The sequence below is a fragment of the Rhizobium sp. 32-5/1 genome, from assembly GCF_029537235.1.
Lineage (GTDB): Bacteria > Pseudomonadota > Alphaproteobacteria > Rhizobiales > Rhizobiaceae > Pararhizobium.
On sequence record NZ_CP120638.1, the window covers coordinates 3,708,348 to 3,765,462 of the forward strand.

The window sequence follows — 57,115 nt, forward strand, 5'->3', positions numbered from 1 at the left end:
GCTCCGGCAATGACCACCGTATTTTTCCTTGCATAGAGGCCAAGACGCTCCTACCTCCTGTGTAGATCGCCCGCTTAAGCTAGGGCCAAGGTCAGTATCAATCGGAGAACGAGACGATGAGCACAGGTGCAAACCGCATTCTGGATGATTTCGCCAAGCTGATGACGGATGCGGCCGGCGCCGCACAGGGCGTCCGGCGCGAGATGGAAACAGTCTTCCGCGCACAGGGAGAACGGCTCCTCAATTCCATGGACCTCGTCAAGCGCGAGGAATTCGAGGCCGTTCGCGAAATGGCCATCAAGGCTCGCGACGAAAATGAGGCGCTGATGGCGCGTATCGCGTCGCTCGAAGCCCGTCTTTCGGACGTCTCCAAGTAAGTTTCAAACCCTCACGGCGCGCCAGACTGCGCCGTGAGGCCGCCGCCCTGTCTTGTATCGGCAATCCTTGCTACGCAATAGTTCGCCGCATCGTCCACCAGCGGGAACTTGAATAATTTCCCGAATTATTTTCGCCCTGTGGACACTACCAAAAAACGCTTACGGCAGAGTCGTTTAAGAACCGCCGCTGAATCTGTTTCATAAGCCTATCCACAGCCCCCGGATGCTATTTTCGATCGGGGGGCTGGCATGCGGACTCGGGCATTATACACTGATTTTAAATGATGATTCGAAGCGGATCACACAAGCTCCGGGCAGGGTAAGTCAGCCAGGATGGCCGTGTGTCCAAGCAATCATAACTGTGTTGGTTTCTGGTATCCAAGTTTGCAGCATGCGTGCGTAAGCACGATGACGCATGCCTATGCCGGAACATTTAGGGTGAAGCATGAGCCTGATGGAATTGGAACTTGAGCGTCAATCAAACCCGGTCGATATGATCGAGTTTGTCGCGGCCAACAATGATTGGTCCTTCGAACGTTCCGGCGAAGACGAAATCGCCATGACCGTCGAAGGCAAGTGGACGGACTATCATGTTTCCTTCTCCTGGATGGAAGAGTTCGAAGCGCTGCACCTTGCCTGTGCCTTCGACATCAAGGTTCCCGAAAGCCGCGTCAACGAAGTCATCCGGCTGCTCTCCCATATCAACGGGCAGGTGCTGATGGGGCATTTCGATCTCTGGCGGCAGGAAGACGTCGTCATTTTCCGCCAGTCGCTGCTGCTTTCCGGCGGCGCCGAGCCAACCAACAAACAGGTGGAGGTGCTTCTGTCGAGTGCCCTCGATGCCTGCGAGTCCTATTTCCAGGCGTTCCAGTTCGTTGTCTGGTCCGGTGTCGATGCGCAGACCGCGGTCGAGGCCGTGATGTTCGAAACCGTCGGGGAAGCGTAAGATTATGGAGCTGGAGACGACGGGGCCGATCGTTCTGATCGGTGCAGGAAACATGGGTGGCGCGATGCTCAGCGGTTGGCTGAAGAGCGGCATCCCCGGGTCGCAGCTTCTCGTCATCGATCCCGGCCCGTCGCCGTCAATGGCGGCTCTTATCTCCGACAATGGTGCGCGGCACGAAACTGCCGCACCCGCAGGTCTCAAGGCCGGTGTTCTTTTCCTTGCCGTGAAGCCGCAGATGATGGGCGCGGTGCTGCCGCCCTTGAAGAGCCTCGTCGGCCCGGACACTGTCGTCGTTTCCGTCGCTGCCGGCACGACGCTTTCCTTCATGCAATCCCATCTCGGCGATGCGGCGATGGTGCGGGCGATGCCGAACACGCCGGCCATGATTGGCCGCGGCGTGACGGGTGCGTTTGCCAACGAAGCCGTTTCCGAAGCGAAACGCGCGCTCGTGCATGATCTTCTCAAAGTCTCAGGCCCTGTCGAATGGGTCGAAACGGAAGCCGATATCGATGCGGTGACCGCCGTTTCGGGCAGTGGCCCGGCCTATGTCTTTTATCTCGTCGAGTGCATGGCGGAAGCCGGTCGCAAGGCCGGTCTCCAGGCGGACCTCGCCATGCGTCTTGCTCGGGAAACCGTCGCGGGGGCTGGTGAACTCCTACACCAGTCCCCCGATGACGCCTCCAGACTGCGCCAGAACGTAACGTCTCCGGGTGGTACGACTGCGGCTGCCTTGAATATCCTCATGGCCGAGGACGGAATGCAGCCTTTGTTCGACAAAGCGATTGCCGCGGCACGCAAGCGCGCCGAAGAACTCGCCGGTTAATTCGGAGATTCCATGTCTGAGCCGATCACCTACGCCGATTTCGAACGCGTCGATATCCGCGTCGGGACCATCCTGGAAGCAACCGCCTTTCCGGAGGCGCGCAAGCCGGCTTTCAAGCTGGTCATCGATTTCGGTCCCGAGATCGGTATCAAGAAATCATCCGCCCAGATCACGGTGCACTACACGCTGCAAACGCTGGTCGGGCGGCAGGTGCTGGGCGTCGTCAACTTCCCGCCGCGCCAGATCGGGCCGTTTCGGTCCGAAGTCCTGACGCTCGGTTTCGAGGGCGAGGCGGGTGCGATTGTTCTGGCTGGGGTTGGTCAGCCGGTCCCAAATGGACAGAAGCTCCTTTAATCCCAGTATTGCACGGCTTCGACTGGACTGTCGGAGCAGCGCATCGCGACCTCGGCCAGAATGAGCGCCGAAATGCCGGCCAGTAGAAAGCCAGATGCGAGGTTATAGGGCGTGCCGTCGTAGAAACGTCCCATGCCAATCGCAAACGCCGTGGCAACGAGGCTCGATCCAGATGCGATCAGCGAGGTCCCGAGACCGGCCACCTGCCCAAGCGGTCGCATGGCCATTGCGTTGAGATTTCCAAAGAGTACGCCGACCGCGAAGAAGGCCGCAAAACCCAGCACGAGCAGACCGGCGAGTGGCAGGCGTCCGGCCCAGTGGTATGTCGCGATCACCAGTGCCAATCCGGCAAGGCTCAGCCCGACAAAGCCGGTCCGCGCCATGGCCTCCATACCAAAGCGCTGCACGAGCTTTGCATTGACGAAGGAGGCAAGCCCTATACCCAGCGCGAGCCCGGCAAAGTAGAGCGGGAAGGTGTCCGTGATCTCGTAGGCATCGAAGAAGAAATCGGCCGCCGTGCTGAGATAGAGGAGCTGTGCCCCGAAAACGAGGCCGGTGGCGAGGATCAACAGCACCACCCGTGGATGTCCGAGAATACGCCTGCCATTCAAGAACAGCAGTCGTGGACGCAAAGCGATACGTCGATCCGGCGGCAGGGTTTCTGGCTGGCGGACGATGAGCCAAGTGCCGAGAACCGCGGCAATCGCAAGGTAGAAGCCAAAGAGGCTGCGCCAGCCGGCCAGTGCGATCAGGCCCTGTGTCATGGCTGGTGCCAGCATCGGCACGAGGATGAACAGGGTGAACATGAAGGACAGGATACGGGCCATGGCATCGCCCTCGAACTGATCGCGGATCATTGCGCGCGTCGCAATCTTCGGACCGGATACGCCCACGCCTTGCAGAAGCCGCCCAAGGATCAACATTTCGAACGATCCGGCCATCAGGGCGATGACTGTGCCGAGCGCATAGACCGCAAGGCCAAGCACCAGCGCCCTCTTGCGCCCGATGGCATCGGACAGCGGCCCGAGCAGCAATTCGCCAAACGCCATGCCGAGGATGAACAGCGAGATGACGTGCTGTGTGGACAGCGGCGGGGAAACGCCGAGTTCCACGCCGATCTCACGCAAGCCAGGCAAGAGTGCGTCGATGCTGAGCGAGGTCAGGGAGGTCAATAGAGCATAGAGCGCGATGCGTTCACGAAAGCTGGGCGTAAGTGTCATCTGTCTTCCGCTTAGGAGGATGTTGAGCCTACCTATACCCAACTTCCCCAAAATCGTCCTGGCGAATGTCTCTCAAGTCGAAGGTTCACCATCGCTCGCTGTGATCACGCCGGCACCCGGATCACTGCTCTCAACCCACCCAGCGGGCTGTCCGAGAGCGTGACATTGCCGCCGTGGCTGCGGGCGATGTCGCGGGCGATGGCAAGGCCGAGGCCTGTGCCGGAGCTGTCGAGGTTTCGCGCCTCGTCGAGACGGAAAAACGGCTTGAAGACGTCGTCGCGGGAGCGCTCGGGTATGCCGGGGCCATCATCGTCCACCGTGATCGTCAGCCACTTGCCCCCGTGGCGTGCATCGATGTGAACCGTGTTGGCATACCGGTATGCATTGGAGGCGAGATTTGCCACCAGCCTTGTGAAGGCATTGGGCCGCACGCGGATGAGGTCGTCGCCTTCGACGGCAGTCGTCAGCACCTTGCCATGGAGTTCGGCTTCCGCCTGCAATCGGATCATCAGGTCGTTCAGCCGCAATTCTCCGAGGTCTTCCTCCGCCTCGCCACGCGCAAAGGCGAGGTACCCCTCAAGCATGCTCTGCATGTCCTCGACATCCTGGTTGAGGTTGTCGAGATCGGGGCTGTTGCCGGCGAGCGCCAGTTGCAGCTTGAAGCGGGTGAGGATGGTGCGCAGGTCATGGCTGACGCCGGTCAGCATTGCCGTGCGCTGTTCGATCTGCCGCTCGATGCGCTCGCGCATCTGGATGAAGGCAAGGCCTGCGCGTCTGACTTCCTCGGCGCCACGCGGCGAAAAACTGTCGATCTTCTGGCCCTTGCCGAAGCTTTCCGCAGCCTTGGCGAGCGTCAGGATTGGCCGGATCTGGCCGCGCAGGAAGAGGACGGCGATGGTGAGCAGGACGAGGGAGGCGCCGACCATCCAGACGATGAAGATATGGGTGTTGGATGCGTAGGCCTGGTTTCGGCGGGCATAGACCCTGAGGATGCGTTCGCCGTCGATCTTGATGCGGATTTCGACGAGATTGGAGTTTCCGACGGTGTCGATCCAGAAGGGCAGGCGGATCTGGCGGGAGATTTCCTCGCTGAGGATCTGGTCGAGAATCTCGAAGAAGGGCTTAGGCCGCGGCGGCGGCAGTTCGCCGTCCGGCTCGACCGATATACTGAGGTTCAGCCGATCGCGGGCGATACGGACGATGTCGTCGTAGTCCTCTTTTGGCGCCGCGTTGATCAGGTCGATGATGGCCGCAATATCGCTTGTGACTGCCGCAGACAGGCGCTGCGTTACAAGCTGCCAGTGCCGTTCCATGAACACGAAGGCGACGACCGATTGCAGTAGCACCATGGGAATGATGACGATCAGCAGCGAGCGGGCATAGAGACCCATCGGCAAACGCCGCCGCAGCCAGCGGGTCGCACGTTTCCAGCTGCTGTCCCCGGCCCGAAGCCAGTCGCGCGGTCGGAAATCAAAGCTCGCCATGGGAAACCCGGATGGTCAATTCTTCTCCTGTCGCAGGACAATGAACGGGACGGAGGATCGCCCGCGTCAAATTCTCAGTCGATGCTCAAACGGTAGCCTATGCCGCGCACGGTCTGCAGGAACACCGGGTTGGACGGGTCATCCTCGATCTTGCGCCTGAGACGGTTGATCTGCACGTCGATCGTGCGCTCTCCGACCTCGGCATCGTCGCTGACCAGTTCGTGGCGCGGAATGGTTTCGCCGGCGCGCTGCGAAAACAGCATCATGATTTCCTGTTCGCGATCGGTGAGCCGGATATGGTCGGCGCCGCGGCGCAGTTCCTTGCGCACCACCGAAAAGGTGAACGGGCCGAAAATGACCTGCTCGACCTTTGGTGTCTGTGCCGGCGCATTGCGGCGCAGTATGTTGTTGATGCGCAAAACCAGTTCGCGCGGGTCGAATGGCTTGGGCAGGTAATCGTCGGCACCGGCCTCCAGGCCCTCTACGCGCGCATTCGCCTCCGCAAGCGCCGTCAGCATGATGATCGGCACGGTCTTGACCTTACGCAGGCTCTGGGTCAGCGAGATGCCCGTTTCTCCCGGCATCATCACATCGACGATGAGCAGATCGTAGTCGATGCCGTTCAGCTTGCGGCGCGCCTCGTCCGCATCGGCCGCAACGGTGATGCGAAACCCCTGCTCGGTGAGGTAACGATTGAGCAGGTCGCGGATACGACGGTCGTCATCCACCACTAAAAGGTGGGCGGCATCGTCGGAAATCCTCGTGTTCTTCGTCATGGTACCATGCCCTGTCTTACCGATCCGTGCCGCTACTGCCGGTCTTCATGCCGGACAGAAAGCGTTTCACAGTATCGCGTGTGTCCGGGCCTGTCTTTGCCAATGCAGCGGCTATGCGGCGGGACTGTGGCTCGGCAAGCGCGTGCGCGAAGGCCTTTCCTTCTCTTGTGGTATAAAGCTTGCGCTGGCGGCGGTCTTCAGGGCCTGCCACCTGGTGGATATAGCCGCTGTCGATCAGCTGCTTCAGCACGCGGGCGAGGCTTTGCTTGGTGATCCTCAGCGTATCAAGCAGATCGGCGACCGTCATGCCCGGTTCGCGATCGACGAAATGTACGACGCGGTGGTGTGCTCGCCCGAAACCGCGCTTTTCCAAGATCGCATCGGGATCGGAAATGAAATCGCGGTAGGCAAAGAACAGCAGTTCAATGATCTCGTAATCGATGCCCCCGTTGTCGCTCTCCTGGGCATCGCGCCCCCGGGCGATGGCCGTCTCTTGCGGACGGATATCTTTCGGCTGTCCTGCCACGCGGTCATTTCCTTTCAATCACATGCACTTCAGAAGCCGCTTCTAAAATATGTCAGCTTTATTGATATATTTTTTCCGCTTAGACAGCACCAATCATCCCGCTGACGGGACCCGGTCGCTTCCGTGCTTCGCAAGATAGGCCGTGACGTGCCGATCGCCAATCCGAAATGATCAAAAACATAGGAGGGGATAGTTGCGCTGGAGATAGCGATGAAAGAAAACATGCGAGGACGCAAAACGGCGACCTGCAAAGGCCGCCATTTTCTCATTCTGCTTGTTAATCGATGTCGTCTTACTGGTAGACGTAGACGATCTGGCGGGTGTTGGGATCGACCAAAACCTGGCGATCATTGACCCGGACGTAACGATATTCGTAGTCGGGAATTTCGACCATTGTCACATCCTCTGGCAACCTGCCACCGACAAGGATATCACCGTCGATGCTAACGCTATCGACGGGGTTCGTCTCTATATAGGTGCGGACCAGCTCCGGGGGTTAACTTCGCCGACACGCCCAAGTAATTCATCACCCGGCTGGGGATTGGCGGCTCCGGCAACGCTGCCAGTCGTTTCATAGGTCACGACCGGTACCCCGAGATCAACGCGGTGTTCTTCAATAATCATCGGCTGGCCGCCCTGATCGACCGAAAGGTTCTCCGCATAGACCCAGCCACGCATGCCGTTGACATCGATGCGGCACCAGTTGCTACCCTCCATGCAGCCGTCCAGGGTGCCTGCGCTGCCACGTGTCGCCATACCAACAGTCGGATATTCCGTGCCCGGACCAGCCTGAATATTCAGGTCGGTAACGGTCGTCACACTCATCTGCCCAAGGGCTAGAGAGGTAGTCGATGCGAGAATGAGGCCGGACAGGGCCAGCATGGTGCGAAAATTCGGTTTGTTCGTCATCTCTTCGATCTCCGATTACACGATGATGACAACAACGCCGGCTTGACGGTGATGTTCCGTGGGTAACTTCACAAAATGTGAAAATGTAAAATATTGGAATCGTTCCGTTTTCCACGGAACCTATTTTGGTCATCGGTGTTTCACTGAAAAATCGGAGATGAGCGCAATGCAAGAACAATCATTACAGGATCAAACGTCGGCAGCCATACAGCTTCGTCCGGTGGTCTTAATCGTTGTGGCGCTCAAGCTCATGGTCTTTGCCCTGTTGATGACCACGATCCACATCCCAGCGCCAACGTCCATGCCTCTGGAAATCGCCTCGGTTCAATAGAACTCCGCTGTACTCACCGGTGGCTTCGCTATATCTGGCCTTATCTTTTTCATTGTGAGGCGGCCAGCATGTTACAGGCGGGCATTATCCCGGTTACCCATTTCCAGCAGAATTGCACCGTGCTGTTCGACACGGATACCAAGGAAGGCGTGATCGTCGATCCGGGCGGTGACGTGGATGTCATCCTCGAAACGATCAAGGGCAATGGCATCACCCTGAAGGCGATCTGGCTCACGCATGGTCATATCGATCATGCCGGCGGCGCCAAGGAGTTGAAGGAGGTGCTTGGCCTCGACATTATCGGCCCGCACAAGGATGATCTTCCGCTTCTCGAAAAGCTGGAAACTCAGGCCGAGCGCTTCGGTCTGACGATGAAGGTCCAGAACGTCATTCCCGATCAATGGCTTGAGGATGGTGACACCGTGTCCTTCGGAGAGCATGTCTTCGAGGTCCTGCATTGCCCCGGCCATGCGCCCGGCCATGTCGTCTATTTCAATCGAACACAGGGTTTCGCCCATGTCGGCGATGTGTTGTTCCACGGGTCGATCGGCCGCACGGATCTGCCGGGCGGCAATCACCAGCAGCTTCTCGATTCGATCCGGGACAAGATCCTGCCACTTGGCGACAGCGTCGGTTTTATCTGCGGCCACGGGCCGGGCGGGCAGATCGGCGAGGAGCGCCGCAGCAATCCCTATCTGCGCGGTCTTTGATTTATTCAGCGCATACGAAAAAGCCCATGCGACTTGCGACGCATGGGCTTTTGTTTCGCGCGTATCGACAGATCAGCCGGCAGTGCAGAAGTAATCACGGCCGTCATAGCCGCGGAAGGTGCCGGAATCCGGGTTGAACGAGCGGTAGCGCTGCGAGCAATAGCGATACCAGGCTGGCGACCAGGGCTCGAGCGAACCGTAGGTCTGCTGAACGACCTGACGGCGATAGACCGGGCGGGGCTCGTAGCGGCGATAGACCGGACGGGGTTCGTAATAGTCTGGCTCCGGATCGATATAGACCCGTTCCTGGTAGCGCGGCTGCGAGTTGGCGATGGCGCCGCCGATGATCACACCGGTGGCAAGGCCAAGCGCGCCAAGAGCGATGCCGTCATTGTGACCATGGTGACGACGATGGCGGCGCCAGTCCTCGGCATGGGCAACCGACAGTGTCGGCAGAACGGTCGCCGTTGCAACGATTGCAAGAACTGCTGCTTTGATGAACGTATTCATTGGTTTAATCCTGTGCATGGTCCGGATCACATTCCGTTCTTCATGATGGAGGCAGATTAGGGCCACCAAACTGAATGCAGGCTGAACAAAAAACCCGGCAGTCTTGCCGGGCTTCAACTCGAAACGTTTTGCAGGAAGGTAGGGTGGCGTTAGCCGGAGACCTGCAGGTTGACTGCCTTGGGGCCCTTGCCGCGGCGGTCCGGTTCTGTGTCGAAGCTGACCTTCTGGTTTTCCGAAAGTCCATTCAGGCCCGAGGCCTGTACCGCAGAAATATGTACGAAGATGTCGGCGCCACCGTTGTCCGGTTTGATAAATCCAAAGCCCTTGTCGGTGTTGAAGAATTTTACAATGCCAGTCTCGGCCATGCGTCAGGTCCTTTTTCCTCTACCCGGATGAGCGGCGGGCAGCATCACATTATATGCCCTTGGGGGCGGGGGCAGGCAGTTCTCGACTAAGAGGAAAGGGTCCCTTCATTGCAGCCAGTCATCGAAACCGCTGCCTTTCGGCGGCTTTTTCATCCGACTGCCCGGAGCATATTGCGTCTCCGGCGCGCATTATTCTAGGTCTTCCCGTGTTCGCAAAATGCCCGAACACAGTAAGATTGATGGGTTTATTTTAAATTGGCAAGCAAAAGTTTTTTGAAGCGCAGACACCACTTGGCATTGTTCAAAAACCGGTCAACTGCCGTTTTTTGCGCTTTTTCCGCGTTTGCAATGCAAGCTATTGAATTCATAAGATTTTGTGATGTATTGCGTAGATTTTAGGCCGTTTGCGTCATGGCGTGTCGCTCACGAATGCGTCAATCTGGTTACGACTAGAGCTGCTCGATTTATTAACCTTTTGATAAAACTTGCCTTCCGGAGGTTTTTCGCTGCCAACCGGACAGGGCATCTGGCGGCTCCGCAAATCGGATCCATCACCCCGATTTTTCTATGGAAGCAGAAATCGATTGTTCCGGATTGAAGCATGTTCATCCTTAAATCCGAACAACGCCAAGTAAATCTCTTGCCAATTTCTGGATTTTCCCCAGTGATCCCGGCTTTCCCGTGCAAGGGTTGTTTTCAGTCCGGGCCAAGGAAGGCGGTATTATACTTTTGACGGTGCTGATACAGCGGCCGGCGGCAATGGTTGTCATTGCTCGTGGTCACCAGGGCGGCGTTGGTTTCAGCCTTGGCTATCGGCGGATCAGTATCTGACCGCTCGTTGGCACGGTGTCCGTCTGTGTCTTCAGAAGCAAACCCTTGCCGATCAGCATCAGGCCGGCGAGCGCGAGAAGCGCGATCACTGCGAGAACCAGGGTTTCTATCGGGTTGAGACGGGCAAGAAAGCCGCTGCGCTGTTCGATGGACATGTCACGCATCACGATTCGAGGCTTCTGACATCAGGCCGCGCAATTGCCAACGCCACAAGCTGAAAGTCGTTGCCGCCATCAGCGCGACGATCATCAGCAGGATGCCGATCTGGATATGGCGGTCGGCATTCGCTGAACGTGCCAGATCGACAAGCGCGCGGCCTTCGGCGACGGGAATGCTGCCGGTATGGATGGTCTCGTCCGCCATTGGCAGCGCGAAAGCATCGGCCGCTGACGGCGATATCACAAGCGCGTCAGCCGGGATCGACACTTGCGGTGCATGCCTGGCCGACAGTTCGGTGCCGGCCTTTGCCTGCGCCATCATGCCCATGATCATCAGCATCACGAGCACCAAGGCCGCGATTGCCAGACAGGTCCCCCAGCGCATGTCCCGCATCGTCATGCGCATGGCGCCGATTTCGTCATCGAGACCCATTGATTGTTTCCTTGAATGGCGGGCGATTCTGTCGCTCATAAGAGGTTAGGAACCCGGCTGCACAAGGACCGAATTGCGGCAGCCCGCGTCATTTATTGCGGCAAAATAAAGGCGCTGAGCAAATGGCTGAAACCTGCTGATTTGTCTTAATAAATTGCAAAAGAAGCACGCTTGATCACAGTCTTTCGCCAACACTCCAGGATACGTTCCGCGGCCCGAAAAAGCGGAGTCTTCTCAGTCTGCTGCTGGCTTAAGTGCGCAGTTTGATTCATCCGCTTCGTTGATCGCACGAATGAAACTTTGTGATGGTGGCGCATTTTCGGGGCCAGTTGCCGGATTTCACGGCCTTTGCGCTTGAAACGCCTCCCGTCTTTCGACATACACCTAACCGCACTAGAGCCGTTCGATGCTCCAGAGGCGACATGCTGTTTCAACCTGTCCAGGAAACCTGACCCATGGCCTTTCTTGCCGATATCCTTTCCCGTGTGAAGCCCTCCGCCACCATCGCCGTTTCCCAGAAAGCCCGTGAGCTGAAAGCCAAGGGCCGGGACGTGATCGGTCTGGGCGCCGGTGAGCCGGATTTCGATACGCCGGACAATATCAAGAAGGCCGCCATCGACGCGATCAACCGCGGCGAGACGAAGTACACGCCAGTCTCCGGCATTCCGGAACTGCGTGAGGCAATCTCGAAGAAATTCAAGCGCGAAAACAACCTCGACTATTCAGCGGCGCAGACGATCGTCGGCACTGGCGGAAAGCAGATTCTTTTCAACGCCTTCATGGCCACCATGAACGCAGGCGATGAAGTCGTTATCCCTACACCTTACTGGGTGTCCTATCCGGAGATGGTCTCGATCTGCGGCGGCACCCTGTTTTCGTCGCCACCACCCAGGAAAACAATTTCAAGCTGACGGCGGATGATCTCGACAAGGCGATCACGGACAAGACCAAGTGGTTCATCTTCAACTCGCCATCCAACCCGTCGGGCGCCGCCTACAGCCATGACGAACTGAAGGCGCTGACGGACGTTCTGCTCAAGCACCCGCATGTCTGGATCCTCACCGACGATATGTATGAGCACCTGACCTATGGCGACTTCAAGTTCGCCACCCCGGTCGAGGTCGAGCCGAAGCTTTATGACCGCACGCTGACCATGAACGGTGTCTCCAAAGCCTATGCCATGACCGGCTGGCGTATCGGCTATGCCGCCGGCCCGCTTTCGTTGATCAAGGCGATGGACATGATCCAGGGCCAGCAGACATCAGGCGCCTGCTCGATCGCCCAGTGGGCGGCTGTCGAGGCGCTGAATGGAACGCAGGATTTCATTCCGGAAAACAAGAAAATCTTCGAAGGCCGCCGCGATCTGGTCGTCTCGATGCTCAACCAGGCCACGGGCATTTCCTGCCCGTCGCCGGAAGGCGCCTTCTACGTCTATCCGTCCTGCAAGGGGCTGATCGGCAAGACGGCGCCGACCGGCAAGGTCATCGAAACCGACGAGGATTTCGTCTCCGAGCTGCTGGAATCCGAAGGTGTTGCCGTCGTTCACGGCTCGGCCTTCGGTCTTGGCCCGAACTTCCGCATTTCCTATGCGACCTCGGAAGAATTGCTGGAAGAAGCCTGCAAGCGCATCCAGCGTTTCTGCGCTGCCTGCAAGTAAGCGCAGTTTTCTACCGAAGGGCTCCGCCGGAAACGGCGGAGCCCTTCGTCGTTTTGCCGTCATGAGGTAATGGCCATGCTTTCGGCGAGGAGGCTACGGCGTCGGGCGATCGTCAGGCCTTTGCGCCGCGCGGATGGAGCCAACATAGTCCATCAAGCCCTTTGCCAGCGCATCGAAGGTCACGCGGCAGCGCGGCGTGTTGCGCAGGTTCTCGTGCATGGCGAGATAGGTCTCGAGCGAAAATTCGAACTCCTTTGCCAGCACGCGCACCAGCTCGGGATCGCGCCGGGCAAGCGCGATCTGGCAGATGCCGATACCGAAGCCAGCGCGGATCGCGGAAAGCTGGGCGATATTGTTGTCAGTCTTCAGCGCAAAACGCACGGCGTCCAGTTCCGGCAGCCGCTTGCGCATCGCGCGGATGAATGCGGTTTCGCGATCGAAGCCGATGATGCTGTGGCCGGCAAGGTCGCTCAGGCTCGCCGGCGTGCCCCTGGCCTCGAGATAGCGGCGATGCGCGTGAAAGCCGAGCGGAATGCCGCCGATCCGCCGGGTGACGAGCGCCTCCTGCTTCGGCTCGACCATGCGCACGGCGATATCCGCCTCCTGCCGCAACAGATCCTCGACCGCATCGGACAGCGATAGCTCGATCGTCAGTTCCGGATTGGCGGCGTGTAACTCGGCAAGGATGGGCGGCAGGACTTCGACACCGACGGCCTCGCTGGCGCTGATCCGCACTGTACCACGCACGCTTTCGCTCTGTCCGCTGGCGGCACGCAGCAGCGCCGCGGCATTCGAGGCCAGCTGTCGTGCAAAGGGCATGAGTTCGTCTGCGGCTTCCGTGGTCAGCAGACCGTGCGGCGAGCGTGTGAATAGCTGGACGCCGAGCGACTGCTCCAGCGCGTCGATGTGGCGGCCGACGGTCGGCTGGGTCAGCCCCAGCGAGCGGGCCGCGGCAGACAGTGATCCCTCCTTGGCCACGGCCAGAAAGGTGCGGTAGTAATCCCAGTTTGGTTCCAGGTTGCTCATTGATTTTAGTATAATGGCTAAAGATATTTGCGCAATTCCGTTTATCTCCATGTGGCCGCATAGTCTCCTCATCGAAACAAGGAGACAGCCATGACAAACGGTATCGAACACAAGCAGCCCATCGCCCTCGTTCTGGGCGCGACCGGTGGAATTGGCGGAGAGGTGGCGCGCAAGCTGAAGGCGCGCGGCTGGGCGGTGCGGGCGTTGAACCGCAATGCCGCGAAAGCCGCAGCGACAAACCCCGATTTCGAATGGCTAAACGGCGACGCGATGAATGCGTTCGACCTTCTCCGTGCCGCACGGGGCGTTGACCTGATCGTCCATGCGGTCAACCCGCCGGGATACGCCAAATGGGGCAGCCTCGTGCTGCCGATGATCGACAACACGATCGCTGCGGCGCGTGCCAATGGCGCAACCGTGCTTCTGCCGGGCACGATCTACAATTACGGCCCGGACGCTTTCCCGCTGCTCAGCGAGGAGGCGCCGCAGAATCCGACGACGGTGAAGGGCGGCATTCGTGTCGAGATGGAGCGTCGCCTCAAGGCAGCCTCCGAAGACGGCGTCCGCGTGATCATCCTGCGGGCAGGGGACTTCTTTGGGGCGACTGCCGTCAATAGCTGGTTCTCGCAAGGCATGGTGACACCTGGCAAGCCGCTCACGTCGATCACCTATCCGGGGAAAGCTGGCACCGGGCACCAGTGGGCCTACCTGCCGGATGTCGCCGAAATCATGCTGCGTCTGGTCGAGCGCCGCGACCGCTTACCGCCCTTTGCCACCTTCCACATGACCGGCTTCTGGGATGACGACGGCACGAAGATGGTCGCCGCCATCCGCCGCGTCACCGGTCGCCCGGACCTGCGCGTCAAATCCTTCCCCTGGTGGCTTCTGCCGCTGGCCGCGCCCTTCGTCACCTTCCTGCGGGAACTGCGGGAAATGCGCTATCTCTGGAAGGAACCGCTGCGCATGCCGAATGCCCGGCTCGTCGAGACGATCGGTGCGGAGCCCTGGACACCTATCGACACGGCGGTGCGCACGACCCTTGCAGCGCTTGGCTGCCTGCCTGCGGATGCCCGGATTGTGCCCGGCAAGCTGCTTGCCGGACCGGCACGGGCGGAGGCGGCACGATGAGCGGAATATCTCTCCCGTTGACCGGCCGGCCAGCCCCTCTCTATTTCAAAGGGCTCGCTCTTTCCGTGCCGTCGTTGATCACAGGCCAGCTGTTTCTGGCAGGGGTTGCCATCTTCTCCGATGGCACTGCCTGGGAGTGGCACAGAACTATGGGTGGCGTCACCGGCCTGCCGATCCTGCTGCTATGCGGTCTTGCCCTGTGGCAGCCGTCGCTCAGACCTTACCGCATGGCGACCGGGATCGTATTTTTGCTCTATGTCCTGCAGATTGTCTGGCTGACGGCGGGGAGGCGCTTTCGAGCGGCGTGCTGCAGGCGCTGCATCCGGCCAATGCCGTGCTTCTGACGGCGGCCAGCGCGCTTCTCGCAAGGCGCACGCTACCGTGACGCAGACATGAGACTATGGCTGGTCCGGAGCGTGATCGTTCAGGACCAGTTGCATGAAGGTGAGGTCCAGCCAGCGACCGAACTTGGTGCCGACTTCGCGCATCTGACCGGTGATTTCGAAGCCGAGTTTTTCATGCAGGCGGATAGAGCCCGTATTGCCGGTCTCGATGCCGGCGACCATGACATGCTTGCCGCAGCCTTTTGCCCGCTCGATCAGCGCCAGCATCAACAGGCGGCCAATGCCGCCGCCGCGCTGGTTCTTTTCGACATAGACCGAGTGCTCCACTGTGTGCCGATAGCCGTCAAAGGCCCGCCAGTCGCCAAAGGAAGCGTAGCCGGCAACAGCGCCGTCATCCGTTACGGCGACGAGCACCGGGTAGGCCATGCGGGTGCGCTCAGTGAGCCATGCGGCACGATTTTCGACATCCACGACACGCTCGTTCCAGATCGCGGTGGTGTTGGCGACGGCGTCATTGTAAATCGCGCAGATCGCCGCCAGATCATGTTCGCCCGCATCCCGTATCTGCATCGGTCTTCCCCTGTAAAATCCGTGTTTTGCGTGGTGCCACAGTCGGGCAAGGGCAACAACGGCCGACAATGAAAAATCCCGCCACGAGGGCGGGATTTCCAAAATCACATGCTGTCAGATGGCTTAAGCCGCCTCGTCCAGCGTCGGATAGTCGGTGTAGCCCTTGGCGCCACCACCATAGAAGGTCTGCTGGTCCGGCGTGTTGAGCGGAGCGTTGTCCTTCAGACGCTGCACGAGGTCTGGATTGGCGATGAACGGCTTGCCGAAGGCGACGAGATCGGCGCGGCCCTGCTCGACAGCTTCGATGGCAAGGTCGCGGTCATAGCCGTTGTTGACCATCCAGGCCGCTTCGCCGCCAGCCTTTTCATAGGCCACGCAGAGCGCCTTGTAGTCGAACGGCTTGTCGCCCTGCTGGAAGTCGCGCGGGCCACCAGTGGCGCCTTCGATGATGTGGATATAGGCGAGCTTGTATTTCGCCAGGCGTTCCACGACATGGGTAAACAGCGGCTGCACATCCGGATCGGAGGCGTCGTTGGCGGGCGTCACCGGCGAGATGCGGATGCCGGTTTTGCCTTCGCCGATTTCGCGGGTAATCGCATCCATCACCTCGAACAGGAAGCGCGCGCGGTTCTCGATCGAGCCGCCATAGGCGTCGGTGCGAACGTTGGAGCCCGAGCGCAGGAACTGGTCGATCAGATAACCGTTTGCAGCATGGATCTCGACGCCGTCGAAGCCTGCTTCGATCGCGGCGCGGGCCGCTTTGCGATAGTCCTCAACGATGCCGGGGATTTCCGAGAGTTCCAGTGCGCGCGGCTCTGACGTTTCGGCAAAGGTGCCGGTGCCGTCGTCATTGATCAGATAGGTCTTCGATTTCGCCTGGATCGCCGAGGCCGAAACCGGCTTGCCGCCATCCGGCTGCAGAGACGTGTGGGAGATGCGGCCGACATGCCACATCTGCACGACGATCTTGCCGCCAGCCTTGTGCACGCCGTCGGTGACCTTTTTCCAGCCGTCCAGCGCTTCCTGCGTGTAGAGGCCCGGAACGTCGGCATAACCCTGGCCCTGATGGCTGATCGCTGTGGCCTCGGTGATCAGGAGACCGGCCGTGGCGCGCTGTTCGTAATAGGCGGCGACCAGCGGGCCGGGCACGGCCTTGGGCGAACGGTTGCGGGTCAGCGGTGCCATGACGATGCGGTTGGCAAGTTCGATGTCGCCGATCGTGATGGGGTCAAACAGTGTAGACATGGGTAGTCCTTCCTTCTTTGGGTCGTCTTGGGAGAGTGGTGCTTGTGGGAGGGCGAAGAGGTCAGAGCGTGCTGCTGATATCCTTCAGGAACGCCTCGATCGTCTCTTCGTTGCGCCGGTAGAAAATCCATTGGCCAACCTTGCGGGTGCTGACCAGTTCGGCGCGCTGCAATGTCGCTAAGTGCGCAGACACGGTGGATTGCGACAGGCCGCAGCGCTCGAACTGTCGGGCACAGACCCCCATGTCGAGCGGATGCTCCTGGTTCGAAAATGCGCCTCCGGCTCTTTCAGCCAGCCGAGCATCTCGACCCGTTTCGGATGGGCCAGCGCCTTGAGGATTTCGTCCTTGTCCATGGATCGATTGATTCCGATGTTTTTATCGTTAAAATGCGATATAACGATATATGGATCGTTCATTGACGATATACAAGTCACAAAGCTGTGAGAAAATCATGGCGCCAGAGTGCGTGTAAAAAGCGTGCGGGCCAAAAAAGAGGACCACAAGAAAACCTGGGTCCTTCTAAGGTTGAAGGTTTTTGCAAACCTCCAGAGGGGAACAGCTGCTGCGGTGGACTGGGAGGAAGATGATCCACCAGACTGCATCAGCTGAGTTTAGATATGGGAATGGCTTCAAAAGATTTCAATAGCCGGGTGTACAAAAATGCAACCAGCGGAAGATTTTGAAAAAAGACAAAAAAGAGGGCCACAAGAAAAACTTGGGCCCTTTATAGTTATGAAGGTAATTAACCTCCAGAGGGGAACAGCTGCTGCGGTGGCACTGGGAGGAAAAAGCCACCAAACTGCATCAGCTGCAGTCGGTATGATGGTTTTTTGTGCGCTCCGCAATTAATTATTACGCATGTCAGCCATGTGTCAGACGCACCGCTGCGTATATTTCGGGCGATTTACCGGTCCTCTCGCCTTTCGAAATTTGTGCGATGCAGCAAAAGTATGATAAAACAAAGGCTTGCCGATGAAAATCAGGCAAGCCTTTTATTTGGGCAGATTTTCAGTTCGTCAGAAACTCCAGTTGCGCGCCTTTGCGACGATGAAATCGCGGAAGACTTTCAACTTTGCGGCGTTCTTCATCTCGTCCGGATAGCAGAAATAGGTATCGAAGGAGGGGATGTCTGCGCCGATCGGCAGCTGAATCAGGCCCGGGTCGCGGCCGACGATATAGTCCGGCAGCATGGCGACGCCGATGCCGAGCAGGCAGGCGCGCTTGACGGAGGTCTGGCTGTTGATTTGCAGGTGCGAGACGCGCGGATTGTCGCTGTCGCGCCCGGCGATTTCCAGCCAGTTGACGTCGAGCAGGTAGTTGGGCGCCGGCTCGCCAAAGGTGATGATGCGATGGTTGTCGAGATCCTCGACGCTCTGCGGCTCGCCATATTTGTTGATATAGGAGGGCGCGGCATAGACGTGCATGTGCACGGTAAACAGCTTGCGCTGGATGAGATCCGATTGCTGCGGCTGGCGCAGACGGATGGCGCAGTCGGCATGGCGCATGTTGACGTCCAGTTCCTCGTTGTCGAGGATCAGCTGAACCTGCATTTCCGGATAGAGCGACAGGAATTCCTGCACCTTGTCGGTCAGCCAGCCCTGGCCGAGGCCGACCGTGGTGGTGATGCGCAGCTTGCCGGAGGGCTTGTCAGTGGTCTCGGTGAGCTGGACCTTGACGCTTTCCAGCTTCATCAGCACTTCATGGGCCGTGCGATAGAGGATTTCGCCCTGCTCGGTGAGGATCAGGCCGCGCGCATGTCTGTGGAACAGCTTGATGCCGACGTCCTGTTCCAGCGAAGACACCTGGCGGCTGATCGCGGATTGTGACAGGTGCAGCTTATCGGCCGCATGGGTAAAGGAGCCTGCTTCCGCCGCCGCATGAAAAATGCGCAATTTGTCCCAGTCTAGCGGCATGCTGTCCCCCATATGCGATCGTGACGGAAAATGCCCTCGCTTTTCCCGCCCGCCAGCCGATTGCGCTGTTCCCACTCCGGAGCGGGTCTTCCCGCTCCGATTATTCGCGGCTTCTATTCGGCCGCAATTGCGACGGGCATGTGACCCGCCAGGTATTTTTCCGCTTCAAGGGCTGCCATGCAGCCCATGCCGGCTGCGGTGATGGCCTGACGATAGATATCGTCGGTCACATCGCCAGCCGCAAAGATCCCGGCTACATCAGTGGCAGTTGAATCCGGTGCTGTCCAGAGGTAGCCGTTTGGCTTCAGCCGCAGCTTGTCCTTGAAAAGCTCGACCGCCGGCGCATGGCCAATCGCCACGAAAACGCCGTCGATCGGCATGGCGCTTTCGGCGCCGGTCTTCGTATTGCGCAGCGTCACGCCGCTGACGGAGGCCGGCATCGGCGGCTTTGCCGGCGTGCCGGTATAGGCCGTCACCTCATGATCCCAGATGATCTTGACGTTCGGCTTGGCAAACAGCCGCTCCTGCAGGATCTTTTCGGCGCGGAAGCTGTCGCGGCGGTGAATGACGGTGACGGTCTTGGCAAGGTTCGACAGATAGAGCGCTTCCTCGACCGCCGAGTTGCCGCCGCCGACAACGATGACGTCCTTGTTGCGATAAAAGAAGCCGTCGCAGGTGGCGCAGGCCGAGACGCCGAAGCCCATGAAGGTCGGTTCGCTCTCGATGCCGAGCCACTTGGCCTTGGCACCCGTGGCGATGATCAGCACATCCGCCGTCCAGTCGGTGCCGCTGTCGGTCTTCAGCCGGAACGGCCGCACGGTCGTATCGACTTCCGTCACCAGGTCATCGACGATCTCGGCGCCGACATGCTGCGCCTGCTTCAGCATCTGCTCCATCATCCAGGGCCCCTGGACCGGATCGGCATAACCCGGATAGTTCTCGACATCGGTGGTGATCATCAGCTGCCCGCCCTGTTCCATGCCGGCAATCAGCACTGGATTGAGCATGGCCCGCGCCGCATAGATCGCGGCCGTATAACCGGCGGGGCCGGAACCGATGATGAGAACCTTGGTGTGGCGGGTGGTCATGGTGGTGATCCTCAACCCGGAAAGCGCTTTTGTAGCGACCGGGCGAATTCGAGTGTTTCTAAGCTTTGCTCTAGTTTAGGGATTCCGGGGGCTTGTTTCAAGGGCAAAGCCGGCGATACACACAAGTGGTTGCGTTCCGCGCTTACATTTCCGTCTTGCGAATAACAAAGATCCAGATCCGCATGCCGTTTGATTTTGTATGCGGCGGTTCAAGCACCTCGGTGACTGCATAACGCCCCTGCGACCAGCGCGCGATCAGGAATGGAAGAAGGCGCGGGTCCACACCGAACGGATCCATCTCGTTGGCGGACATTTCCGAATGGGCCATTGTGTGTTCCAGAAAAACCGCGCCGCCACTTTTCAGTTGGTCGATCCACGCTTCGATGGCTTTCTGCGGATCATAGGCATGGTCGTGCGAGTTCGTATAGACGAAGTCGAAAGCAGACACCCAGTCCGGATTGCGCTCGTGGAAGTCCCACTGCACGGTGTTGGGGAAGTCTTTCGCCGTCTCGGAAATATCGGTGCCGATAACCTCAATGCCCAGACGCTCGCTGAACCACTTTTGCTCGTTGCCGCGCCGCACGCCGTGACACAGGCCGCGGGACGCGTCGGGGTTCGTCTTTTTCACATAGTCCGCGATAAAGTCAATTGTCTGCTGATCGGCCCAGACATTGTTGATCTTTCGCTTGTTGCCGTCCTCCTGGATTTTCCGATAACGCTCGTAATCGAATGTGCCATCGGCCGCCTTGTAGTCATAGAGGAAAAAATCTGAAATTCCGGCGCTGTTCTTATCGTGAGGAATGTAGTGCCCTCGCGCTTTCAGATATTTGAGCGCTAGTTTATCCAAAAATTTCATTTTGTTTCTTCCCCGTTCCGCAATGTTGAAAACCAGCTAGCATTCCATGGAAAATGCGGCAATACAGTCCTTACTTTAATACGAGATGGTCAAGGTCTGGGGGACAACGATATGGGATTGAATGCGAGCCGGGTCTGGCTTGATCGTGAACTGGAGGCTTTCGGAAAGTCGCTCCCGCAGGACTGTCTCGTATTGGATGCCGGTGCCGGGTCGCAGAAATACGCCTCGAAATTTTCGCAGCAGCGTTATGAAACAGCCGATTTCGAGCAGGTCGATAAGGCGTATCAGCCGAGTACCTATGTCTGTGATCTGCGGTCGATACCCGTCGAGGACAATCGTTTCGACGCCGTCGTTTTTACGCAGGTGATGGAACATCTTCCGGAGCCGAAGCTGGTGCTGAAGGAACTCAATCGCGTCCTTAAGCCCGGCGGCGTCATGTTTTTCTCGGCGCCGCTCTATTATCAGGAGCATGAGCAGCCTTATGACTTCTATCGCTACACGCAGTTCGGTTTGAAATATCTTTTCGAACAGTCCGGCTTTCAGGCGGGTGAAATTCGCTGGCTTGAAGGGTTCATGGGCACCGTAGCCCATCAATTGCGCTACATGCGCAGCAACTTCCCGCGTTCGCCCGCCGGATTCGGCGGCGGCGTTGGCGGACTTCTTCTCCTGGTTTTATTTCAGCTGTTCGGTGTCACTGCGCGGCTGATGTCTCCTTTGGCGCGTCTCGCCGATATCCGGCATCGCTATACGCAGCGCGGCATGCCGATCAATTATATGGCCATTTTGAAGAAGGTTTAAATCAAGGCAGTGGATTGCCACGAACGAGCTGCTTTTGCCGACGCTACAAATCCGCTAACCAAGACAGACGGCGGACGGATGTTTGGGGCTGGATTCAGTCCGGCAAAGGAAATCGGCGATGGCCATGCGCGTTGAGCTCGATGCGATCGACCTGAAAATTCTGCGCGAATTGCAGGCGGATGGGCGCATGACGAATGTCGAGCTCGCGCAACGGGTCGGCATCTCGGCGCCACCCTGCCTGCGGCGGGTGCGCAAACTGGACGAAGCCGGCGTGATCAAGGGCTATCATGCGCTGCTCAATGCGCCGGCGCTCGGCTTTGATCTCGTCGCGTTCTGCATGGTGGGCCTGAAACACCAGTCCGAAGCCGACCTGAAAGCCTTTGCCGCGGCGACGACCGCCTGGCCCCTGGTGCGGCAGGCCTGGATGGTTTCCGGCGAGAGCGATTTCCTTCTGCATTGCGTTTCGGAAAATCTCACGGTCTTCCAGGATTTCGTCATTGAGGTTCTGACCGCCAACCAGCGGGTCGATACGGTGCGCACCATGTTGACCATCCGGCAGGTGAAAGATATTGGACTGGTCCAAATATAACGGCCGCACGTCTCTGTTCGTCGGCAGTATGCACGGGTGATGTCTTGAGCAAGTTGATGAAGCGGATGAAGGCCCGTTGGCGTAAGCTGACGAATGTCTCCGTGATGGAAATCGAAGGCGTGCGGATCGATACCACCGCGGGCAAGCTGCCGCGACTGGTCCGCTCCGCCCTGTTCAAGGAAACCTACGAGGATGCGGAGCGTACACTGATCGCGCGGCTTTTGAAGCCCGGCATGCGCGTTGTGGAAATCGGCACCGGCATTGGATTCATCAGCCTTATTGCGACCCGCATCTGCGGCGAGGGCAATGTCATTTCCTACGAGGCCAACCCGACGCTCGAGCCGATCATTCGCGGCAATTTCGCGCTGAACGGCTTGAAACCCTCCCTGAACATGAAGGCCGTCACCGTTGGTGGAGAGCCGATCACCTTCTTCCGCAGCGACAACATCATTTCGTCCAGCCTCTATGACCGCCAGCGGCAGGACCACAAGATCACCGTCGAAAGCGATGCTCTGTCGGCTGTTCTTTTGCAGCATGATCCGGACGTGATCATCATGGATGTGGAAGGCGCCGAAATCGACCTGCTCGCAATCGATGACCTGCGCAATGTCCGCCATATCATCGTTGAACTGCATCCGCACATCGTCGGCGAGGACAAGATCGCTGCCCTGAGCGCGGTTCTTGAGGCGCGCGGATTTTCAGCCGCGGCCAAGATCCACAAGACAGTCCATTTCGCGCGCGCCGCGTGACGGGCGCGGCGATCATGTCGAAACTTCCGATCTCCGCCTTCATCATCTGCCTAAATGAGGAGGCCTATCTCAGCAATTGCATCGAGAGCCTGGAAAGCTGTGCGGAGATCGTCATCGTCGATTCCGGATCGACGGATGGAACGGCAGCGCTGGTGCAGTCCTATATCGAAAAGGGTTGGCCGATCCGGTTCCTGTTCGAGGCCTGGCGCGGTTACGCCGGGCAGAAGCAGTTTGCGCTGGAGCAATGTACTCAGCCCTGGTGCCTGAACATCGATGCGGACGAGCGGCTCGACGCGCCGCTGCAAGAGCTTTTGCCGACGCTGCTTGCGGCCCCAGTCGAAACGGTCGGCTGGCGCGTCGCGCGGCGACCCTATCTGATCGGCTACGGCTATACGCCTGACCGGGTGCGCGAGCGCAAGAACCTGCGGCTGATCCGCAAGGGTAGGGGTGCCTATGACCTCGCCCAGAAGGTCCACGAGGGCATCGTTCCGGACGGCAAGGTCGAGGCGGCTGCGACAGGCAGCCTGCTGCACTATCGCCCGCTTGTTATCGACGAACAGATTCTCAAGGAAAACAAGTATTCGACGCTGAAGGCCGACCAGCAGTTTGCTGCCGGCAAGCCGCCACGGGGCTACAAGATGATTTTCAGCCCGCCGCTCTATTTCCTGCGGCTGTATTTCCGCAACGGCCTCTGGCGCTGCGGTTTTCCCGGCTTCATCGAGGCGGCGACCGGCGCGGTCTACGCCTTTCTGACGGCCGCCAAGATCTACCAGCGGCATGCACTGAAGCGGAAGCCGAATTTCGACGACATGGAACGCGGGCGCCGCGGCAATGAGGATGCCATGAAGGTTCATCACTACCACTTCGGCAAGGACGGCGGCGCCGAGCGCTTCTTCGTCCACCTCGTCAATGCGCTGGCGCGGCGCGGCGTCGAGCAGACGGCCGTCATTCGCCCGAACCGGCTGTGGCGCAAGGATATCGAAAACTCCGCCAAGCTGATCGAAAGCAATTTCCGCAATCTGTCGACGGATCGCCTGCTGCTGCCGCTGAAGGTCATGCGCAATGCGCGGCGCGACAAGCCGGATGCGCTGTTTTCCTGGGCGACCCGGGCCAGCCGCCTGATGCCGAACTACAAGGGCTGCATCAAGATCTCGCGGCTTGGCGACTATCCCACCAATCTCAGCTATTTCAAGAACACCGATGTGCTCGTCTGCAACACGCCGGGCATCGGCGAGCATGTGCGTCGGATCGGCTGGACGCGCGGCGTCGAGGTTATCTCCAATTTCACCAATACCGAACGTGTTGCGCCGATTGATCGGGCGAGCCTCGATACGCCGGAAGGTGTACCCGTCGTCATGTCGATGGGGCGTTTCGTGCCGCGCAAGGGTTTTGCGCTGTTGACGGAGGCCGTGGCGAAACTGCCCGGCGTCTATCTCTGGCTTGCCGGCGATGGCGAGGAACGGGAAAATGTCGAGAAACTTGCCGCCGATCTCGGCGTGCTGGATCGCGTCCGCTTCCTCGGCTGGCAGAAGGACACGCGTCCTTTTCTCGCCGCCGCCGACATCTTCGTCATGCCGTCGAGCCACGAGCCGCTCGGCAATGTCATCCTCGAAGCCTGGGCGCAGGAAAAGCCTGTGGTCTCCAGCCGCTCGGAAGGGCCGAGCTGGTTCATGCAGGACGGCGAAAACGGGCTTTTGGCCGATATCGGTGATGTCGACGGATTTTCCCGCGCGATCGAGCGCCTGATCAATGACAAGGCCCTTGCCGCGTATGTCGCAGCCGGCGGACATGCGACATTGATGCAGCAGTTTTCCGAGGATGCCGTGGCTGGGGCCTATATCGAGCTGTTCAAGCGCAAGCCGTAAGCCTTTTCAGGCTCGGCTCAGCAATTGTTCATAGATTGCGCCAAGGCTCCGTGCCTCGCCTTCGATGGTGAAATGCGTGCTGGCGCGGAACAGGCCGCGTTCGCCGGCCAGTTGTGCGCGCACGGGATCATCCATGAAGACTGCTGCGGGTTGCACCATCTCGCCGAGCGCGTCGGCGGCGATCAGCTGACCCGTTTCGTTTTCGCCTGTTTCCAGCAATTCGGAAAAGGCGCCGACATCGGTTGCCACGACAGGCACCGCCGTCGCCATGGCTTCCAGCGGCGTGAGGCCAAAACCTTCCCAGCGCTGCGGCGCGATGAACAGGTCCAGCGCCCGGTACCAGTCGGGAATGTTGGTGTGTTCGCCGACGAACAGGATGCGGTCCGCGAGACCGGCGGCCGCAACCTTTTCCTTCAGCATGGTTTCAAAGGCGACATGCTGCCCCGTCGCGCGGCCGGCGATGATGGCGATCCAGTCGGGCCGCGTCGGCAGAAGGGCGATCATGCTATCGACGAAAATATCCGTGCCCTTCTGGCGTCGCACGCGGCCGAAACATCCCGCAATCTTCTTGTCCGCCGGGAGACCGACTCTCGCTTTGGCAGCTTGCTTGTCCTCGGCGGGAAAAAACGACGGCCGTCGATGCCGTGCATGATCGTCGTTGACGGTACGTCGAGATAGGCGGCGGTCTTGTTGCTGGTGGCAATCACCGCATCCATGCGGCCGATCAGGAATTTGCTCCACCCGGTATGCCGTCGCTGCGAGGCGGAGGTGAAGACGATCTTCAATTTCATGCGCAGGAGATCGCGCAGGATGATAGCCGGCAGCATCTCGACATTCCGGCGCGCATGCCAGACCCGACAGGTGCGGTTCTTCGGGCGTGCCCAGAGGCGCAGCAAGGCGGAAAAGCCGATATGCGGCAGGGTATTGGGCAGGCCGGGTCCGAGCGTCGCGATCTTCTGGCCGAGCCTGCGCTGAACCGGAATGAGCTGGATGATGGTCGATGTGACGCCGGAAAGCCGCCGCTTGAAGTTCGGCGCGATGATTTCGACGTCGCTGATGTTTTCCACGATCGACTGCCCTTGATGAAAGTTTCGTCATCGAAACAAAAAGCCCGGAGGCAGCAATGCGCCGTCCGGGCTTTTCAATTCATGCCATCAGGGCTGTTCAGCCCCAGTTGATCGCCAGGATCTCATAGGCCTTGGAGCCGCCGGGCGCCACGACCTCGATCGAATCGCCGACTTCCTTGCCGATCAGGGCGCGGGCGATCGGCGAGGAGATGGAGATGCGGCCCTGCTTCACGTCGGCTTCCTGGTCGCCGACGATCTGGTAGGTCTTGTTTTCCTCGGTGTCCTCGTCGACCAGCTTGACGGTAGCGCCGAACTTGATCTTCGAGCCGGACATCTTCGACAGGTCGATCACTTCCGCACGGGCGACGTAATCTTCCACTTCGGCGATTCGGCCCTCATTGTGGCTCTGCGCTTCCTTGGCCGCATGATATTCGGCATTTTCCGAAAGGTCGCCATGGGCGCGCGCTTCGGAAATTGCTTCGATGATCCGCGGGCGCTCTTCCTGCTGGCGCCAGCGCAGTTCTTCCTGCAGCTTGACGAATCCACCCTGAGTCATCGGTACTTTTTCGACCATTTCACTGTCCTTCATAGTCCGCGCCGGGCCTGCTTTCCGCAGGCGTCAGCACAAAAGAAAACGGTCACCGGAGCGTTAACTCCGGAACCGTCCGAAACATTTGAAGGTCGCTTATAGCAGAAACCCGAAGCGGAAAGCCAGATTTTTCGGACGTGTATGATGATGCCGCGGCGGAGCGGTTGCTTTTGAGCGCTTTGGAACAAAGCCCGCGGGCGATCGTTGCACCGTCACGAAAGGGAGAACCATGACAAACCCATCCCCGGAAACCGTCGAGGGACGGTTGAACGCGCACCGCAAGCTGCTGATCGCGATTCTCACTTCGCTGGCGAGCGACAGCAACGGGCGCCAACTGATCGAAAAGCTGCTTACGGACAGCGAAACGGTGCGCGATCAGGAAGAGGATCCAGGCGTCGAGCCGGATATCGGTTTTGCCATTCAGAATATTGCCGATGCAGAGGCCCTTGCGATCGTGCGAACCGCGATTGCCCGCGCAGAAGCGATCGATCGGGCGTCAGCGCCCTGAGGGAAAGCAGGAACCGAGGAGCAGACAATGCAGCAACACATGTTGAGACTTTATCGACTGGTGCCCATCGCAGCCGCCCACGATCCGAATTGGGATAATGCGGAAAATATGGGTGAGATCGTCGTGCGCGCAGAATCACCTGCCGATGCGCGGATCGTCGCTGCCGATGCCGAACTGGATTTCACGGAAATAGACGCGCTGCCGGCGGAGGGCAATTCGACCCGCCATGCCAGCGCCTTTCGCAATGAGCGGCTTTATACGGTGATCGAGGAGCCTGCGTCTGCCGTGGCGGCGGATGGCCCGCGCGGCGTTGTCGACGGCACCGTTTCCGTCGGCACCATCAAGCCGACGCAGATGTAAACGAGGAGAAAGAGGATGACATCCAGAAACAGCCCTGCGGTCAAGGCCGCAGAAAAACAGCGCGATATCCAGCGCCAAGTGGCGGCGTCCGATGCGAAGCACGAGCGCAAGGCGGGAGCCTCCAAAGATGGCGCCATGCAAGCCGGCGCCCGCGTCTATCCCGTTCCACCTTTTCCCAAACAGCACCAGCCGAAACCCGGTGCCGAACACAAGCTTGACCCCGCGCCGCTTTATGAGGCGCCTTTTTACAAAGGGTCCGGCAAGCTGGAAGGAAAGGTGGCCTTGATCACCGGCGGCGACAGCGGCATCGGCAGGGCGGTTGCCGTGCTGTTCGCCCGCGAAGGTGCCGATGTCGCGATCCTGCATTTGGCGGAAGGCAAGGACGCGGACGACACTCTTGCCGCGATTGAGGCCGAGGGCCGCAAGCGATGGCCATTCCCGGTGACGTCAAGGACAGGGCTTTCTGCCAGAAGGCAGTGGCGGCAGTCGTCGAGGTGTTCGGCGGTCTCGATGTGCTGGTCAACAACGCTGCCTTCCAGGTCCATACCAACGACGTGCTGGATTTGACGGAAGAGCATTTCGACGAAACTCTGAAGACCAACCTCTATGGCTATTTTTTCATGGCGCAGGCTGCGGTGCCACACATGAAAGAGGGCAGCGCTATCGTCAACACCGGATCCGTCACCGGTCTCGAAGGCGGCAAGGAACTGCTGGATTATTCGATGACCAAGGGCGGCATCCACGCCTTTACCAAAGCTTTGTCCAGCCAACTCGTGCCCAGGGGCATTCGCGTCAATGCCGTGGCGCCGGGGCCGGTCTGGACGCCCCTCAACCCATCGGACAAGGAAGCCGAGTATGTATCGAAATTCGGCGCGGAAACGCCGATGAAGCGTCCGGCGCAGCCGGAGGAAATCGCGCCGGCCTATGTCTTCCTCGCCTCTTCGCATTGCTCCAGCTACATTACCGGCGAAATTCTGCCGATCGTCGGCGGGTACTGATCGCCGATGTCATCGCTGGCGGCGTCAATGTCCGCTGGGCAGATTGTCGTCTACATGGGCTGTCGCATAGATGCGGCGGGCGATGGCGGCAAGGGCGAGGAGCGACACGGTGGCAAGCAGACAGCAGGCTGCAAAGCCAAGCGAAAACCCGGAACGGGCGAGATCGAGCCAAGCAGGTTGGATCTCGCCGAACGATTTCACCATTTCCACCGCGCTGGCGAGTGTCGAGGACGCGGTCTCCACCTGCTGCGGCGTTAGGCCGCTGAGATCGGCGCCGGCCATGGTCGATCGATAAATGAATGTTCCGATGCTGCCGAGCAAAGCGACGCCGAGCGCGCCGCCGAACTCCGCGCTTGTTTCCGAAATCGCCGAAGCCGAGCCCGCCCGTTCCGGTGGGGCGGTCCCAACGATCAAGCCTGTGGTCGTGAGGATGACAGGCACGAAACCGACGGCGATGACCATGCTGGCGGCCAGAATGCCGACGGCACTCTGGTGATAGGCGGCAAGGCCCATCGCTGCTGTCCCCACCGCATTGACGAGCAGGCCGAGGATAACGGTCCTCGACGGTCCCAAACGGTTGGTGAAGCGATGCGCCTGGAAGGACATGACGGTGAAGATCAGCGAGGACGGTATCGACCAGATCGCCGCCTCGAAGGCCGAAAGTCCGGTCACCAGTTGGAGAAAGAGGTTCTGGAAGAGAAAGATGCCGAAGATGAAGAAAACACCGGCGAGATTGACCGCCAGCGATGCGGTAAACGCCGGAATCTTGAAAAGCTGCAAATCGATCAGCGGATGGGTGAGTTTCTTCTGCCGGCTGATGAAGGCGAAACCGAAGGCGAACCCGATTGCCAGAGCAACCGCCTGATCCGCTTCGAACCCATAGGCGGCCATGTGCTTCAGCCCGTAGATGAAAGGGAGTACGGCTGCGAGCGAAAATATGACACTCAAGAGGTCGATGCGGGCACCCTCTGCGTTCTTGTATTCCGGAAGCAGAAGTGGTCCGGCAATGAGAAGGCCGAGCATGACAGGTATGTTGATCAGAAACACCGATCCCCAGTGGAAATACTGGAGCAGCAAGCCACCAATGAGCGGGCCGACAAGCCCGCCGAGCGCAAAGGCCGTGCCCCAGACGCCGATGGCGCGGTTTCGCTCACCCTCGTTTTCGAACAGATTGACGATCAGCGACAGCGTCGATGGCGCGACCGTCGCTCCCGCGATGCCAAGCAAGGCGCGCGCGGCGATCAGTTGCTGCGCGGTGGTCGAAAAGGCTGCCAGAGCCGATGCGATGCCGAAGGCGAAGGCGCCGACAAGCAGCACGCGCCTGCGACCGATGCGATCGCCGAGCGTGCCCATGGTTACGAGAAAACCGGCGACCATGAAGCCGTAAATATCGTTGATCCACAGCAGTTCAGCGGCAGTGGGGTCGAGATCGGCAACGATTGCCGGCATGGCCAGGAAAAGCACCGAGAGGTCCATCGAATAGATCAGGCAGGCGATCGAAAGGACGTAAAGCCCGATCCATTCCCGCCGGCCGGCGTGTTTGCTCTCTGTCGTCTGTTGCATGCCCTGCCTCGCTGATAACGACGCGCACTCTCGCTTGCTCGTTTGTGATTGGCAATCTCGAAACGCGCGTCGCTGCGTCAGCGTTTCGCCCGCCGCCGACAAAAACATCGGGGCTTTAAAAAAGGCTTTACCTCAAGCGCAGTTGAGGTCGTATCAGTCCCGCGACCCCAATGGAGACGCAGATGACGAACGAGATTGTGCAGCACGACGAGACAGAAGCACGCACCGATGGGGACAGCATGTCCGCCACGTGGGGAGAATTGCTGACACCCCGCAATCTGGCATCGACCGTGACCTTGTGCCTTGGTGTTGCCCTGTTTGCCTTCAATGAATTTTTCATCGCCACGGCCCTGCCGTCGGCTGTCCAGGATCTGGGCGGGACGGCGCTGCTCTCCTGGGCCTTCACGGTCTATCTCGTCTTCGCCATCATCGGCGGCATGATGGCGGCCCATCTGAAGCAGCGGTTCGGCGCGCGCCGGACGCTGCTTGCGGCGGCTTCGGTTTTCATCGTCGGCACGCTCATTGCGACCGTCGCCACGGAGATGCTGCATGTTCTCGTCGGGCGACTGTTGCAGGGCGCGGGCGAGGGCGTCGTTGCCGCTTTGTGTTATGCGCTGATCCCGGAACTTTTCCCTTCGCGCCTGGTGCCGAAGGTCTTTGGTGCTGAAGCGATCGTCTGGGCAACGGCAGCGTTTTCCGGTCCGCTCGTCGCCGGCGTCCTGACGGAGCACTGGTCCTGGCGGCTCGCATTTTTCGTCAGCCTTCCCGCTGCCGTCATCTTCATCATCCTCGTGCTCTTCATCGTGCCGAAGGCGGCTCAGGCCAGCGCGTCGACATCCACCCTGCCGCTTTCACGGCTTGCCTTGGCGGGTGTCGGCATTCTCATGATTTCGCTTGCCGGCACGGTCGATGCAGTTCTCCTGATGAGCCTGTTTCTTGCTGGTGCCATGGTCCTGCTTGCCGTCGTTGTCGGTCTCGACAGGCGGTCCGAAAATCCGATGTTGCCGCGCGCCGCCTTTTCGCTCGACAAGGCTTTGGGGGCAGGGCTCTGGGTGGTTCTTCTAATGCCACTGGCGCAGGCCGCCGCCGCCGTGTTCCTCATTTACAGCCTGCAGCATCTCTGGATGCTTTCACCCACCGTTGCCGGCGCGATCGGCGCGGGCATGGCTGTGTCCTGGAGCCTGACCGCGATCGCGGTCGCGAGCCTGAAGTCTGCGGAGACCCGACATCTCGTCATGCAAGTGGGACCGGTGCTGGTCCTGATTGGTCTTTTCCTCGTGGCGCTTGCCATTGGCACCGATCAGCTCTGGCTGGTCATTCCTGCACAGGGCGCAATCGGAGCCGGCTTCGGAACGTCCTGGGGCACACTCAGCCAGTTGATGATGGATGTCTCGAGCGACGAGGAGCGCGACCGGACATCGGCCATGCTGCCAACGCTCCAGTCTGCCGGCTACGCCATCGGCGCTGCATTTTTCGGGCTCGTCGCCAACACAATGGGTTTCGGCGAGGGCATCGGCGCAGAGGTGCTGCGTTCCGCGATGCTTGTCGTGTTTACCGGCAGCTGCCTTGTGGCCTCACTCTCGGCTATGGCGGGTCTGCGCATGGCGCGGCTGGTTCGCATTGGGAAAGGACAATAGGCAGAAAAGGGACGCCCCAGCTTGAGGCGTCCCAAAAGCATCACACCTTGAAATAGCTCTGCAGCGGGTGGACGTCGAGGCTACCGGCTTTCAGGGCCTGGATGGCCTGAGCGGCGGCTTCCGCGCCGGACATGGTGGTGTAGTACGGCACCTTCTGCATCAGCGTCGCGCGGCGCAGGGACTTTGAGTCCGAGATCGCTTTCGAGCTGTCGGTCGTGTTGATGACCAGTTGCACCTGGCGGTTCCGGATGGCGTCCTCGATGTGCGGGCGGCCTTCCAGCACCTTGTTGATCTTGATGGCGGTGATACCCTTTTCGGCCAGGAAGCGGGCGGTGCCGCCGGTCGCCATGACCTTAAAGCCGCTCTCAACCAGAATTTTGATCGCCGGCAGCACGCGTTCCTTGTCTTCGTCGCGCACCGAGACAAACACTGTACCGTCACGCGGGAGATCAACGCCGGCGCCCAGCTGCGCCTTGGCGAATGCCATCGCAAAGGTCTTGTCGAGGCCGATGACTTCGCCCGTCGAGCGCATTTCAGGGCCGAGCAGGATATCGACGCCGGGGAAGCGGGCGAACGGGAAGACGGCTTCCTTGACGGCGATGTGCGGCAGGTTGCGCGGGTCGGGGCGCTTGCCGTAGGCGGCGATCGCCGCATCGAGCTTTTCGCCGGCCATGATGCGGGCGGCGATCTTGGCGATCGGCGCGCCGATGGTCTTGGCGACGAAGGGCACGGTGCGCGATGCGCGCGGGTTGACCTCCAGCACGTAGATCGTGCCGTCCTTGATGGCGAACTGAACGTTCATCAGGCCAACGACATTCAGCGCCTTGGCCATCGCCTTGGTCTGGCGTTCCAGTTCGTCGACGATCTCGTTCGACAGCGTGTTGACCGGCAGCGAGCAGGCACTGTCGCCCGAATGGATGCCGGCTTCCTCGATATGCTCCATGATGCCGGAGACGAAAACATCCGTGCCGTCGGAAATGGCATCGACGTCAACCTCGATGGCATTGGTGAGGTAGGTGTCGAACAGCAGCGGGTTCTTGCCGAGCAGCGTGTTGATCTGGCCGGTCTTGTCGTTCGGATAGCGCTGCTTGATGTCCTCGGGCACGAGACCCGGCACCGTATCGAGCAGGTAGCTCTGCAGCATGCCTTCCGAATGGATGATCTGCATGGCGCGGCCGCCGAGCACATAGGACGGGCGCACGACCAGGGGAAGCCGATTTCCGAGGCGACGAGACGGGCCTGCTCGACGGAGTAGGCGATGCCGTTGTTCGGCTGGTTGAGGTCGAGCTTCATCAACAGCTTCTGGAAGCGGTCGCGGTCTTCGGCGAGATCGATCATATCAGGCGCGGTGCCGAGGATCGGGATGCCGTTCTTTTCCAGCGCTTCGGCCAGCTTCAGCGGCGTCTGGCCGCCGAACTGGACGATGACGCCGTGCAGCGTGCCGTTTTCCTGCTCGGCGCGCAGAACCTCGATCACGTCTTCGGCCGTCAGCGGCTCGAAATAGAGACGATCCGACGTGTCGTAGTCGGTCGAGACGGTTTCCGGGTTGCAGTTGATCATGATCGCCTCGAAGCCGGCGTCGCGCAGCGCAAAGGCGGCGTGGCAGCAGCAATAGTCGAACTCGATGCCCTGGCCGATTCGGTTCGGACCGCCGCCGAGGATCACGACCTTCTTGCGATCGGAAATCTGCGCTTCCGAGCGTGCAACGCCATCAAACGGCGTCTCGTAGGTCGAATACATATAGGCGGTCGGGGAGGCGAATTCGGCAGCGCAGGTGTCGATGCGCTTGAAGACGGGGCGCACATTCAGGCTGTTGCGCAGTTCGGCGACTTCCTTCGGACGCTTGCCCGAAAGCGTGGCAAGACGTGCATCCGAAAAGCCCATGCCCTTCAGCATGCGCAGGTTTTCCGGATCTGTCGGCAAGCCGTGCTCGCGCACGCGTGCTTCCATATCGACGATTGCCTTCAACTGGGCGATGAACCAGGGATCGATCTTGCAGCCGTCGTGAACGTCAGCTTCCGACATGCCCATGCGCAGGGCCTGGGCGACCATACGCAGCCGGTCGGGGGTCGGCGTGCCGATCGCGGCGCGGATGGCATTGTGGTTGTCGCCGGTTGCTTCAAGGCCGGGGATCTCGATTTCGTCGAGACCGGTCAGGCCGGTTTCAAGGCCACGCAGCGCCTTTTGCAGCGATTCGGCAAAGGTGCGGCCGATCGCCATGACTTCCCCGACCGACTTCATCGCTGTCGTCAGCGTCGTGCCGGCGCCCGGGAATTTCTCGAAGGCAAAGCGCGGGATCTTGGTGACGACATAGTCGATCGACGGTTCGAACGAGGCTGGCGTTGCACCGCCAGTAATGTCGTTGTCGAGTTCGTCGAGCGTGTAGCCGACGGCGAGCTTGGCGGCGACCTTGGCGATGGGGAAGCCGGTTGCCTTCGAAGCGAGCGCAGACGAGCGCGACACGCGCGGGTTCATCTCGATGACGACAAGGCGGCCATTTTCCGGATTGACGGCGAACTGTACGTTCGAGCCGCCGGTCTCCACGCCGATCTCGCGCAGCACCGCGATCGAGGCGTTGCGCATGATCTGGTATTCCTTGTCGGTCAGCGTCAGCGCTGGTGCGACGGTGATTGAGTCGCCGGTGTGCACGCCCATCGGGTCGATGTTCTCGATCGAGCAGATGATGATGCAGTTGTCCGCGGTGTCGCGAACCACTTCCATCTCGTACTCCTTCCAGCCGAGAACCGATTCCTCGATCAGCACTTCGGTGGTCGGCGAGGCATCGAGGCCGGAATTGACGATCTCGAAGAATTCCGAACGATTATACGCAATGCCGCCGCCGGTGCCGCCCATGGTGAAGGACGGGCGGATGATGGCGGGCAGGCCGATCTGGTCGAGCGCCTGCGCGCCGATCGCCATGGCATGGCTCATGTAGCGCTGCTTGCGGTCAGTCTCGCCCAGGTTCCAGGTGTTTTCGAGATCGTCCAGCGCCTTGTCGAGGTCGGCGCCTGATAGAGATGCTTTCAGTTTGTCGCGCTCGGCCACATGCAGCTTGCGGTCGTGATCCTTGATATCGGTGGCGTTTGCCAGCAGCGATTTCGGTGTTTCGAGCCCGATGCGCGCCATGGCTTCACGGAACAGCGCCCGGTCTTCCGCCATGTCGATGGCAGCGGGCTTGGCGCCGATCATCTCGACATTGTAACGGTCGAGGACACCCATGCGCTTCAAGGAGAGCGCCGTGTTCAGTGCCGTCTGGCCGCCCATGGTTGGCAGAAGCGCGTCAGGGCGCTCCTTGGCGATGATCTTGGCCACGACTTCCGGCGTGATCGGCTCGACATAGGTCGCATCTGCGAGATCCGGGTCGGTCATGATGGTTGCCGGGTTGGAATTGACCAGGATGACCCGGTATCCCTCTTCCTTCAGTGCCTTGCAGGCCTGTGTGCCGGAATAGTCGAATTCGCAGGCCTGGCCGATGACAATCGGTCCTGCACCGATGATGAGGATCGATTTGATGTCTTGGCGCTTTGGCATGATCTCTATCCGCTTTTCCGGCTGCGCGAAAAACCGGCCCGGATGAAGTTCACCGGCCGGCTGCGCAGAAATGGTCTTTCGAGGCTAGAAGCGGCTTATAGGGAAATGTGGGCCCAAGCGGAACCCCGAAAATTCCGGAATCGACAGGAAAATCGGTGGTGTTTTTCATAGGCTATAGGTAGCGCGCAAGGCTGTCTCAGCGCCGGTCTTATCACGCTATTCGAAATCGCATGGCCATTCCGGCGGATTGACCAGGCCAGAGGGCAGTTTCGTGGACTTGTCGCCGCAGGCAAGGTTGACCTGCGACTGCTCCAGCCCCTCCGCCGCCGACAGGTCCATGCCTTCGATTCGCGTCAGGAACAGGAAGGCGTGGTCGAAGCCGAGCGGCCCTTCGAACGTGGCTTCGCTGAGTTGCGCGCGCGACAGGTTGGCGAAAGAAAACTTGACCCCGGTCAGGTTCGCCTTGCTGAAATTGGCGCGGCCAAGCTCGGCTTTTTCGAAGCTGACGCCGGTCAGGTCGGCGCCGGTGAAGTCGGCGCGCTGCAGTTCTGCGCCGGCAAAGGTCGCGCCGGCGGCAGTGATGTTGGCAAAGCTGCTGCGATAGGCCTCGACCTTGGTGAAATTCGCCTTTTCGGCCTTCGAGCCATTCAGCCAGCTGCGCAGCAGGGTCGCCTTTTCAAAGTTCGCCGCATTGAAGTTGGAACTGGTCAGGTCGGTCATGGCGAAATCCGTGCTGAACAGATTGGCGCCCTGAAGGTCGCTGTATTGCAGCATGAGGTTCTTTTTGCTGCATTCGGCCCAGTCGAGGCCGGGAGCGGCCACAGCTGCGCAGTCCGCGGCCTTTGCGGGATAGGCAGGCAGGGTCGCAGCCGCGAAAGTGCCGGCCGCCGCCATAAGAATCGAGACCGATACCGGCCGCCTCAATGCAAAAATGTCCATCCCGGTCCTCCGACTTCGCCGCCGCCCCGCCATAACGGGATAGCGGTTAACATTCGAAATGATTCTTACACCGCTTGTGTTCCAATAAAAAGAACCGACGCCTTCAACAGGGCGTGACGTGCGTGCTCTCGGGACTGTCTTTCGCTCATGCGGCTCCGCCTGGAATGACCAGAACCTTGACTTCACCGGGTGCTGCCGGCCGGCTGATGACGTCAGGCGCTTCTTCCAGTGAAATCCGTCTCGAAATCAGCTTGTCGATCTCGATGGCGCCGGACGCGACCAGATCTGCGGCGCGGCGGTGCGTGAAGGGATTGATGAAGGAGCCGAGCACCCGCAATTCGCGAAACAAAATGTCGAAGGGTTCGATCTCGACTTTTTCGCCCTGCGGCAGAACGCCGAGAATGACGACGGTGCCGCCGGCCTTTGCGAGGCGTGTCGATTGCTGCACGGTTTCTGCCACGCCGGCGCATTCCAGAACGACATCGACGCCGCCGGGAACCAGCCCGTTCGGCCCAGCGATCTGCTCGATCACGTCGCCGGCGGAAGGATCGACCGTGGCCGTCGCGCCGATCTCTTCGGCCAGCGTCCGGCGCGATTGCTGCCGCGTCGAGAGGATGACGGTGGTGGCGCCCGCAAGCCGTGCGAGTTGCACAGTCAACAGCCCGATGACCCCGCCGCCGAGCACCACGACCGACGAGCCGGCCTTGATCTGCGCCATATCTATGCCATGCAGGCAGCAGGCCAGCGGCTCGCAGAAGGCGCCGTGTACGGGGTCAAGCGTCAGCGGGATTTCGAAGGCCTGCTTCTGCGGCACGATGACATAGTCCGCGAATCCACCATCGCGGCTGATGCCGATGGCTTTCAGGTTGCGGCAGAGATTGACCCGGCCTGCCAGGCATTGCGGGCAGCGTCCGCAGGAAATATTGGGGTCGCCGGTGATGCGGCTGCCGAGCGAAAAGCTCTTAACATCGCTGCCCATCGCTTCGACAATGCCGCAGAACTCGTGCCCCAGCGTCAGCGGCGGTACGGAGGGAACTCGCCGTGCAGCAGATGCCGATCGGTCCCGCAGATGCCGCACGCTTCGACACGCACGAGAAGATCGTCCGGCCCGGGCACGGGCGTTTCCACCTCGCGGACGAAGATCTCGCCGATGGATTCGAGCCGCACTGCCTTCATAGTGTCGTTCCTCCCAAAACAATGTTCACCAGTCTGGCATGGTCGTCCCTCCGCTGCCAATGGTCTTTCCAGTTGAGCCTAAACGCATGAAGCGTTTTCTTCCGTTTGATCTTGGACAAAATCGCTTCTCGCGCGTTATATGATGGCAAACAACAAGGTGCGTGCCGGAGAGGCAGGCAAGACCGGGAGATCGTTCATGGAATGGAAAGGCCGCCGCCAGTCAGGCAATGTCGAGGACCAGCGCGGAGCGAGCCGCGGCGGGCTGGGTGGCAATCCCTTCGGACGGGGCGGCTTCCGGCTTCCCACGGGTGGCGGGCCGGGCCGGGCCGGCGGCGGAATGAGCATCGGCACGATCGTCGTCCTGGTGGTGATCTATTTCGGCCTTAAGATGATGGGTATCGATTTGTTGCAGCTGATGGACGGCGGCTCAATGTCTGGTCCGTCGAGCAGCTACGAACAGAGCGATGGTTCACAGGCGCCGCAGGGTACGGCGCAGGAGGAAGAAACCAAGGCCTTCATGTCGACGGTGCTGGCGGAAACGGAAGACACATGGAACGGCATCTTCCAGGCTGAAGGCGAAACTTACGAGGAACCGAAGCTCGTGCTTTTCCGTGACGGCATCAACTCGGCCTGCGGCATGGCATCCTCGGCGACCGGGCCTTTCTACTGCCCGGGCGACCGCAAGGTCTATCTCGACATGCAGTTCTTCGACGAACTGGCCCAGAAGTTCGATGCGACGGGCGACTTTGCCCAGGCATACGTGCTGGCCCATGAAGTCGGCCATCACGTCCAGAACCTGATCGGCGTTCTGCCGAAGTTCAACCAGGCCCGGCAATCAATGAGCGAGGCCGATGCCAACGCCATGTCCGTGCGCGTCGAGCTTCAGGCCGATTGTTTTGCCGGCATCTGGGGAAAATATACCGAGCAGAAGGGCCTCCTTGATCAAGGGGACGTCGAGGAAGCCCTGAACGCGGCGACCCAGATCGGCGACGACACGCTCCAGAAGCGCACGCAGGGCTATGTCGTTCCGGAAAGCTTCAACCACGGCACGTCCGCACAGCGCTCGAAGTGGTTCAAGCGCGGCTACGACAGCGGCAAGATGTCGGCTTGTGATACATTCAAAGGCAATATCTGACAGCGCAGTACCGTTGATCCGCCTGTCAAATTTACGTGTACGGCCCGTTGCGCCATCGTAAATCCCGGCGGCCGGCCTACATCAGACTTCACGATCACATCCTGTCGGAGCGGCGATTTTTCTTCGCGCCGACAGGACCATGAAGGAGAAAACAATGCGTCGGTCCATTAATTTCGCCCTTGCCGCGGCGGCTTTATCCCTTTCCATTCCCCTCTCGGCCAGCGCCGACGAGCCTGTCGGCAATATCCTCTTCGGCCGTCCGCTCGAGCCGGGCATCAATGTCGTCTGGCTGAATACGGATTCGCAGAACGACCAGCGGGCACCGGTCATCTACCGCAACCCTTCGCCCGAGACCCGCGCCAATGCGCAATCCGAGGTGATGTCCAATCCGACGCTGCGCGATTTCATCGAACGTCGCCACATCCAGCCGCACAACGTGCTGGCGATCGAGACGGCGGCCAATGGCGGCAAGGTCCTATTTGCCCGATAGGGTGCGATACCTCCCCGATTCTGGAGAAGCAGTCATGAAAAAACACTTAGCCTGGCGGTGGCCGCCGTCGCGTTGTCGCTCGGTGCCATTCCCGCGTACGCCCAGTCCGTACCGGGGGTGACGATCATCCGGCTCAGCCAGTATTCCGATATTATCGACTATCCGCAGATCCCGTCGATCTATCGCAACCCATCGGCCCGGACGCGAGCCAAGGCGCAGGAGGAAATCCGCGCGACGCCGGCCATCCGGCAACTTCTCGAGCGTCGCGGGATCGCCTTTGGGCGCGTCAATGCTGTCCAGACGGCCCTGAACGGCGGCAAGGTCGTCTACGTCGATTGATGGCGATCCCCGCGCGCGGATCGCCGAAACCTTTCCGGTTATTTCTCGCTGTCCATATGGGCGAGCATCGCTTCCGGATAACGCCCGCCGGCGGCGGCATCCTTCGGCACTGCCCGTTCGATGGCGGAGAGATCATCGGCTGTCAGCGTGACGGCCTGCGAGCCGAGCGCCTCTGCCAGGCGGTCGGGCCGGCGGGCGCCGATGACAGGTATGATATCCGCGCCCTTTGCTGCCACCCAGGCGATGGCGATCTGCGCAACTGACGCACCCTTTTCCTCGGCAATGACGCGCAGGGCCTCAACCAGTGACAGGTTGCGGTCGAGATTTTCCGCCTGGAAGCGCGGTCCGTGGGAGCGGAAATCGCTCTTCTCGGTTCCCTGGCCCTTCTTCCAGTGGCCGCTGATGAGCCCCCGTGATAGCACACCATAGGCGGTGACGCCGATGCTGAGATCGCGGCACGCGGGCAGGATCGCATCCTCGATTCCCCGCGAGATTAGCGAATATTCGATCTGCAGGTCGACGATCGGATGAACGGCCGCTGCACGGCGGATCGTCTCTGCGCCGACTTCCGACAGCCCGATATGGCGGACATAACCGGCCTTGATCATGTCCGCGATAGCGCCGACGGTCTCTTCGATCGGCACATTGGGGTCGAGACGGGCAGGGCGGTAGATGTCGATATAATCGACGCCGAGGCGCTGCAGCGAATAGGCGATGAAATTCTTCAGGGCCGCCGGGCGATTGTCGATGCCGTTGAAACCACCGTCGCGGTCGCGCAGCGCGCCCGTCTTAACGCTGAGGATGATCCTGTCGCGATCGATACCCTTCAGGGCTTCGCCGATCAGCATTTCATTGTGGCCCATGCCGTAGAAATCGCCGGTATCGAGCAGGTTGATGCCGGCATCAAGCGCGGCATGGATGGTGGCGATGCCGGTCGCCCGATCCGACGGGCCGTACATGCCGGACATGCCCATGCAGCCGAGGCTGAGTGTCGAGACCATGGGGCCGGTCTTGCCGAGTTGAACCTGTTTCATTGTGCTTCTCCTTGTTTCCCGCCGCGAAGGGGCTTGGGCTGCGACGGCCTGTTCCGGAGACTGTTTTACGCGCAAGTGTTTTGTGCGATAATCCATCTCGACATGAACGGGTTGTTTGGAAATAAGAACAATGAGTGATTTGCCGCTGGCTGACCTTGATGCCTTCACTGCCGTCGCACGGGAGCGGAATTTTCGCGCCGCCGCCCGCCTGCGCGGCGTTTCGGCGTCGTCGCTGAGCGAGGCCCTGCGCCGGCTGGAGCAGCGGCTCGGCGTGCGGCTTCTCAACCGCACCACCCGCAGCGTCACCTTGACGGAAGCCGGCGAGCAGTTGCTGGAGCGGCTGTCGCCAGCGCTGGGCGAAGTCGCCGCCGCGCTCGATCAGGTCGGCAGCTTTCGCGACAGCGCCACGGGAACCTTGCGGCTGAATGTGGCGACGGTCGTTGCCCGTGTCGTGCTGCCCGGCATCATCGCGGATTTCCTGAAGGCCTATCCCGGCATCGCGCTGGAGGTCAGCGCCGACGACAGTTTCATTGATGTGCTTGCCGCCGGTTTCGACGCCGGGGTGCGCTATGGCGAGATGCTGGAAAAGGATATGATCGCCGTGCCGATCGGTCCGCGTCGCCAGCGTTTCGTGCTTGCCGCGTCACCCGGCTACCTGCTCGCCCATGGCGAACCGCGTCATCCGCGCGAAATCCTCGATCACGCCTGCATCCGCCATCGTTTCTCCAGCGGCAGGGTCGCACCCTGGGAATTCGAGCGGGGGAGGAGGTCGTGCGTCTCTCGCCCAAGGCCCGGGTCACCGCCAATACGCTGGAACTGGAGATCAGCGTCGCCATTTCCGGGCTCGGCATCATCGCGACATTCGAGGAGTTCCTGAGCCCGGCCATTGCGCGCGGCGAACTCGTGCCGATCCTTGAGGACTGGCTGCCGGATTTTTCCGGACCCTATCTCTATTATGCCAGCCGAAGGCACATGCCACCGCCGCTTCGGGCTTTCGTCGATTTCGTCAAAGGTCGGTCCCGACAGCCCCGCGAACCGGCAATGTAGCCCAACCGCGTTATCAATGTTCCCGAAGCAATCATCACTAATATTGAAATGTTCATGGATTGTTTCGGTTAAAGTTTTCTCTAAAGACCATTTCCCTGCCGTTGTTCGCCTTCCGTATCGACAGCCGGCTGCAGTCAGAGGTTTGTACGATGATCGATCCGAAATCGGCGCGCCGCGGTCTGTTCCTGGTTTTCGTCATCCTGTTTCTCGATGTGATGGGCCTGGCGATCATCATGCCGGTTCTTCCCGCCTATCTGGTGGAACTGACCGGGGCCAGCCTCTCGGAGGCCGCGGTGGATGGCGGATGGCTGCTCCTGGTCTATGCCGCCATGCAGTTTCTCTTTGCGCCCTTCATCGGCAATCTGTCCGATCGTTTCGGGCGACGCCCCGTGCTGCTTGCCTCGGTGCTGACCTTTGCCATCGACAATCTCATCTGCGCGCTTGCGGTCAGTTACTGGATGCTGTTCGTCGGCCGGGTGCTGGCCGGGATCAGCGGCGCGAGTTTCTCGACGGCTGCGGCCTACATCGCCGATGTCAGCGACGACAGCAACCGCGCCAAGAATTTCGGCCTGATCGGCATCGCGTTTGGCACCGGTTTCGCGCTCGGCCCTGTGCTGGGCGGGCTGCTGGGGAATTCGGCCCGCGCGTGCCGTTCTACGGTGCCGCGGCACTGGCCTTCGCCAACTTCCTTCTGGCCTTGTTCTTCCTGCCGGAAACGCTGGGCATGGAACATCGCCGCCGTTTCGACTGGCGTCGCGCCAATCCGCTTGGCGCCCTGAAACAGATGCGCCATTATCCCGGCATCGGCTGGGTCGGCCTCGTTTTCTTCCTCTACTGGCTGGCCCACGCGGTCTACCCCTCCGTCTGGCCTTTCGTTTCCGCGGCCCGTTATGGTTGGAGCGAAGGCCAGATCGGCCTGTCGCTGGGAATTTTCGGCATTGGCGGCGCCTTTGTCATGGGGGTGGTCCTGCCGCGCATATTGCCCGTGTTGGGCGAGTGGAAAACCGGCGCGGTGGGGCTGGTTTTCACGGCGGTCGGCCTGTTCGGCTATGCCTTGGCATGGCAGGGCTGGATGGTCTATGCCGTGATCGTGCTTACTTGCCTCGAAGCGCTGGCCGATGCACCGCTGCGCAGCGTTGCCGCCGCGAAAGTCCCGCCCTCGGCGCAGGGCGAATTGCAGGGCGCGCTGTCGAGCCTTTCGAGCATCACCACGATCATCGGCCCGGTAATCTTCACGCAGATCTTCAGTCATTTCACCGGACCAGCGAGCCCCGTCGCCTTTGCCGGTGCCCCCTATGCGCTCGCCGCCTGCTTCGTCGTCGTCGCGCTTGTGGTCTATCTCTTGAAAATCCGGCCGTCAGCGGATCTGCCAGAAAAGGTCTCTCCGCAATCAGCGTGACCATGCTGCCGAAAAGATCATCAAGTTTCGTGATGTTTCGATGAAAAAATACGCATTCGCGTGATTTCGGCTGGTTCTTGGACGGCGGTTGATCTATTTCCTTGCTTCTCCGTCATGCGGCCCATTCCGGCTGCGACGAAGCCAAGGCTCAATCTTCCATGTTGATTTCGACCCATAGCAATACGGGCGTCCGCACCGACAATTCCTGGTCCGCGCATTACCGCGCCTCGATCGCGCTCGGCCTGCCTTTTGTTGGCGCCCAACTGGCGCAGTTTGCCATCCATGCAACCGACGTATTGATGGTTGGTCGGCTCGGGACGACGGAACTGGCTGCCATGGTGCTGGCGGCGCAGATGTTCTTCACCGTGTTCATCTTCGGCTCCGGCTTTGCCAATGCCGTCGTGCCGATCGTGGCACAGGCGGAGGGCAGGGGCGATCGGGTCGCGGTTCGCCGTGCCGTGCGCATGGGCATGTGGGCTGTGCTGGCTTACGGCGCCTTGACGGCGCCGCTGCTCTGGCATGCCGAATCGATCCTCCTATTGATGCGCCAGCAGCCCGAAGTCGCAGCCCTTGCCGGCAGCTATCTGAAGGTGGCGCTCTGGGGCATGTTTCCGGCCCTGCTGTTCATGGTCCTGCGCGGTTTTCTGAGCTCGCTGGAGCGCGCCGGCATCATCCTCTACGTGACGATGATCGTGCTGATCGCCAATGCCGGTCTCTGCTACATCTTCATCTATGGCCATTTCGGCGCACCGGCGCTCGGCATCGTCGGTGCCGGCATTTCCGCGCTGATCGTCAATATGCTGAGCTTTATCCTGCTTTATGCCTATATCCAGTTCCAGCCGGAAACCCGGTCCCATGAGATCTTCGTTCGCTTTTGGCGGCCTGACTGGCCGGTGCTGTGGGAGGTCTTCAAGCTCGGCCTGCCGATCGCCGTCACGATCCTTGCCGAAGTCAGCCTGTTTACGGTGGCCTCGCTCTTGATGGGCATGATCGGTACCGTCGAACTGGCGGCCCACGGGATCGCGCTTCAGTTCGCCTCGATTGCCTTCATGGTGCCGCTTGGCCTCGCGCAGGTGGCGACGGTGCGCATCGGCCTTGCGCATGGGCGCCGCGATGCGGAGGGCATCAAGCGGGCGGCGATCGCCGTTCTCGTCATCGGCTGCGGCTTTGCTCTGATCGGCAGCGCCATCTTCGCCCTGTTTTCGCATGAACTTGCGGCCATGTACCTCGATACCAGCCGGCCGGATGCCGCGCAGGTGCTGGCCTATGCCGGCCCGCTGATCGTCATTGCCGGTGCGTTCCAGCTGGTCGATGGCGTCCAGGCCCTGGCGGCCGGCATGCTGCGCGGCCTGAAGGACACGACGGTGCCGATGATCCTGGCGCTATTGTCCTATTGGGCGATTGGTTTTGTCACCGCCTATCTGCTGGCCTTCCATTTCGGCTTCGGCGGTCTCGGGGTTTGGTATGGATTTGTGCTGGGGTTGACGGCAGCAAGTGTTACGCTCACCTGGCGGTTCTTCCGCTTTCTCTCGGCCGAACGGAAATTGCTGGCTCAACCGGCATAGCTCGTCAGGACTGCAGCACGTTGTTCAGAAACTGCAGCAGAAGCTGGCGGTCGAAACAGCCCTTTCGGTCCAGCATCCAGCTTTCCGCTTCCTGCGGCGTCCAGGCTTTCTTGTATGGGCGTGCCGAGGTGACTGCATCATAGACGTCACAGATCGCGGCAATCCTTGCGTACTTGCTGATCGCGTCGCCGGAAAGGCCATAGGGGTAACCCTTGCCGTCCATGCGCTCATGATGATGCTGGCAGACGTCGAGTACGATCTCCGGCATGCCTGCCTGGCGCGAGAGCATGGCATGGCCTTTTGAAGGATGCTCGCGCATCAGGCGCATTTCACTCTCACTGAGGGCGCTATCCTTGGTCAGCAGTTCGCTGGGGATCGCCAGCTTGCCGATGTCGTGCAGAAGCCCGGCCATGCCAAGCGCGCGCACGGTTTGCTCGTCAAAATTCAGATGTTGGCCAAACCGGATCATCAAAGCGGAAACCGCGATGCAGTGCACGAAAGTTGCCTCGTCCCGGACTTCAAGCGTGTCATGCTGAGAATGATATCGCTGTGACGCAGGCTTGCCCGCGTTATCTGGGCGATGATCGGCGCAACCATGGCGACGGTCAGGTCCTTGCCCGCACGCGCATCGTCGAAAACGCCCTTTAGCAGGCCGGTGGCTTCGCTCAGAACCTTGGCAACGGCCTCCCGCTGCCTTCTCTGCCGGACGGGCGATTGCAACTGCCGGCGTGCCTTTTCGACGACGGCTGGCACGTTCATCGGCGGCGAATGAGCATCCAGCCCTTTTGCCGTATTGATGAAGACACCGCTGAGATTGCTGCGTTTCAATGTTCGCGCATCGGTCTCGCTTTCAAGCAGGAAACGGCGTCCGGCAAGCGGGCTGTTCAACCACGGACCCTCAAGGGATTCAATGAACATCCCGACACGGAGCTGGCTTGTCTCAATGCGCTTGAGCATGGTTCTCGCTGTCAAATGATTTCAAGCATTGATTTGCGATGTCGCCTCCTAAGTCCACCGCCCTTGAATTCTATGCTTTAGAAATTAATAAAATTGCAAAGACAATTTTCCGGAGAGTTCCCGACCAATCGGCATCAAAAAAGCCCCTTCGCAAGAAGCGAAGAGGCTGATGATGATTATGCGGTCTTAGTCGATCCTGGACGGGGACTATCCGCGCTCAGCCAGCGCCGGCTCGCCCTTCTTCGCGCGCACCAGATTGATGAAACGGCGGAAGAGGTAGTGGCTGTCCTGCGGACCGGGCGAGGCTTCCGGGTGGTGCTGGACCGAGAAGACAGGCTTTCCGGTCAGGCGCAGGCCGCAATTGGTACCGTCGAACAGGGAGACATGGGTTTCCTCGACGCCATCTGGCAGCGACTTGGCATCGACGGCAAAGCCATGGTTCATCGAGACGATCTCGACCTTGCCGGTCGTATGGTCCTTCACCGGATGGTTGGCGCCGTGGTGGCCCTGGTGCATCTTTTCGGTCTTGGCACCGAGCGCCAGTCCCAGCATCTGGTGGCCAAGGCAGATGCCGAAAACCGGGATATCGGTCTTGATGAGTTCCTGGATGACCGGGACGGCGTATTCGCCGGTTGCTGCCGGATCGCCGGGGCCGTTCGACAGGAAAATGCCGTCCGGCTTCTGCGCCAGCACTTCTTCAGCGGTGGTCGAGGCCGGCATGACGGTGACCTTGCAGCCGAGACCGGTGAACAGGCGCAGGATGTTGCGCTTGACGCCGTAGTCGAGTGCAACGACGTGATGCGTGGTGTCGGCTTCCGCCAGTTCGTCATAGCCTTCGTTCCAGACCCAGGGCTTTTCGCTCCAGCGCGAGGTCTGGCCGGAGGAGGCGACCTTGGCGAGATCGAGCCCCTCAAGCCCGCTCCAGGCCTTCGCCTCCGCCTTCAGCGTGGCGATGTCGAAGACGCCGTTCGGGTCATGCGCGATGACAGCGTTCGGGGCGCCGTTTTCGCGGATCCATGCCGTCAGGGCGCGCGTATCGATGCCGCACATGCCGATGATGCCGCGGGCTTTCAGCCAAGCATCAAGGTGTTTTGCCGCACGGTAGCTCGAAGGGTCGGTAATGTCGGCCTTGAAGATGACGCCGACCGCGCCGTGGCGGGCTGCCGGCGTCAGGTCCTCGATGTCCTCGTCATTGGCACCGATATTGCCGATATGGGGGAAGGTGAAGGTAACGATCTGCCCGAGATAGGAGGGGTCGGTCAGAATTTCCTGATAGCCGGTCAGCGCCGTGTTGAAGCAGACTTCCGCCTGCACCTTGCCGGTTGCGCCGATGCCTTTGCCGGTAATGACAGTGCCGTCGGCCAGAACGAGCAGGGCGGTTGGTTTTTCTGTGGTCCAGGGGCTTGTCGCGGTCATAGTCTTCATCCCGTTCAGGCGGCGTGCGTCAGACATCCAACAGAATGTCGTCCGGCCGTTTTGGTTCGCAGGCGGATAGACGCGGGCGATACGCGCGCGCTGTCGGGCCTGGTCACGATGTTTGTGCAGGTGACGGTCAATAGCTTCCGCGCCACGCAAGGTCAATCTTGAAGACGCGGAGGTCGGCTTTTCCCGCGGCTTTTGCCGGAGATATGCGCAATTCGTTTGCTCCGGATTGTCCGGCTGGTTTATGGAACGTCATCAACAGGAGTAAGGACAATGATGCGCGATCAACTCGCTGCCGCCCTCAAGGATGCGATGAAATCGAAGGATGCGCCGCGGCTATCCACCGTCCGTCTGATTCAGGCCGAGATCAAGACTCGCGATATCGCCAACCGCACCGCCGGCAAGGGTGACGCGAGCGATGACGAAATCCTGCAGATCCTGGCAAAGATGGTCAAGCAGCGCGAAGAATCGGCGAAGATCTACGAAGACAACGCCCGCCCCGAACTGGCGGCCAAAGAACGGGCCGAAATCGTCGTCTTGCAAGATTTCATGCCCAAGCAGCTCAGCGACGCGGAAATCCGGGCCAATCTTGCCACGGTGATCGCCGAGGTCGGCGCGGCCGGCCCCAAGGACATGGGCAAGGTCATGGCGGTGCTGAAGGAGCGTTATGCCGGGCAGATGGATTTTTCCAAGGCCTCCTCTACGCTGAAAGAGTTGCTCGCGTCTGCGTGACCGGTTCGTCGGTGGCGATTGTCTGCGCAAAGGCTTGGTCGATGATCGCGAATTTTTCGGCCTGATAGCTCCAGTATTCACGGATGAAACCCTGCGAGAGCCAGAGATGGTTCTTGCCGGCGCGTTGCTCCATGCCGAGGCTGCCCATGCTTGACGCCTTGTTCATCAGGCGCTTCAGGTGCGTTTTCGAAATCATGTATCGTTCGCAGATATCGCTCGATGAGATCGGCCCGATATCGATGCGTTCCGCGGAAGGGTCGAAATCGGCGATATGCGAGATCAAATAGTCCATCACCACGCCTCCGGAATTGGCCCAGGTGAAAAGATTGAATGTCTCTCCGGGATTTCGCACCGCATGGTTCTCAATGATGCCCTCGGCGACGCGCGGCTGAACCCGCGCAAACAGGGGTCGCCATAGGGCAGCCGGCCGGCACGGCTGCCTCCGTCCAGTTCGTCTAGGATTACCAGATGGGCGTTCAGCCATTTCCAGACAGCCTGACAGGCAGTTTCCGTCGGCTCCAGCGGACGCATGCGCCGGTCCGGCGGATTGTCGCTGTAGTGGACGAACCGGTAGGCGAGCATTTCCTGGACGAAGGCAGCGGCCGTGTTGCGGCTCGCAATGCCGTGCGCAACGGCCTGCGCGACGAAACGACCTGCATAGAGCCCTGACGAAGGATCGGCGGGATCGCGGTCGTAATGAAGCGCGAACCCGGCCTGTGCCATGAGCCAGCGCTGCTGCGACGCGAAGATCGATGCCTGTCGCGGATTTTCGCTGAACATCGCCGTCATCTCCCGCGCGCAGAGGCGCATCGCGGAAAAGAAATCCGAACTGGCGGCAAGGTCTTTTGCGGCAAATGTCATTCGGGCGGTTCCCGGCCAAGGATGGGTGCAAGTTGTCGCCAGATTGCCGGGGAATGTCAAATTTTTCTAGCGCCGGTTTTGGCTGGTGAAATGATTTGGGTGCGCATTGAAGCCTGTGAATTGCGGGCATCATCGTGCCGCTTGCTGGCGCTCGCCGTCATTGCCATCTATAGCAAGGGCCAACCCCTGAGGATGAGATGCGCTTTTCACCGACCTTTCTTGACGAGATTCGCGACCGCGTTCCGATTTCGGACGTGATCGGCAAACGCGTCAGCTGGGACCGGAAGAAGACCAATGCCTCCAAGGGCGACTACTGGGCCTGCTGCCCCTTCCACGGCGAAAAGTCGCCGAGTTTTCACTGCGAGGATCGCAAGGGGCGGTATCATTGCTTCGGCTGTGGTGTCTCCGGCGACCATTTCCGTTTCCTGACTGAGCTGGACGGGATGAATTTTCCCGAAGCCGTGCAGCAGATCGCCGATCTTGCCGGCGTCGCCATGCCGCAGCCCGATCCCGAGGCGGAAAAGCGCGACAAGGACCGCACCAGCCTGCAGGATGTCATGGAAATGGCAACGCAGTTTTTTCAGGATCAGTTGCAGACGGCAAACGGCGCCAAGGCGCGGGCCTACCTGCGCGACCGCGGATTGACGGGACGCACGATCGAGACTTTTCGGCTGGGCTTTGCGCCGGAAGGCCGCAATGCCCTGAAGGAGCATCTGGCCGGCAAGGGCGTTCCCAAGGAGCAGATCGAAGCCTGCGGGCTTGTCGTCCACGGCCCGGAAATCCCGGTGTCCTATGATCGTTTCCGCGACCGCATCATGTTTCCGATCCTGTCGTCACGGGAAAAGGTCATTGCCTTCGGCGGCCGGGCCATGTCCGCGGATGCGCCGGCCAAGTATTTGAATTCGAATGAGACGGAACTCTTCCATAAGGGCAATGTGCTCTACAATTTTGCGCGTGCACGGCGGGCGATGTCCGGCGCAGACGGAGCCGGCACGATCATTGCCGTCGAAGGCTATATGGACGTGATTGCGCTGCACCAGGCCGGCATCGAAAATGCGGTGGCCCCGCTTGGCACGGCGCTCACCGACAACCAGCTGGCGCTGCTCTGGAAACTGACCTCGCAGCCGGTGCTCTGCTTCGATGGCGACGGCGCCGGTATCCGTGCGGCCAATCGCGCGGTCGATCTTGCCCTGCCGCACCTCAAGCCCGGTTTCTCCGTGCGTTTTGCCATGTTGCCTGACGGCAAGGACCCGGACGATCTGGTGAAGCATGAGGGCCGTGCGCCCTTCGACAAGGTTCTGGCCAATGCCCGCTCGCTTTCAGAAATGCTCTGGACCCGCGAAGTCCAGGGTGGTGGCTTCGATACGCCGGAAAAACGCGCCGAACTCGAAGCACGGCTGAAGCAGATAACCGCCGTGATTGCCGACGAAAATGTTCGCCGCCACTATGGTCAGGACGTGCGCGACCGGCTGAATGCGTTCTTCCAGGGGCCGTCTCGTCAACAATCCGGCCAGCGCGGCAGTTTCGAGCGCAATCCACGACAGAATGCCGGACGCGGCGGCCAAGCGGGCAGGGGCGGCCAGCCTGCGCAGCGGGCCGGAACCGGCGCCATATCCGATCGGCTGGCACGGTCCTCCATGGTCAGCGGCAACCAGACCCTGCCGCCGCTGCGCGAAAGCGTGCTGGCGCTGACGATCGTCAACCATCCGCAACTGCTGTTCGAGGAGTATGACGAGGTTTCGGCCATCGACTACGAAAACCGCGACATGCAGAAGTTCTGGTCGGCGGTGCTGAACGCAGCGGCCGCCGCCGGTCCCCGCCTGACGCGTGAGGCGCTGATCGAAATGCTGGAGGCGGAGGGGTTTGGCGCCTTGCTGAAAGCGCTGGACCAGCAGATCCGCTTTGCACGGCTCTGGACCGCCACCGCAGCCGCCGCACCCGAAGACGCGCTCGAAGGCTATCGCCAGGCGATGGCGCTGCACAAGCGCACCAAGGCCCTGCTTTGGCAACGACGCGAGCTGGAAAACGAGCTGGCCTATGCGACCGAGGAAGGCGATGGCGAAACCGTGTCACAGGTTCTGCGCAGTCTCCAGGAGGTTCAGCTCGAAGTGGTGCGCATGGAAAACCAGGAGGCCATCATCGATGGCTTCGGCGTACTCTCCGGCCGGATCAAGGGGCCGGCGGGGAAGTAGAGACGTGCCCCCTTCTTTCGAGAAAACCATCTTCAATCCTGCGCGATTATTCGTGCAATCGCTGCCGGCCAGACGTGATGTCTCCCGGAACCATTAACGAATCCACCCGTTAGCAGGGTGTCGAACGAATGGGTTTCAGCCCAGCCGGTATCGCCACACGGAATTCACGAGGAGAAGACATCATGAAAAAGGCCCTTACATTCGCTCTGGCCGCCGCCCTGTCGGCAACGTCCCTGACCGGCTTTGCCTATGCGCAGACGACCAGTTCCACCACGACCATGGCAGCACCGTTGACAGAGGACATGGTTAGCGTGATCGTGGTTTCCGAGCCGCAGCCCGACGACGGCCAGACCGAGGTTTCGGAAACCTACAAGAACCCTTCACCGGAAACGATCGCCAGCGCACAGACGGAAATCCAGGCAGATCCGGCCCTGATGGACATTCTCGTCAAGAAGAATGTCCAGCTTGAAAATGTCGTCGGCATCCAGACGGCGGCCAGCGGCGGCAAGGTCGTCTACGTTAAGTAAGCATTGACGAATTTTAAGTAAGCATTGACGAATTTTCTGAAACGAGGCTCCGGTAATTCCGGGGCCTTGTTGCGTTGAAGAGAGAAGCATTGCCAATCCGCTTGGCGTGCGTTGCTGCATGACTCACCGGAATGACGTTGCGTCACATCGCGCGGGGTTATGCACAGCCGCCATCAATGCCGCATCGCGCTCGGTCGCGGAATCGTGCCATAGTCGGGACCTGCACGAGAAAGTCTTCATGTCCCAGTCAAGTCGTTCCCAGCCAAGCCAACCCACCCCCAGATCGACCGATCCGCTTTTTGCCGGTTCCAAGGCCGCTGCAAATCCGCTCGATGTCCTCAAGACGATTTATGGCTTTTCCGCCTTCCGGGGAAAGCAGCAGGCGGTGGTCGATCATGTCGTGGCCGGCGGCGATGCCGTGGTGCTGTTTCCGACCGGTGCGGGCAAGTCGCTGTGTTTCCAGATCCCGGCGCTCTGCCGCCCCGGCGTCGGCATCGTCGTTTCGCCGCTGATTGCCCTGATGCGCGATCAGGTCGAGGCGCTGAAGCAGGTCGGGGTTCGGGCCGCAGCCCTCAATTCGTCCCAGACGCGCGATGAGGCGATGGCAGTGCGTCGGGCGCTGTCCGCAGGCGAGCTCGATCTTCTCTATGTCACGCCTGAACGCATCCTGACGCCCGGCTTCCACGACATGCTGGGCGATGCCAGGATTGCCCTGTTTGCAATCGACGAAGCCCATTGTGTTTCCCAGTGGGGACATGATTTCCGCCCGGAATATCGCGAACTCGGGCAATTGGGTGAGCGCTATCCCGGCGTGCCGCGCATCGCGCTGACGGCGACCGCCGATCCGCACACGCGGGAAGACATCATCGATCGGCTCGGCCTGCGCGGCGGTCAGGTGTTCACCACCAGTTTCGACCGGCCGAACATCGCCTATGAAATCGTCGAACGCGACCAGCCGCGCCAGCAGCTCCTGCGGTTCCTGTCGCGCCACAAGGGGTCGAGCGGCATCGTCTATTGCCTGTCGCGCGCCAAGGTCGAGGATACGGCCGAATGGCTGGAGAAACAGGGCGTGCGTGCGCTGCCCTATCATGCCGGCATGGACAGGGCCGTGCGGGACGCCAATCAGGATGCGTTCCTGAAGGAGGAAGACCTGTGCCTGGTGGCAACCGTCGCCTTCGGCATGGGCATCGACAAGCCGAACGTGCGTTATGTCGCGCATCTCGATCTGCCGGGCTCGGTCGAGGCCTATTATCAGGAGACCGGTCGTGCCGGGCGTGACGGGCTGCCGTCTGAAGTCTGGATGGCCTATGGCATGGCCGACGTCATCCAGCGTTCGCGCATGATCGACGAGGGGCAGGCCTCCGACGAGATCAAGCGGGTCGAGCGGTCGAAGCTGAACGCGCTGCTCGCCATCTGCGAAACCGCCGGCTGCCGACGCCAGGCGATCCTCAAGCATTTCGGCGAGGCCCACGGCGGCGGGTGCGGCAATTGCGATACCTGCAATACACCTGTTGAAACCTGGGATGGAACGGAGGCCGCGATCAAGGCGCTGGCCGCTGTCTATCGCACCGGCGAGCGTTTCGGCACCGGCCACGTGGTCGATGTGCTGATGGGCGTCGAGAACGAAAAAACCCAGCGCTTCGGCCATGTCGACATGCCGGTCTTCGGCGTCGGCAAGGATGTGCCGGCAAAAACCTGGCAGTCCGTCTTCCGGCAGTTGCTCGCCGCGGGTCTCGTCCATGTGGATCAGACAGCCTTTGGTGCGCTGAAGCTGACGGAGGACGCCAGTGCCGTGTTCAAGCGGCAGCGGCAGATCCTGTTTCGCAAGGATCGCCCGACGACAGGCAAAGCTAAGTCTGCCCGTGGAGCCCCTCAAGCGCAAAATCCAACCTCTCGGAGCGAGACGGCGAGCTGTTCGAGGCGCTGCGCAACGCCCGCATGACCATCGCCAAGGGCCTGTCCGTGCCACCCTATGTCGTGTTTCCCGATACGACGTTGATCGCTTTCGCAACCGAACGCCCGATGAGCCGCACCGACCTTCTCGGCATTTCCGGCGTCGGCCAGTCGAAACTTGAGAAATATGGCGATGTGTTTTTGGCGGTGATCCGCCAGCACGCCTGAGATAACAAACTGGGAGAAACACCATGACCAGCCTGAACCTGCCGCTCGAAGGCGCATGCCGTTGCGGCAATGTCCGCCTGAGGATCAGCGCACCGCCACTCGTGACCATGGCCTGCCATTGCACCGGCTGCCAGCGCATGTCGGGCAGCGCCTATTCGCTGAGTGCGGCGATCCCGAGCGAAGGTTTCGAAGTCATCGCGGGAACGCCTGTTCTTTCCGGCAAGAGCCCGGATGCCGGGCATCACTTCTGCCCGGACTGCATGACCTGGATGTTCACGCGCCCGCAGGGCATGGATTTTTCGTAAACATCCGCCCGACCATGCTTGACGATACCAGCTGGTACAGCCCCTTCATCGAAACCTTCACCTCCGAAAAGCTGGCTTTTGCTGAGACGGGCGCCGAACACAGCTATCCCAAGTTTCCGCCGATGGAGGATTTCGAGGGATTGATTGCGGGGTATGCCGCGCGCTGATCGCGCCTGTTTCCGGCTGGCGGCATACAGTGTCGCTTGCCAGTAGATGAAGCGGTGGATTCTATCGTGCCCGCGTCGCGTCCTGCCGTCGCCACCAGCGACAGGACGCCGTTGATCGTGCTAGATCTTTCCTCCAACAGCACACACAGTCTATCCTCGGAAAGTGACCATTCGTCATGACATCTGCCTTCATCTCGCACCTCAGATCCGAACTCGAAGGACTGAAGACCGCTGGCCTCTACAAGACCGAGCGTGTGATCACCTCCAAACAGGCCGGCACTATTGACGTCGCCTCCGGCGCGCGGGTGCTGAATTTCTGCGCCAACAACTATCTCGGCCTTGCCGACAATGCTGAACTCACCGAGGCCGGCAAACAGGCGCTGGATCGCTACGGCTACGGCATGGCCTCGGTGCGTTTCATCTGCGGCACGCAGGAGGAGCACAAGCAGCTCGAAGCGCGCATTTCGTCCTTTCTCGGACTGGAAGATACGATCCTCTATTCCTCCTGCTTCGATGCCAATGGCGGGTTGTTCGAGACGCTTCTGAACGAAGAAGATGCGATCATCTCCGATGCGCTGAACCATGCCTCGATCATTGACGGCGTGCGGCTGTCGAAAGCCAAGCGGTTCCGCTATGCCAACAACGACATGGCGGCGCTGGAAGAGGAACTGAAAAAGGCTGAAGGCGCGCGCTTCAAACTGATCGCCACCGACGGCGTCTTCTCCATGGACGGCATCATCGCCAATCTCCAGGGCGTCTGCGATCTGGCGGAAAAGTATGGCGCCATGGTCATGGTCGACGACAGCCATGCCGTTGGGTTCGTCGGCAAAAACGGTCGCGGCTCGGCTGAATATTGCGGTGTCGAGGGCAGGGTGGATATCATCACCGGCACTCTCGGCAAGGCGCTCGGCGGCGCGTCCGGCGGCTATACCTCGGGCAGGGTGGAAGTCGTCGACTGGCTGCGCCAGCGCTCGCGGCCCTATCTGTTTTCCAACACGCTGGCCCCGGTCATCGCTAGCGCCTCGCTCAAGGTCTTCGACCTGATCGAGAACGGCGACGCGCTGCGCGAGAAACTCGGCGCCAACGCCACGCTGTTTCGTAATGAGATGAGCAAGCTCGGCTTCACGCTGGCCGGCGAGGGGCACCCGATCATTCCCGTCATGCTCGGCGAGGCGACGTTGGCTCAGGAAATGGCGGCGCGCATGCTCGAAAAAGGCGTCTACGTCGTCGGCTTCGCCTTCCCCGTCGTGCCCAAGGGCCAGGCCCGCATCCGCACCCAGATGTCTGCTTCGCATTCGACCGCGGATGTCGAGCGGGCGATTGCGGTGTTTGAAGAGGTCGGGCGGGAACTCGGCATTATCTGAGAATCTTTTGAATCCGTTACGGAGGCTTTGTCATGTCGAACATGATGCGCGCGCTCGTTAAAGCAAAACCTGAAGTGGGCCTCTGGATGGAACACGTCCCGGTGCCGGAACCCGGCCCGAGTGACGTGCTCATCCGGGTGAAGAAGTCCGCCATCTGCGGCACCGACGTCCACATCTGGAACTGGGATCAATGGGCGCAAAAACCATTCCTGTGCCAATGGTCGTCGGCCACGAATTCTGCGGCGAGATTGCGCAGATCGGCTCGGCGGTCACCAAATATCATGTCGGCGACCGGGTGTCGGGTGAGGGGCATATCGTCTGCGGCAAGTGCCGCAACTGCCGGGCGGGCCGGGGCCATCTCTGCCGCAACACGCTGGGCGTCGGCGTCAACCGGCCGGGTTCGTTCGGCGAATTCGTCTGCATCCCCGAGGCCAACGTTGTGCCGATCCCGGACGACGTGCCCGACGAGATCGCCGCCATCTTCGATCCGTTCGGCAATGCCGTGCACACGGCGCTGTCCTTCGATCTGGTCGGCGAGGACGTGCTGGTCACCGGCGCCGGGCCGATCGGCATCATGGGTGCGATGGTGGCGAAACGCTCCGGCGCTCGCAAGGTTGTCATCACCGACATCAATCCGGTGCGGCTGGAACTGGCGAAGAATGTCGGTATCGATCATGTCGTCGATGCGGCCAACCAGGACCTGAAAGAGGTGATGCGCGAAATCGGCATGACCGAAGGGTTTGACGTCGGGCTTGAAATGTCCGGCGCCCCGCCTGCCTTTCGGTCGATGATCGATACGATGAACAACGGCGGCAAGATCGCCATTCTCGGCATCGCGCCCGAAGGTTTTGGGATCGACTGGAACAAGGTCATCTTCAAGATGTTGACGCTCAAGGGCATCTATGGCCGCGAGATGTTCGAGACCTGGTACAAGATGATCGCCTTCGTCCAGGGCGGGCTCGACCTTTCCCAGGTCATCACCCACCGCATCGGCATCGGCGAGTTCCGTGATGGATTCGAAGCGATGCGCTCGGGCAATTCCGGAAAGGTGGTCATGGACTGGATGTGAGTGGGGGCAATACGGGTCCTGCAAGGCACCCAAAACCATTCAATACCCTTGTCTTTTGCCAAGCAATCCCTACATCTCAGCAGCACTGGGTTTGGCAGTAAGCTGCTCGTCGCAGTGTTTTTTGCCGAATTCAACGGTTTTTCATCGGAAACGCTTGACGTGACCGAAAATTGTGGGAATCACCATTTCTATATATAGAAGGTGAAATGGGTACGGCGGATACGATCATCATTTCTATGATGTCTGACGGGCGCTGCTGTTGCAGTTGGCCTGCAGCCACGGCGGGTGTCGTGGTTAATCAGGAATTAAAGTTCATCCCGTTACGTCAGGGGTAATGATTCGCGGCGGCGTGTTTAACACGTCCGAGCCCTTGAGAAGGGTTTGTACCGCTCACACGTTTATGCTGTCCAAGGAAAGCGACGATACATGGCAACCAAAGTCAAAGAGAACGATGAAGCAGAAGCTGAACGCGAAGGTGCTCCCGATGGCCCGCTTCTCGATCTCTCGGATGATGCCGTCAAGAAAATGATCAAGGCCGCCAAGAAGCGCGGCTATGTCACCATGGACGAACTGAATGAAGTGCTTCCCTCCGATCAGGTCGACCCTGACCGGATCGAGGACATCATGGCCATGCTCAGCGAAATGGGCATCAATGTCGTCGAGGACGAGGAAGCCGACGAGGGCACGGCCGCTGCGGAAGAAGAAGACAATGATGCCGACGGCGAGAGCGAAGGCGGCGAACTTGCTCCTTCGAGCGGCACGGCGCTGGCGACCGCCAAGAAGAAAGAACCGACCGACCGCACCGATGACCCGGTGCGCATGTACCTGCGCGAAATGGGCTCGGTGGAGCTTCTGTCGCGCGAGGGCGAAATCGCCATTGCCAAGCGCATCGAGGCCGGCCGCGAGACCATGATCGCCGGTCTCTGTGAGAGCCCGCTGACCTTCCAGGCCATCATCATCTGGCGTGACGAACTCAACGAAGGCAACACGCTTCTGCGCGAGATCATCGATCTCGAAACCACCTATTCCGGTCCCGAGGCCAAGGCTGCGCCGCAGTTCCAGAGCCCGGAAAAGATCGAGGCCGACCGCAAGGCCGCCGAAGAGAAGGAAAAGAACCGCCGGCCGCGTGCTGCCAATGACGACGACGTGACCAATGTCGGCGGCGAAGGCCTGCCGTCGGAGGAAGAGGAAGAGGACGACGACGAATCGAACCTCTCGCTCGCCGCCATGGAAGCGGAACTGCGTCCGCAGGTCATGGAAACGCTCGACACGATCGCCGAGACCTACAAGAAGCTGCGCAAGCTGCAGGACCAGCAGGTCGAGGCACGCCTTGCCGCGACCGGGACGCTGTCGCCTGCGCAGGAGCGTCGCTACAAGGAGCTGAAGGACGAGCTGATCACGGCGGTGAAGTCGCTGTCGCTCAACCAGAACCGCGTCGA

44 protein-coding genes and 15 pseudogenes (1 of these 59 running past the window's edge) are annotated in these 57,115 nt (G+C 60.3%); 32 read left to right on the plus strand and 27 right to left on the minus strand.

Annotation, left to right across the window (positions count from 1 at the left end; translation table 11 throughout):
* The first annotated feature begins 116 nt into the window (after window positions 1–116).
* The 4 genes from P6U16_RS18640 to P6U16_RS18655 all read left to right on the plus strand — a co-directional run bounded on the left by P6U16_RS18640 (window position 117) and on the right by P6U16_RS18655 (window position 2,500).
* Complete coding sequence (locus P6U16_RS18640; RefSeq protein WP_277701744.1) at window positions 117–377, plus strand: accessory factor UbiK family protein; 261 nt, start codon at window positions 117–119, stop codon at window positions 375–377.
* A gap of 445 nt (window positions 378–822) precedes the next feature.
* Entirely contained in the window at window positions 823–1,323 is a 501-nt protein-coding gene (locus tag P6U16_RS18645) for a YbjN domain-containing protein (RefSeq protein WP_277701745.1), read from the plus strand.
* 4 nt (window positions 1,324–1,327) lie between these two features.
* Window positions 1,328–2,146 carry a pyrroline-5-carboxylate reductase gene (gene proC, locus P6U16_RS18650; RefSeq protein ID WP_277701746.1) on the plus strand — a complete coding sequence of 273 codons (819 nt, stop codon included), beginning with the start codon at window positions 1,328–1,330 and terminating at the stop codon, window positions 2,144–2,146.
* 12 nt (window positions 2,147–2,158) lie between these two features.
* Window positions 2,159–2,500 carry a tRNA-binding protein gene (locus tag P6U16_RS18655; RefSeq protein WP_277701747.1) on the plus strand — a complete coding sequence of 114 codons (342 nt, stop codon included), beginning with the start codon at window positions 2,159–2,161 and terminating at the stop codon, window positions 2,498–2,500.
* On the opposite strand, the gene P6U16_RS18660 is transcribed toward P6U16_RS18655, so the two are convergent.
* From P6U16_RS18660 to P6U16_RS18680, 5 genes and pseudogenes are all read right to left on the minus strand, one after another.
* Complete coding sequence (locus P6U16_RS18660; protein ID WP_277701748.1) at window positions 2,497–3,720, minus strand: multidrug effflux MFS transporter; 1,224 nt, start codon at window positions 3,718–3,720, stop codon at window positions 2,497–2,499. The genes P6U16_RS18655 and P6U16_RS18660 overlap by 4 nt on opposite strands.
* A 104-nt stretch (window positions 3,721–3,824) precedes the next feature.
* Entirely contained in the window at window positions 3,825–5,204 is a 1,380-nt protein-coding gene (locus P6U16_RS18665; RefSeq protein ID WP_277701749.1) for an ATP-binding protein, read from the minus strand.
* A gap of 74 nt (window positions 5,205–5,278) precedes the next feature.
* Window positions 5,279–5,980: a response regulator transcription factor gene (locus tag P6U16_RS18670; protein ID WP_277701750.1), complete on the minus strand. Its 702-nt coding sequence runs from the start codon at window positions 5,978–5,980 to the stop codon at window positions 5,279–5,281.
* Between the two features lie 16 nt (window positions 5,981–5,996).
* Window positions 5,997–6,464 carry a MarR family transcriptional regulator gene (locus P6U16_RS18675; RefSeq protein WP_277703901.1) on the minus strand — a complete coding sequence of 156 codons (468 nt, stop codon included), beginning with the start codon at window positions 6,462–6,464 and terminating at the stop codon, window positions 5,997–5,999.
* 334 nt (window positions 6,465–6,798) lie between these two features.
* Window positions 6,799–7,415, minus strand: a pseudogene (locus P6U16_RS18680) (DUF1236 domain-containing protein).
* A gap of 58 nt (window positions 7,416–7,473) precedes the next feature.
* Between P6U16_RS18680 and P6U16_RS18685 the strand changes: the two are divergent.
* Together P6U16_RS18685 and P6U16_RS18690 are read left to right on the plus strand one after the other, a co-directional pair.
* Window positions 7,474–7,746 carry a hypothetical protein gene (locus P6U16_RS18685; RefSeq protein ID WP_277701751.1) on the plus strand — a complete coding sequence of 91 codons (273 nt, stop codon included), beginning with the start codon at window positions 7,474–7,476 and terminating at the stop codon, window positions 7,744–7,746.
* Window positions 7,747–7,814: 68 nt separating this feature from the next.
* The gene (locus P6U16_RS18690) at window positions 7,815–8,456 is read left to right on the plus strand and encodes an MBL fold metallo-hydrolase (protein ID WP_277701752.1); all 642 of its coding nucleotides are present in this window, start codon (window positions 7,815–7,817) and stop codon (window positions 8,454–8,456) included.
* A 72-nt stretch (window positions 8,457–8,528) separates the two neighbouring features.
* Here the strand turns inward: P6U16_RS18690 and P6U16_RS18695 are convergent, their stop codons facing one another.
* The 4 genes from P6U16_RS18695 to P6U16_RS18710 form a co-directional block, all read right to left on the minus strand.
* Complete coding sequence (locus P6U16_RS18695) at window positions 8,529–8,966, minus strand: BA14K family protein (RefSeq protein WP_277701753.1); 438 nt, start codon at window positions 8,964–8,966, stop codon at window positions 8,529–8,531.
* Window positions 8,967–9,115: 149 nt separating this feature from the next.
* Window positions 9,116–9,331, minus strand: a complete 216-nt coding sequence (locus tag P6U16_RS18700) for a cold-shock protein (protein ID WP_037098666.1) — start codon at window positions 9,329–9,331, stop codon at window positions 9,116–9,118.
* An 809-nt stretch (window positions 9,332–10,140) separates the two neighbouring features.
* On the minus strand, window positions 10,141–10,326 hold the full coding sequence (locus P6U16_RS18705; protein ID WP_277701754.1) for a hypothetical protein: 186 nt from the start codon (window positions 10,324–10,326) through the stop codon (window positions 10,141–10,143).
* On the minus strand, window positions 10,319–10,753 hold the full coding sequence (locus P6U16_RS18710; RefSeq protein ID WP_277701755.1) for a hypothetical protein: 435 nt from the start codon (window positions 10,751–10,753) through the stop codon (window positions 10,319–10,321). The genes P6U16_RS18705 and P6U16_RS18710 overlap by 8 nt, the downstream gene beginning before the upstream one ends.
* A 455-nt stretch (window positions 10,754–11,208) precedes the next feature.
* Between P6U16_RS18710 and P6U16_RS18715 the strand changes: the two are divergent.
* Window positions 11,209–12,410: pseudogene (locus tag P6U16_RS18715) on the plus strand (pyridoxal phosphate-dependent aminotransferase).
* A gap of 93 nt (window positions 12,411–12,503) precedes the next feature.
* Here the strand turns inward: P6U16_RS18715 and P6U16_RS18720 are convergent.
* Window positions 12,504–13,436 (minus strand): LysR family transcriptional regulator, encoded by a 933-nt coding sequence (locus P6U16_RS18720; protein ID WP_277701756.1) that lies wholly within the window; start codon window positions 13,434–13,436, stop codon window positions 12,504–12,506.
* A 90-nt stretch (window positions 13,437–13,526) separates the two neighbouring features.
* Between P6U16_RS18720 and P6U16_RS18725 the strand changes: the two genes are divergently transcribed.
* Both P6U16_RS18725 and P6U16_RS18730 read left to right on the plus strand, forming a co-directional pair.
* Window positions 13,527–14,564, plus strand: a complete 1,038-nt coding sequence (locus P6U16_RS18725) for an NAD-dependent epimerase/dehydratase family protein (RefSeq protein WP_277701757.1) — start codon at window positions 13,527–13,529, stop codon at window positions 14,562–14,564.
* Window positions 14,561–14,908 (plus strand): DUF6220 domain-containing protein, encoded by a 348-nt coding sequence (locus P6U16_RS18730; RefSeq protein ID WP_277701758.1) that lies wholly within the window; start codon window positions 14,561–14,563, stop codon window positions 14,906–14,908. The genes P6U16_RS18725 and P6U16_RS18730 overlap by 4 nt, the downstream gene beginning before the upstream one ends.
* A 54-nt stretch (window positions 14,909–14,962) precedes the next feature.
* On the opposite strand, the gene P6U16_RS18735 is transcribed toward P6U16_RS18730, so the two are convergent.
* The 6 genes and pseudogenes from P6U16_RS18735 to P6U16_RS18760 form a co-directional block, all read right to left on the minus strand.
* Window positions 14,963–15,478, minus strand: coding sequence for a GNAT family N-acetyltransferase (locus tag P6U16_RS18735; protein ID WP_277701759.1), 516 nt, complete (start codon window positions 15,476–15,478; stop codon window positions 14,963–14,965).
* 123 nt (window positions 15,479–15,601) lie between these two features.
* Complete coding sequence (locus P6U16_RS18740; protein WP_277701760.1) at window positions 15,602–16,723, minus strand: alkene reductase; 1,122 nt, start codon at window positions 16,721–16,723, stop codon at window positions 15,602–15,604.
* 61 nt (window positions 16,724–16,784) lie between these two features.
* A pseudogene (locus P6U16_RS18745) lies at window positions 16,785–17,077 on the minus strand (metalloregulator ArsR/SmtB family transcription factor).
* 663 nt (window positions 17,078–17,740) lie between these two features.
* A complete protein-coding gene (locus P6U16_RS18750; protein ID WP_277701761.1) occupies window positions 17,741–18,637 on the minus strand; it encodes a LysR family transcriptional regulator VtlR in 897 nt (298 codons plus the stop codon).
* 113 nt (window positions 18,638–18,750) lie between these two features.
* Window positions 18,751–19,725, minus strand: coding sequence for a thioredoxin-disulfide reductase (trxB, locus tag P6U16_RS18755; protein ID WP_277701762.1), 975 nt, complete (start codon window positions 19,723–19,725; stop codon window positions 18,751–18,753).
* A gap of 142 nt (window positions 19,726–19,867) precedes the next feature.
* On the minus strand, window positions 19,868–20,581 hold the full coding sequence (locus P6U16_RS18760; RefSeq protein WP_277701763.1) for a class I SAM-dependent methyltransferase: 714 nt from the start codon (window positions 20,579–20,581) through the stop codon (window positions 19,868–19,870).
* 111 nt (window positions 20,582–20,692) lie between these two features.
* Between P6U16_RS18760 and P6U16_RS18765 the strand changes: the two genes are divergently transcribed.
* From P6U16_RS18765 to P6U16_RS18785, 5 genes and pseudogenes are all read left to right on the plus strand, one after another.
* Window positions 20,693–21,379 carry a class I SAM-dependent methyltransferase gene (locus tag P6U16_RS18765; RefSeq protein ID WP_277701764.1) on the plus strand — a complete coding sequence of 229 codons (687 nt, stop codon included), beginning with the start codon at window positions 20,693–20,695 and terminating at the stop codon, window positions 21,377–21,379.
* A 124-nt stretch (window positions 21,380–21,503) separates the two neighbouring features.
* The gene (locus P6U16_RS18770) at window positions 21,504–21,968 is read left to right on the plus strand and encodes an Lrp/AsnC family transcriptional regulator (RefSeq protein ID WP_277703902.1); all 465 of its coding nucleotides are present in this window, start codon (window positions 21,504–21,506) and stop codon (window positions 21,966–21,968) included.
* A 44-nt stretch (window positions 21,969–22,012) separates the two neighbouring features.
* A complete protein-coding gene (locus tag P6U16_RS18775) occupies window positions 22,013–22,717 on the plus strand; it encodes an FkbM family methyltransferase (protein WP_277701765.1) in 705 nt (234 codons plus the stop codon).
* An 11-nt stretch (window positions 22,718–22,728) separates the two neighbouring features.
* A pseudogene (locus P6U16_RS18780) lies at window positions 22,729–23,535 on the plus strand (glycosyltransferase family 2 protein); the annotation flags it as partial.
* Window positions 23,536–23,559: 24 nt separating this feature from the next.
* Complete coding sequence (locus tag P6U16_RS18785; protein ID WP_277703903.1) at window positions 23,560–24,582, plus strand: glycosyltransferase; 1,023 nt, start codon at window positions 23,560–23,562, stop codon at window positions 24,580–24,582.
* 6 nt (window positions 24,583–24,588) lie between these two features.
* Here P6U16_RS18785 and P6U16_RS18790 read toward each other — a convergent pair.
* Together P6U16_RS18790 and greA are read right to left on the minus strand one after the other, a co-directional pair.
* Window positions 24,589–25,649, minus strand: a pseudogene (locus P6U16_RS18790) (glycosyltransferase family 4 protein).
* A gap of 97 nt (window positions 25,650–25,746) precedes the next feature.
* Window positions 25,747–26,223 carry a transcription elongation factor GreA gene (greA, locus tag P6U16_RS18795; RefSeq protein ID WP_277701766.1) on the minus strand — a complete coding sequence of 159 codons (477 nt, stop codon included), beginning with the start codon at window positions 26,221–26,223 and terminating at the stop codon, window positions 25,747–25,749.
* A 244-nt stretch (window positions 26,224–26,467) separates the two neighbouring features.
* Between greA and P6U16_RS18800 the strand changes: the two genes are divergently transcribed.
* The 3 genes and pseudogenes from P6U16_RS18800 (at window position 26,468) to P6U16_RS18810 (ending at window position 28,104) form a co-directional block, all read left to right on the plus strand.
* The gene (locus P6U16_RS18800; protein WP_277701767.1) at window positions 26,468–26,746 is read left to right on the plus strand and encodes a hypothetical protein; all 279 of its coding nucleotides are present in this window, start codon (window positions 26,468–26,470) and stop codon (window positions 26,744–26,746) included.
* Window positions 26,747–26,773: 27 nt separating this feature from the next.
* Window positions 26,774–27,106: a hypothetical protein gene (locus P6U16_RS18805; RefSeq protein WP_277701768.1), complete on the plus strand. Its 333-nt coding sequence runs from the start codon at window positions 26,774–26,776 to the stop codon at window positions 27,104–27,106.
* A gap of 15 nt (window positions 27,107–27,121) precedes the next feature.
* Window positions 27,122–28,104: pseudogene (locus P6U16_RS18810) on the plus strand (SDR family oxidoreductase).
* A gap of 24 nt (window positions 28,105–28,128) precedes the next feature.
* On the opposite strand, the gene P6U16_RS18815 reads toward P6U16_RS18810, so the two are convergent.
* Complete coding sequence (locus P6U16_RS18815) at window positions 28,129–29,667, minus strand: MFS transporter (RefSeq protein ID WP_277701769.1); 1,539 nt, start codon at window positions 29,665–29,667, stop codon at window positions 28,129–28,131.
* 239 nt (window positions 29,668–29,906) lie between these two features.
* Between P6U16_RS18815 and P6U16_RS18820 the strand changes: the two genes are divergently transcribed.
* Window positions 29,907–31,304: an MFS transporter gene (locus tag P6U16_RS18820; protein ID WP_277703904.1), complete on the plus strand. Its 1,398-nt coding sequence runs from the start codon at window positions 29,907–29,909 to the stop codon at window positions 31,302–31,304.
* A 40-nt stretch (window positions 31,305–31,344) separates the two neighbouring features.
* Here P6U16_RS18820 and carB read toward each other — a convergent pair.
* From carB to P6U16_RS28440, 4 genes and pseudogenes are all read right to left on the minus strand, one after another.
* A pseudogene (carB, locus tag P6U16_RS18825) lies at window positions 31,345–34,835 on the minus strand (carbamoyl-phosphate synthase large subunit).
* 216 nt (window positions 34,836–35,051) lie between these two features.
* The gene (locus tag P6U16_RS18830) at window positions 35,052–35,729 is read right to left on the minus strand and encodes a pentapeptide repeat-containing protein (RefSeq protein WP_277703905.1); all 678 of its coding nucleotides are present in this window, start codon (window positions 35,727–35,729) and stop codon (window positions 35,052–35,054) included.
* Between the two features lie 190 nt (window positions 35,730–35,919).
* Window positions 35,920–36,492, minus strand: a complete 573-nt coding sequence (locus P6U16_RS28435; RefSeq protein WP_349017699.1) for a zinc-binding dehydrogenase — start codon at window positions 36,490–36,492, stop codon at window positions 35,920–35,922.
* 62 nt (window positions 36,493–36,554) lie between these two features.
* Window positions 36,555–36,950: pseudogene (locus P6U16_RS28440) on the minus strand (alcohol dehydrogenase catalytic domain-containing protein).
* Window positions 36,951–37,146: 196 nt separating this feature from the next.
* On the opposite strand from P6U16_RS28440, the gene P6U16_RS18840 reads away from it, so the two are divergent.
* From P6U16_RS18840 to P6U16_RS18850, 3 genes are all read left to right on the plus strand, one after another.
* A complete protein-coding gene (locus P6U16_RS18840; protein ID WP_277701770.1) occupies window positions 37,147–38,085 on the plus strand; it encodes a neutral zinc metallopeptidase in 939 nt (312 codons plus the stop codon).
* Between the two features lie 154 nt (window positions 38,086–38,239).
* Window positions 38,240–38,575 carry a hypothetical protein gene (locus tag P6U16_RS18845; RefSeq protein WP_277701771.1) on the plus strand — a complete coding sequence of 112 codons (336 nt, stop codon included), beginning with the start codon at window positions 38,240–38,242 and terminating at the stop codon, window positions 38,573–38,575.
* Window positions 38,576–38,632: 57 nt separating this feature from the next.
* Entirely contained in the window at window positions 38,633–38,914 is a 282-nt protein-coding gene (locus P6U16_RS18850) for a hypothetical protein (protein WP_277701772.1), read from the plus strand.
* Between the two features lie 38 nt (window positions 38,915–38,952).
* On the opposite strand, the gene P6U16_RS18855 is transcribed toward P6U16_RS18850, so the two are convergent.
* A complete protein-coding gene (locus P6U16_RS18855; RefSeq protein WP_277701773.1) occupies window positions 38,953–39,948 on the minus strand; it encodes an aldo/keto reductase in 996 nt (331 codons plus the stop codon).
* A 130-nt stretch (window positions 39,949–40,078) separates the two neighbouring features.
* On the opposite strand from P6U16_RS18855, the pseudogene P6U16_RS18860 reads away from it, so the two are divergent.
* From P6U16_RS18860 to P6U16_RS18870, 3 genes and pseudogenes are all read left to right on the plus strand, one after another.
* Window positions 40,079–40,995 (plus strand): annotated as a pseudogene (locus tag P6U16_RS18860) (LysR family transcriptional regulator).
* Between the two features lie 149 nt (window positions 40,996–41,144).
* Window positions 41,145–42,394 (plus strand): annotated as a pseudogene (locus P6U16_RS18865) (MFS transporter).
* A 158-nt stretch (window positions 42,395–42,552) separates the two neighbouring features.
* Window positions 42,553–43,959 (plus strand): MATE family efflux transporter, encoded by a 1,407-nt coding sequence (locus P6U16_RS18870; RefSeq protein ID WP_277701774.1) that lies wholly within the window; start codon window positions 42,553–42,555, stop codon window positions 43,957–43,959.
* A 4-nt stretch (window positions 43,960–43,963) separates the two neighbouring features.
* On the opposite strand, the pseudogene P6U16_RS18875 reads toward P6U16_RS18870, so the two are convergent.
* Window positions 43,964–44,916, minus strand: a pseudogene (locus P6U16_RS18875) (HD-GYP domain-containing protein).
* A gap of 207 nt (window positions 44,917–45,123) precedes the next feature.
* Complete coding sequence (gene carA, locus P6U16_RS18880; protein WP_277701775.1) at window positions 45,124–46,332, minus strand: glutamine-hydrolyzing carbamoyl-phosphate synthase small subunit; 1,209 nt, start codon at window positions 46,330–46,332, stop codon at window positions 45,124–45,126.
* Window positions 46,333–46,611: 279 nt separating this feature from the next.
* Between carA and P6U16_RS18885 the strand changes: the two genes are divergently transcribed.
* A complete protein-coding gene (locus tag P6U16_RS18885; protein ID WP_277701776.1) occupies window positions 46,612–47,070 on the plus strand; it encodes a GatB/YqeY domain-containing protein in 459 nt (152 codons plus the stop codon).
* Here P6U16_RS18885 and P6U16_RS18890 read toward each other — a convergent pair.
* Window positions 47,039–47,931 (minus strand): annotated as a pseudogene (locus P6U16_RS18890) (hypothetical protein). The gene P6U16_RS18885 and the pseudogene P6U16_RS18890 sit on opposite strands and share 32 nt — an antisense overlap.
* 197 nt (window positions 47,932–48,128) lie before the next feature.
* On the opposite strand from P6U16_RS18890, the gene dnaG reads away from it, so the two are divergent.
* The 7 genes and pseudogenes from dnaG to rpoD form a co-directional block, all read left to right on the plus strand.
* Complete coding sequence (gene dnaG, locus P6U16_RS18895) at window positions 48,129–50,123, plus strand: DNA primase (protein WP_277701777.1); 1,995 nt, start codon at window positions 48,129–48,131, stop codon at window positions 50,121–50,123.
* A 182-nt stretch (window positions 50,124–50,305) separates the two neighbouring features.
* Window positions 50,306–50,650 carry a hypothetical protein gene (locus P6U16_RS18900; RefSeq protein ID WP_277701778.1) on the plus strand — a complete coding sequence of 115 codons (345 nt, stop codon included), beginning with the start codon at window positions 50,306–50,308 and terminating at the stop codon, window positions 50,648–50,650.
* A 238-nt stretch (window positions 50,651–50,888) separates the two neighbouring features.
* Window positions 50,889–52,771: pseudogene (recQ, locus tag P6U16_RS18905) on the plus strand (DNA helicase RecQ).
* A gap of 23 nt (window positions 52,772–52,794) precedes the next feature.
* Window positions 52,795–53,243: pseudogene (locus P6U16_RS18910) on the plus strand (GFA family protein).
* A 176-nt stretch (window positions 53,244–53,419) separates the two neighbouring features.
* Complete coding sequence (locus P6U16_RS18915; protein ID WP_277701779.1) at window positions 53,420–54,607, plus strand: glycine C-acetyltransferase; 1,188 nt, start codon at window positions 53,420–53,422, stop codon at window positions 54,605–54,607.
* Between the two features lie 32 nt (window positions 54,608–54,639).
* Window positions 54,640–55,676, plus strand: a pseudogene (gene tdh, locus P6U16_RS18920) (L-threonine 3-dehydrogenase).
* A gap of 426 nt (window positions 55,677–56,102) precedes the next feature.
* Window positions 56,103–57,115: the 5' portion of an RNA polymerase sigma factor RpoD gene (gene rpoD, locus P6U16_RS18925; RefSeq protein WP_277701780.1), read on the plus strand. 1,042 nt of this gene lie beyond the right edge of the window; 1,013 of the gene's 2,055 nt are visible here — the first part of the coding sequence; it begins with the start codon at window positions 56,103–56,105; its stop codon lies beyond the right edge, outside the window.

Excerpts from the sequence above, each read along its gene's own strand:
- P6U16_RS18640 (WP_277701744.1), top strand. The coding sequence starts at position 117 with ATGAGCACAGGTGCAAACCGCATTCTGGATGATTTCGCCAAGCTGATG.
- P6U16_RS18645 (WP_277701745.1), top strand. The coding sequence starts at position 823 with ATGAGCCTGATGGAATTGGAACTTGAGCGTCAATCAAACCCGGTCGAT.
- proC (WP_277701746.1), top strand. The coding sequence starts at position 1,328 with ATGGAGCTGGAGACGACGGGGCCGATCGTTCTGATCGGTGCAGGAAAC.
- P6U16_RS18655 (WP_277701747.1), top strand. The coding sequence starts at position 2,159 with ATGTCTGAGCCGATCACCTACGCCGATTTCGAACGCGTCGATATCCGC.
- P6U16_RS18660 (WP_277701748.1), bottom strand. The coding sequence starts at position 3,720 with ATGACACTTACGCCCAGCTTTCGTGAACGCATCGCGCTCTATGCTCTA.
- P6U16_RS18665 (WP_277701749.1), bottom strand. The coding sequence starts at position 5,204 with ATGGCGAGCTTTGATTTCCGACCGCGCGACTGGCTTCGGGCCGGGGAC.
- P6U16_RS18670 (WP_277701750.1), bottom strand. The coding sequence starts at position 5,980 with ATGACGAAGAACACGAGGATTTCCGACGATGCCGCCCACCTTTTAGTG.
- P6U16_RS18690 (WP_277701752.1), top strand. The coding sequence starts at position 7,815 with ATGTTACAGGCGGGCATTATCCCGGTTACCCATTTCCAGCAGAATTGC.
- P6U16_RS18695 (WP_277701753.1), bottom strand. The coding sequence starts at position 8,966 with ATGAATACGTTCATCAAAGCAGCAGTTCTTGCAATCGTTGCAACGGCG.
- P6U16_RS18700 (WP_037098666.1), bottom strand. The coding sequence starts at position 9,331 with ATGGCCGAGACTGGCATTGTAAAATTCTTCAACACCGACAAGGGCTTT.
- P6U16_RS18705 (WP_277701754.1), bottom strand. The coding sequence starts at position 10,326 with ATGCGTGACATGTCCATCGAACAGCGCAGCGGCTTTCTTGCCCGTCTC.
- P6U16_RS18710 (WP_277701755.1), bottom strand. The coding sequence starts at position 10,753 with ATGGGTCTCGATGACGAAATCGGCGCCATGCGCATGACGATGCGGGAC.
- P6U16_RS18720 (WP_277701756.1), bottom strand. The coding sequence starts at position 13,436 with ATGAGCAACCTGGAACCAAACTGGGATTACTACCGCACCTTTCTGGCC.
- P6U16_RS18725 (WP_277701757.1), top strand. The coding sequence starts at position 13,527 with ATGACAAACGGTATCGAACACAAGCAGCCCATCGCCCTCGTTCTGGGC.
- P6U16_RS18730 (WP_277701758.1), top strand. The coding sequence starts at position 14,561 with ATGAGCGGAATATCTCTCCCGTTGACCGGCCGGCCAGCCCCTCTCTAT.
- P6U16_RS18735 (WP_277701759.1), bottom strand. The coding sequence starts at position 15,478 with ATGCAGATACGGGATGCGGGCGAACATGATCTGGCGGCGATCTGCGCG.
- P6U16_RS18740 (WP_277701760.1), bottom strand. The coding sequence starts at position 16,723 with ATGTCTACACTGTTTGACCCCATCACGATCGGCGACATCGAACTTGCC.
- P6U16_RS18750 (WP_277701761.1), bottom strand. The coding sequence starts at position 18,637 with ATGCCGCTAGACTGGGACAAATTGCGCATTTTTCATGCGGCGGCGGAA.
- trxB (WP_277701762.1), bottom strand. The coding sequence starts at position 19,725 with ATGACCACCCGCCACACCAAGGTTCTCATCATCGGTTCCGGCCCCGCC.
- P6U16_RS18760 (WP_277701763.1), bottom strand. The coding sequence starts at position 20,581 with ATGAAATTTTTGGATAAACTAGCGCTCAAATATCTGAAAGCGCGAGGG.
- P6U16_RS18765 (WP_277701764.1), top strand. The coding sequence starts at position 20,693 with ATGGGATTGAATGCGAGCCGGGTCTGGCTTGATCGTGAACTGGAGGCT.
- P6U16_RS18770 (WP_277703902.1), top strand. The coding sequence starts at position 21,504 with ATGCGCGTTGAGCTCGATGCGATCGACCTGAAAATTCTGCGCGAATTG.
- P6U16_RS18785 (WP_277703903.1), top strand. The coding sequence starts at position 23,560 with ATGAAGGTTCATCACTACCACTTCGGCAAGGACGGCGGCGCCGAGCGC.
- greA (WP_277701766.1), bottom strand. The coding sequence starts at position 26,223 with ATGGTCGAAAAAGTACCGATGACTCAGGGTGGATTCGTCAAGCTGCAG.
- P6U16_RS18800 (WP_277701767.1), top strand. The coding sequence starts at position 26,468 with ATGACAAACCCATCCCCGGAAACCGTCGAGGGACGGTTGAACGCGCAC.
- P6U16_RS18805 (WP_277701768.1), top strand. The coding sequence starts at position 26,774 with ATGCAGCAACACATGTTGAGACTTTATCGACTGGTGCCCATCGCAGCC.
- P6U16_RS18815 (WP_277701769.1), bottom strand. The coding sequence starts at position 29,667 with ATGCAACAGACGACAGAGAGCAAACACGCCGGCCGGCGGGAATGGATC.
- P6U16_RS18820 (WP_277703904.1), top strand. The coding sequence starts at position 29,907 with ATGTCCGCCACGTGGGGAGAATTGCTGACACCCCGCAATCTGGCATCG.
- P6U16_RS18830 (WP_277703905.1), bottom strand. The coding sequence starts at position 35,729 with ATGGCGGCGGCCGGCACTTTCGCGGCTGCGACCCTGCCTGCCTATCCC.
- P6U16_RS28435 (WP_349017699.1), bottom strand. The coding sequence starts at position 36,492 with ATGGCGCAGATCAAGGCCGGCTCGTCGGTCGTGGTGCTCGGCGGCGGG.
- P6U16_RS18840 (WP_277701770.1), top strand. The coding sequence starts at position 37,147 with ATGGAATGGAAAGGCCGCCGCCAGTCAGGCAATGTCGAGGACCAGCGC.
- P6U16_RS18845 (WP_277701771.1), top strand. The coding sequence starts at position 38,240 with ATGCGTCGGTCCATTAATTTCGCCCTTGCCGCGGCGGCTTTATCCCTT.
- P6U16_RS18855 (WP_277701773.1), bottom strand. The coding sequence starts at position 39,948 with ATGAAACAGGTTCAACTCGGCAAGACCGGCCCCATGGTCTCGACACTC.
- P6U16_RS18870 (WP_277701774.1), top strand. The coding sequence starts at position 42,553 with ATGTTGATTTCGACCCATAGCAATACGGGCGTCCGCACCGACAATTCC.
- carA (WP_277701775.1), bottom strand. The coding sequence starts at position 46,332 with ATGACCGCGACAAGCCCCTGGACCACAGAAAAACCAACCGCCCTGCTC.
- P6U16_RS18885 (WP_277701776.1), top strand. The coding sequence starts at position 46,612 with ATGATGCGCGATCAACTCGCTGCCGCCCTCAAGGATGCGATGAAATCG.
- dnaG (WP_277701777.1), top strand. The coding sequence starts at position 48,129 with ATGCGCTTTTCACCGACCTTTCTTGACGAGATTCGCGACCGCGTTCCG.
- P6U16_RS18900 (WP_277701778.1), top strand. The coding sequence starts at position 50,306 with ATGAAAAAGGCCCTTACATTCGCTCTGGCCGCCGCCCTGTCGGCAACG.
- P6U16_RS18915 (WP_277701779.1), top strand. The coding sequence starts at position 53,420 with ATGACATCTGCCTTCATCTCGCACCTCAGATCCGAACTCGAAGGACTG.